The organism is Chryseobacterium cupriresistens, assembly GCF_046614675.1.
In the GTDB taxonomy this organism is placed as follows: Bacteria; Bacteroidota; Bacteroidia; order Flavobacteriales; family Weeksellaceae; genus Chryseobacterium; species Chryseobacterium cupriresistens.
Genome location: NZ_JBKKJT010000007.1, coordinates 115,344 through 167,597, shown reverse-complemented (window position 1 = coordinate 167,597; position 52,254 = coordinate 115,344). Strand labels below are relative to the sequence as shown.

Below are 52,254 nucleotides of genomic sequence, written 5' to 3'. Positions count from 1 at the left end.
CAGATAGATTTTGAAGAAAGTAGGGTAAAAATCAAAGACGTTCACCCTACGCAAGCTAACTCAAGGTCGCTTTTATAAATATAAATGTATAAAAAATATTTGGAAGTTAACACAGAATCTAAAGCCAGATGAATTTTGGCTTATTTTTAACGGGCTAAAGCCCGTTCCTATTGAATACTTAGAACAGTTTACTCAGTATCCTAAAACGATAATCAAAGATATGTTCCAGTTTCTTTCTGACGAAAAGGCGATGGGCAATTTCACCTAAAAATCCCATGGGAAGTTCATAATCTATAGTATCTCTCATCAGAACACCTTCGGCATTGGGAATAAATTCATGATGATGGTTCCATAATTTGTACGGTCCTTTTTTCTGAAAATCAATAAAGCTTTTCTGGAAATCAACGTGGGTGATCTCGGTCTGCCACTTCATTTTGATACCAAATAACGGAGAAACGTAATAATCGATGAGCATTCCTTCGTAGATTTCATCGTTTTCCATTTCCGTCAATACAATGAAGCCCATGTCCTTCGGAGTAATTTCTGAAAGATTGTTGGCTGAGGAAAAGAACTTCCAGGCCGTTTCTATATCACAATTGAGCTGTTGTTCGCGGAAAAGGGTATGTTTCATAAGGCGTAATCAGTTAACACGATTGTTATGAAACAAAGGTAAAAATTTAATTATAGATCCACATCAGTACAGGTTTTCCCGATTTCTGAATCATCGGATCAATTTCTTTCATCGCGTTGTTGGAAACAGTCGGGCAGCCCCAGCCTTCGGGAGATCCGTCAGGAAACACTTCATTATCGCTCATCATGTCCCATGAATGAATGACAATAAATCTTTTTAAAGCATTACTGTTTGTTTCTTCCAGGCCGTGCATGAGGTATTTGATATTGATTCCCCAATCGCTGTAGCCTCTTCCTTCAAGCTTATATTTCCCTAAAGAGGATAGATGACTTCCATCTTCATTGCTAAAACCCGGATTGGCTTTAGAATCATCTTTACTCCATGAATTGGAACCGCAGCCATGTCCTACCAGATATTGTTTCGAAATCTTATTATTTTTAAAATCCCAGATAAAAAAACGGTTAACACCGGAATGAAGGCTCATATCAATAAGAATGCAGAAATCTTTGCTGAGGTTCTTTGAAGCACAGAATTTCAGGGCTTCTTCTGCTTTTATTTTTAATTTAGAAAAATCAGCTTCAGGTTTCTTTTCTACAACTACTGATGTTTCTACCGTTCTTATTGTATTATTTCTCCTTTCCTGAGAACATGAACAGATCCAAAAGATGGTGAAAAACCAAAAAACCTTTTTCATATTTTATTTATAATGCTGAAAGATTCCGAAATCAGAAGGAGTCCAAAGTGCGGCTTTTTGCCCTGCTGCCTTCAAAGCGTTATTTGACCAGGTGTTGCAGGTATACAGAAAGCTGTAAGTCCCTTTTGCATCATAAAAAGCATCGTTATCACCGTAAACAGCATTGGTAGGGATCAGCATAAAATTTCCGTTCTGATCTCTGTCAAATTTATCTTCCACATATTTCACCAGATTTTCATACTGACTTCTGCTGATCATAATCATTTTACAGTCATCGCCTTCTTTCATCGTATTATAATAAGTACAGTGCATAGCTGAATCACTTAGCCAGAATGCAGCTTTTATGGCTGTTGAAAATTTCAGGTCTGCCCACGTAGGTGTATCAAGATAAAAACCTTTATCTCCCCATCCTATCCCTATATACTGATAGTCTGTTCTTTTTGATTTTGTATTGGCAAAAGGAATTTTCCGGCTCCAGTCCTGCAAATCGTTTTTCACAGGCATTACAATATCGGTATGCACTCCGTTGGTATAAATGTAGATTGGAATTTCTTTCTTTTGTCCGTCATTTTTTGCGGAAACAGGAATATAGGGAATCAACAACCCAAGGATGACATAAATAATCACAATCCCTAAAATAATTCCTACCACTTTCAGGAGATACATAAATATTGTTTTCACAGTCATGTTTTTTAATAAAATTTAATCTTTAATTTTTAGTAAAAGTATTTGTTTTAATCGAAAAATTAGCTATATTTAGTTACGAAATATTCACAAATATGCGTAAAAATACTAAATCCCAAAAAAGGTTTAAAGTAAGAGTAAAAACTGCTCCTAAAAGAATACAAAAAAGACGTTGATTTTCGGTGAGATTCTGATCTCCTGAAAATCAATTTTTCTTTATAGGAAAGGCTTTTTAAGAAACTTATTGATGTAAATCTTCACCTCCTTAAAGCGAAAAATTTAAGGAATGGTCGACCATCAGCTCTGGTTTGGAACTTCAAAAAATTCCAAAAGAGGGATTGTCACCAAAAATTCAGAGAAAAATCAGTCAGAAGATTTCTGTAAAAACTCAATATTTCTTTTGAGTCCTGTAAATTTAGTACGTTTTACGGGAGACTTTCTGAAGATTTCTGAGAAAATTTCCTGGGTAAGTTCTTTCCACTCTCCTTTTTTAAAGTTTTTCAAGGCTTCATTGGGCTGGAAACGGCTCTGTTTATTGGGTGCTGAGAATCTGTTCCAGGGGCAGACATCCTGACAGATATCGCAGCCAAACATCCAGTCTTCCATTTTATCTTTAAAATAATCCGGAATTTCATTTTTGAGTTCTATGGTTGCATAAGAAATGCATCGGCTTCCATCTATAATCTTTTCAGAAACAATGGCATCTGTGGGACAGGCATCGATACATTTTCTGCAGCTTCCGCAATGATCCGTAGTGGCATGGTCAGGAATCAGCTCCAGATCGCAGATGATTTCGGCCAGAAAATAAAAAGAACCGCTTTGTTTGGTAATAAGGTTGGCATTTTTCCCTACCCAGCCTATTCCCGACTTTTTCGCCCAGGCTCTTTCCAAAACCGGCGCAGAATCTACAAAGACACGAAATCCAAATTCCCCTATTTCTTCCTGCAGCTCAGCAACCATTTCACGGAGTATTTCTTTGATTACTTCATGATAGTCTTCTGCATAAGCATATTTTGAGATTTTAAAGTTCTCCAGCGTTGAAATTTTTTCTTCAGGAAAGTAATTGTAAGAAAGTGAAATCACAGATTTTGAACCTTCTACCAAAAGTCTCGGATCAAGTCTTTTGTCGAAATGATTTTCCATATACTTCATTTCGCCGTTATAATTATTCTTCAGCCATTTTTCAAGATGAGGAGCTTCTTCCTCGAGAAAATCAGCTTTGGAAATGCCACAACTCTGGAATCCAAAACTTTTTGCCTTGGACTTTATGAGTTGGGAATATTTTTCAGCGTCTGCATTCATTAATTTCACACTGCAAAATTAAGATTATTTTATCAATCTTCAGATTTCTGCCAAAGTACATCCCATTGATGGTTCTTTTCTTAAAAAATTATGTTTTAATTAGGATTTTTTTCAAAAAAAAAATACGTAATTTCGTTTCTAATTTAATGTTTAAACCAACAACTATGTCTTTAATAGAAGTAATACAATCAGGAAACTATGAATTAATCGACGTTCGTGAGCCAATGGAGCTTGAAATGGACGGTAATATAGATGGTGCTAAGAATATTCCTTTAGGTGAAGTAGAAGACAGACAGGATGAGATCCTATCTATTGAAAAGCCTGTTATCTTATTCTGCAGAAGTGGAAACAGAAGCGGAAAAGCATTGGATTATCTTAACGCTCAAGGATTAAAGGACGGTTACAACGGCGGAGGCTGGTCTGAGCTGAAGGCTGTTCTGGAAGCAAATCAGGGAACTTTTTAAAAGTTCCTTTTTTTTATCTTATTTCTATGAATCTGAAAAATTATTTTGACACGCTTTGTTCTTCTTTCACCGAAAACAAACAGCTGATCGACAGCCTGTGGAATGAACTTGAAACCAGATATTCTGAAAAAGGCAGACACTACCACAATCTTCTTCATCTTGAAAATATGTTCAGTGAACTTGAAGCTGTGAAAAGCGAGATTTCAGATTTTACAGCCATTTCTTTCTCCGTGTTTTACCATGACGTTATCTACGATGCTTCTTCTAAGTCTAATGAGGAAAAAAGTGCGGCCAAAGCAGAAAAAAGGCTTGGAGAACTTGATATAGATAGAAATAAAATTTCACTCATTTCTGCGCAGATTCTGGCAACAAAATCTCACCAACGCTCTGATGATGACGATACCAATTATCTACTGGATGCTGATCTTTCTGTATTGGGAAAGGATTTAAAAACCTATCTGCAATACACTCAGAATATAAGAAAAGAGTATTCCATTTACCCTGATTTTCTGTATAAACCGGGACGAAAAAAAGTGCTCAAACATTTCCTTGAGCTTGAAAGTATTTTTAAAACGAAATATTTTAAGGAAAGATATGAAGCCCGGGCAAAGGAAAATATTGCTGCTGAACTTCAGTTATTGAAATAAAAATAGATCAATCTGTTTATTTAACAAAAACAAAGACACCCGTTAACAGGTGCCTTGTTGATATTGTATATTAGAAATATTTGCTGATAAATCCGGCCGCTTTCTCCAATACAAGCTCAGGTACTTCTTTATGTGGTGTATGGCCTATACCGGGAATGATATATTTTTCCGACCTTCCACTAACCTGAGTCACTGTTTTTTCTACCTGATCCAGTGTCCCATATTCATCAGCCTCTCCCTGAATAAATAACAACGGAGCTGTAATATCTTTCAGGAAATACTCTATATTCCAGGTTCTGTAATCATCCCGTGTCCAGGTTTCTGTCCAGGCTCTGAAAAGCATTTCTACTTTATCGCCATGATATTTCTGTAAACGTTCCGGAAGATTGGTCGTTTTGTAAGTTTCCCATGCGTCGTAAACTCCTTTTAAAGTTGTTTCTTCTACAAAAATATGACCAGCTTCACAGATAACGGCTTCTATTCTTTCGGGATATTTTGCAGCGGTGATCAAAGCAATTGTTCCCCCATCACTGTGCCCAAAGAGAATCGCGTTATCAATATCCATTTCAATCAGTACATCATTCAACAAATCTGCTTCCAGTTCCATATAATGTACCGGCCGTTCATGAGTAAGCATAGGAAATGATTTACCATAGCCTAACCGGTCATAAGCAAGGGTATTGCACTGTGCTGCTTCAGACAGTTTTGCCGGAAAATCCCTCCAAAGCTGCACAGATCCTAATGAATCATGCAGAAAAACAATCGTAGGCCTGTCTTGGAATTGATTATTGTGTTCGATATATAATTTTTGTCCCTTTACATCAATTCTTCTTCCTTCCATCGAATAAAATCATATTAAAAAACCGGAATTTTCGTTTCTTCAAATTCTTTTAAAAGATGGCTGAAAACAGTTTCCACCGGAAGAATTTCATCAATTAAAGCAGAAACCTGGCCTATTTCTAGTTCTCCCTCTTCCATATCTCCTTCAAACATCCCTTTTTTTGCTCTGGCTCTTCCCAGCGATGCGATTAAAGCATCTTTGTTTCTTCCGTTCACATAAATATCTTCCAGCTCATTGAAGAATTTATTTTTAACCATTCTTACAGGAGCCAGTTCTTTCAACGTAAGGTGTGTATCTCCTTCCTGGAGTTCTGTAATTTTCTTTTTCCAGTTTTCATGGGCGCTAGCTTCGTGGGTAGCAGCAAAACGGGAACCGATCTGTACACCGTCCGCACCAAGAATCATTGCAGCCTTAATTTGTGAACCCAAAGCAATTCCCCCGGCAGCGATTAACGGTTTAGAAATATGTTTCTTTACATTCGGAATAAGACAGAATGTGGTGGTTTCATCTCTTCCGTTGTGGCCTCCTGCTTCGAAACCTTCTGCAACAATGGCATCTACTCCGGCATCTTCACATTTTACAGCGAATTTGGTGGAAGAAACGACGTGAGCTACTTTTATTCCTTCTTTCTGAAGGGTTTCCGTATAGGTTTTCGGGTTACCGGCTGACGTAAATACAATTTTCACTCCTTCTTCAAGGATGATCTGAATAATTTCCTCAATATTAGGATATAACATCGGTACATTTACCCCGAATGGCTTATCTGTTGCGAGTTTACATTTCCGGATGTTTTCTCTCAGGATATCAGGATACATACTTCCTGCTCCTATTATTCCCAATCCTCCACAGTTAGAAACTGCAGAAGCAAGTCTCCATCCTGAATGCCAGATCATGCCTGCCTGGATAATTGGATATTTAATATTAAAAAGGTGTGAAATTCTATTGTGTGTAGCCTCCATGTCATGAAGTTTTTTTGCAGCGTTAAAATCTATAAAATTGCTCATGTGTAAAAATAATAAAAACAACTGTTTTCCGGGAAAAATATGTCAATATTTTCTATCATAGCTTATTATTCTTTAAAGCTTATTATAAAAAAAACCTTCAGAAATTCTGAAGGTTTTGATTTTATTTTGTTAAGGATTGTTTCTTCCAGTTAGACTTAAAGTTACAGCTATCGTAACGTCCGTCAATTGAAATAAAGGTTGTCGGTAACTTGGAGTTGACAAACTTTTCAACCATTTCACTTTTCTTTTTATTCAGTGCCATCTGCTTGATTCTGCTGAAGTCTGTCTCCAGTGTAATCTGGTGAGAAGGAATCACATCTTCCACTTTGATGATCTTGATTTGTTTTCTTTTGTTCTCTTCATCTTCAAAAGCAGTAGTAATATCACCTTTATTTAAACCTGCCAATTCGTAGCTGATTGTTCCGGGGATACTTTCTCTTTCAATTTTATCAGAACCATCGGCTCCAGGAATGATCCCGGCGTTGAATTTTGTTCTTTTATCATCTGAGAATTTAAAAGCCGCATCTTTGAATGTTATTTTACCATCGATAATAAGACCTCTGATACTGTCTAATTTTGCTTTTGCAGTTTTGATCTCATCATCAGTAGGAACAGCTTTCAACAAGATGTGTCTTGCATCATATACTTTACCGGATCTTTTCACCAACTGAATAATGTGAAATCCGAATTCAGATTCAACAGGATCTGAGATTTCATTTTCCTGAAGGTTCAATGCAGCAGCTTCGAATGGCTTCACCATCTGCCCTTTATTGATATTTTTATATAATCCTCCGTTGGCAGCTGACCCTTCATCTTCAGAATAAATTCTTGCCTGGCTTTCGAAAGTTTCCCCTCCGATAATATCCTGTTTGATTTTTTTTAGTCTGTTGATAAGGTCTTGTTTATGAGCTTCTGTAAGTGACGGGTAGATCATAATCTGAGCTAAAGTAACTTCATCTTTTACCTGTGGCAGCTGTGTTTTATACATATTGTAAAAATCAGTTACCTCATTTGGAGTTACGTCTGCTTTATCAGTAACTCTCTGGTACTTCGCCTGTCCGTAATACTGGTCTGTATCTATTTTTTCAATAGCATTTTTCAGTTCATACGCATTTCTGAACTTATAGGCTGCAAGCATTGTTTTTTCATCCGGAAACTGGGAAAGCATCTGACGGTATTTTGCATTAGCTTGTTCTTTGATTGCTGCAGAACGGTTTTCAATTAACGTATCTTTTTTTGCTTCGTATACAAGAAGTTTATTGCTGATAAGATTTTCCAGGAACTCACATTTGTCTGTGTTGGCAGCTCCCTGCTGTTTACCATAATTCATCTGCTCGATTACATCAGATTCCAATACAATCTCATCCCCGATAACAGCTGCAATGCCATCCACCAGATCTCCTTGTTTTAGCTGAGCATTCATCATATTTGAAGAGAATATCATGATGAAAATCCCAAGAAGAAAAGTGATTTTTAGTTTATTTGTCATTTTACTATTTTAACAAGTTGCAAATTTAGAATTCTTAACGAATTTCCTTCAATTTTTTATTATAAATATTTCTTAAAAAGACTTATTTATTGCAGTTCAACATCAAATGTTGTCAATTCTTTGAATTGTCTCAATCTGCTGAACATATCAGCTTCGTTTACTTCCTCTATCCTTTCTGTTCCGAATTTCTCTACGGTGAATGAAGCCATTGCAGATCCTACGATAAGAGCAGACTTCATCGTTTCGAAATCAATTTTTCCTTTTTTAGCAAGATATGCGGCAAAACCTCCTGCGAAAGTATCTCCGGCTCCTGTAGGATCGAAAACATCTTCCAGTGGAAGTGCCGGGATAGCAAATACTTTATTGTCATGGAAAAGTAAAGCTCCGTGCTCTCCTTTTTTAATGATCACATATTCAGGACCCATTGTGTGGATCTTTTTAGCTGCTTTCACTAAAGAATATTCTCCTGAAAGCTGTCTTGCCTCTTCATCATTGATGGTAATAACATCTGTTTTTGCAATCATATCCATTAAGATATCCCATGCAGAATCCATCCAGAAATTCATGGTATCAAGGATAACCAGCTTAGGACGGTTGTTCATTTTTTCAAGTACAGATAACTGAACTCCAGGGTGTAGGTTTCCAAGTAGTAAAATTTCGGCATCCTGCATTGAATCCGGGATTTTCGGATCAAAGTTCTCCAACACGTTTACTTCTGTAGCCAAAGTATCTCTTGTATTCAGATCGTTGTGGTATTTTCCGGACCAGAAGAATGTTTTTCCTTCTTTCACGATTTCAATTCCTTCAATGTTTACATCTCTGTCTGTGAACATATCCAGATGTTCCTGTGGAAAGTCTCCTCCTACTACAGAAACAATTCCGGATTTAACGCCTAAAATTGATGAAGTGATCCCGATATAAGTGGCTGCACCTCCTAAAATTTTGTCCGTTTTACCAAATGGTGTTTCAATTGCATCAAATGCAACACTTCCTACAACTAAAAGTTTCATATATTTTTCAATGTATATTAAAAGTAATTATTTTTTCCATTCAAAAGTGTCCAGCAGATGTTTCATATCATTTTTGATATAATTTACTGCGGGAGCAAGAGAGTCCGGTTTTGGCCTCGTGTTAAAGTATAAGTAAGCAGTTACGAAGTGTTTCGTACTGTCTGTAATGTAGAATTGCAGATTAGAAGCGCTCTGCCCTTTCAGTTCATAGAAGTTCCCGTATACTTTCTTTTCAGGGTATTCGAAGGATTTTGTATCTATAGAACTGGCTTTGATGGTATGTTCATACACCATTTTTTCAGCTTCCTTGATATGGTCAGCAAAGTCGTTTTGTATCGGATAATAAGTAACGAAAAGCTTAGCTTTCATTTTCGGATAGTTCAGATAAAACCAGCAAGGTTTTTTGGCTGGCGTTATGGAAGCAAAGTCCGAATACTCAAAGGTATAGGCGCAATCGTTTTCAAACTTCTGGTATTTCGGTGCTGGATATTCAAGACGCAGTTCTCCATAAGGTTTTGGTGAAGGGTCTTTTCCACATGAAATTAAAAGCAGCGATACAAAAATAAAAATGACTTTTTTAATCATTTTGCAAAAGTACAAATTAGATTTCAGATTTCAGAAGACAAATTTCAGTCTTTCAGTGCGTTTTGAATGTAAATTTCCAAAGGCTTCGGAAAGGATTTTTCATGAGAGTCTTCAAGGTCTGTAATCAGGTATTGATTTTCAGCGATAAAATCATTCCATTGTTTTTCTGAAGTAACCTCGACATTCCAAATTTCAATGCTTAAATTCTTATGAGTCAGTTTATGGGTAACTGTTTTTGAACCTGTAATGAAGGGTTCCATATCGGAAGGAATAGCTGTGGGAAATTCAAATAATTTCTTCCATATGAAGTCATCTGCTCTCTGACGGATCAGAAACTGTCCTTTTTTATGAACAAAATAATAGGTCAAAGCAAGATCTTCTGCTTTTACTTTTTTTGTTTTTACAGGATAATCTGAAATTTTTTGCATGGAAAATGCCAGACAATCTTCATTTACAGGGCATTCTCCGCACAACGGATTTTTGGGTTTACAGATTTCCGAGCCGATATCCATCATAGCCTGATTAAAGTCTCCTACATTTTCCGGCATTACCAGGGCGGCCAGTTCAGAAAAATAGGTAAACGCTCTTGAATTTGAAATATCAAAATCATCGGCAAAAAGACGGCTCAGAACACGGTAGAAATTCCCGTCAACAGCAGGCATTCTTCCACCGAAGCAGATGCTTGAAACCGCTGCCGCAGTATATTTCCCTACTCCTTTCAGTTTTAAAATTTCTTCATATTCGTGAGGAAAGACACCCTGATAATCGTTCATGATCTGCCGGGCAGCTTTATGAATATTGATAGCTCTGGAATAATAGCCTAAACCTTTCCAGTAGAGTAAGACTTCGTTTTCTTCAGCTTCTGCCAATGTTTTAACATCGGGAAATCGTTTAATGAAATTATTATAATGATTCAATCCCTGATTGATTCTCGTCTGCTGAAATACAATTTCACAGATCCAGATTTTGTACGGATCTTTTGTCTGTCTGAAAGGCAGATCTCTTGCATTATTTCTGTACCACTCCAAAAGCCTGTTTCCTATATGAAGGAATTCTGAACCTGTTTTATTTTTTTCCAAAAACCAATCTTATTTTAAATCATTGAAGAGATGATTTTCTCTTCATCCTGAACATTGTTTCTATGCTGCAAAGATAGGTTTATTTTATTTTTCCTGTTTTTGATGTTGAAGGAGTTTTTTTGTGAATCTGTTATTGTATAAATTTAATTTTTTTCTCTTATCTCCTCATACTTACTTGAATATCAAAAAAAATATAAACATCATGAAGTTAAAAAGGATTTCATCAGTTGCTAATCATATTTCATCTATTATAAATTATTTTTTCTTTAGTTCGTGCTGTTCCGAAGAACTTTCCCAAGTAGTATTAGAATTAAGTTTATATTTATTTATATTAATATGACAACATCCTATAATACTTTGTGTTGTAATTGTTTTGTTTACTAAATCAATATTTTCTGTTAAAATTCCATGCTGTAAAGGGAAAGATGCTAAAGCAGAAAAATTTCCGTTTTTATCTTGAAGATAATATTCATACAACTTTTCGACGCCTCCCTGATCCCAAACAATTGCAAAATCTTCTAAGCCGTCAAAATTAAAATCTTTTACAAAAAAGTTGGTACACGGCAAATCTTGATAAGATGTCCATGAATTTGGTTCATAATGAATCTCCTGTGATTTGCCGTTCTTTTTATTTGTTACAATAATCCACGCTGAAGTTGGATATTTTTGTTCCTTCTCATTTTTATATTCTTCGGCTTCTAAAATAAATTTATACTTATTTGACAGGTTTTTAAACTCACATGATTTAGTACTTGGCTGACAGGTTTTATTCTTAATGCTTGTTAATTTTTTTTCTATTATAAAAAGGTTGGATTCATATGTATTTAATTGGAATGATATAATTCCTTTATTCTTATCAACCCATCTTATAATGTAATAAAAAGATTCTTTTTTATCTCCATACAAAAATATTTTATCTCCTTTTTCTTTTTTATGATCAATACTAAAAGTGGTATCTTCCATAGGAGTATGATCGTAAATTTTATCTTTATTTATTTCGAAAAATTGATCTCCATTAGTACAATAGTAATATTCATTGTTTTCTTTATTAATGAGATACCATTTACTATTATATAAATCACTGGCAATATTTTCAGAATAACCTCCATTCATTTGTTTTTCTTCTTTAGACTGACAGGAGATTATTATAGAAGTAAATAATGTTATGTATGATAATTTATTTATTATATTTTTCATTCTTTAATTATTTTTTCTTATTTGAGTAACTGTATAAAAATGGCCATTATAAACTGTCTTTCCCTTTAAAGAGTAATTTGTTGGATCGAAATACAAACGATTATCATCACTCGCCCCTTTATCTTTATTACTCGTACCAACATCGTAAAAAATATAATAACATTTAATACCATCACATTTTCTTCCAACAATAACTACAAAATGATCAGTAGAATGATCAGCGTTATTATTAATTTTGTAACCTAATCCATGATCCACTCCCACTTGTACTGGATGTCCTTTTTCCAACTCAGCATCTAGATATAAAACAGCTTCTTTTGAAATTTGAGTATTAATATCTAACTGTGTATGAGTATTATTTTCTATTGCTATTTGGTATAAGTGAGATAATGAAGTAGCTCTAAGTCCACTATTAATCAATATATCATCACAAGTCTTTTTACAAGCTACCATTTGTTTATCACGTCCTCCCCACTTAGAGTCAAATTGTGTTTGCCATTTTATTTTATCTCTCAAATCAATTTCTGATTTGCCACAGGATAATTCTATTTGATTATTCTTTTGGGAAGTTTCTTCACAGCAATCATGTCCGAACTCTTTTAAAAAACCTTTTTTTAAATGTAAAGGGCTTTTACCAGATAATTCTTCTTGATAAAATCTAGTATATAACTCCAATGCTTTTTCCATTGTTTCAATAGGTTGTCCATATCTTCCAGGAGGTAAACTCGCCCATTCATAACTTCCATATTTTTCAGTAGCACCTTGTATATCTCCTTTCATTATCAAATCTAACATACCTGCTCGTTTATGTTTAAAAAGTACCAGGCAAAATTTATCTTGATTTTCGGGAGAAAAGTCTTTTATTTTATATATAGTTCTTTTCTTTATCATTTCATTATCATTCCAAGTATATCCCATTACTTGGTACGCACCTGTTGCCGAACTATATACCTTTTCTCCATTTTTTTTTGTGTACCAAAGAATTTTAATATCAGGGTGAGTAATCATACCTTTGTTATAAGGTGGGTCAGTGAAATGACTACCTCCAAATAATTTAGTGTAACCACCTTCAAAATCATTGGTAATATAGACAACTTCCATCTTTTTCTTTTCCTTATTATATTTTTGAGATTTAATTATTTCTCCCGTACCTTCACCAACTCTAAGCATCCTCATATAAGCTCTTACCCTAGCTTCGCATTCGCACACTTTTTTGCCAGTTGATTTCCCTTGCACAGGCTGCTTCTGCACCACCACCGCACTCTTCACCTTCTCCACTTCCATCAAACCATCCGAATTTACCCCAAATTTCTGAGATTCCGCAGAAAGATCCTTGGAGATAATTTCTATAAAATAGTTTTGTGTATAGGAGTCCGAATTGCCGATAGGAAAGCCTATTTCTTTTTCAGAACTAACTTTTGTAATGATAAATCCTGGGGTATCATATACATCGGCAGGAATTTTAATCATTGCACTTCTATAAACTTCATGAGTGGATGTGGAATCATATTTCCAGATGACATACTGAATGTGTTTTCCCACCATATTTTTGGAGTGAATTCTTACCCTAACTTTATCTCCTAAAGCTACTTTGGAAAGCTCTTTTCCTGTATCATCTATGAAAACAGCTTCTATAATATTACCTTTAGGATCCGGCTGTTTGGGACCACCTCCTGGTCCGACAGGAAATTTTGGTGTGTGTTTCTCAGGCTGCGGCTTAGGTTTGGGTTGAGGCTGTCCCTTATAATCAGGGTTGGCTACCTCTACATTCACCTGGCTGGCTCCCTGAATTTTCCCGGAGCAGGTGGCCGTAACATAATATTCATGATTCGCGCCTTCATTTCTGTCACCTTTCATCAGAAACTGATTGGCCATCTGACGAAGGATTTTTTCATCAGACATTAAATGAATAGATACTTCCGCAATTCCTTTTTCATTGACGCGAGCCTTATAGCTGCGGGTGTGACGGTTGTTTTTGTTAATACTGGCATCGTGCCCTTTCCCAGGAGCATCATCTTCCCAAAGGTGAAATTCAATTTCTTTATTAAACATCGCGATGCAGTGAGCCTGCGCAATAAGAGTATCACGGTAGCTGGTTGTATTGAAATCTTTTGCTCCTCTGTTAAAGAGGACTACTTTATCAATCTTCGGAACCTTGTTGCTGATAGGAACTATTATAAGGCTGCCAACCAGTTCTCTGGTGGCTGGAAGGCCGGGTAAAATACCTTTTTTAATCTCATAGACTTTTATTTGAAACTCTACTCCCAACGCTATTTCTCCAAAGTTGTAAGTCACTTTTTTACCGGTCTTTGGTTTTCCGGTGATGTCTTTCCAGCTTCCGTTCTTTTGTTTCTTAAAAAGATACCATTCATAGTCCCTATTCAGTACGAATGAAAGTCCTGAAGGCTTTATTTCGTAGGAACACACTGTTCCAACCCGAGGATTCTGATCCCCGGCAATATTCCCTGTCATGGCTGATAGAACTTAAATAGCTTCCAGCTGAAAGCTATAGAGACAGGTATTACTTTTCAGATTAAATTGTAGGAGAGGATGAAGGATTATATCCTCATACAGGGTTACATTCTTTTTCATTTTGTTTTTGTGTTTGTTCAAAAACAAAAGTAAAAAAAATCATGATATAGTGATATAAAAAACTTGAATTTAAAGTTAATTTTTCTCAACAGAATATACCGGAGCCGCTTTTAACCACTGATACTTAAGGTTTCTGTCTTTGGCTATAAAACGATACCCTTCAAGCTTCTTCAGATACACATACATAGAATCTGTATTTTTGATCTTTAATTTATATTGAGATAAAAACAGCATCGGCATATCTACCGTAGAATCTCTTACTGTTTTCAATACTTTTCCGGATTTCACTTTATAGAGATAGAATGATTTTCCACGGCCTTTTGAACTGTCTGAAAGTTTTACATCTGAGCTTGCAAGTACGAGTTCACTTCCATCAAAACATTCATCTTCATTCATGATGTATGCTTTTCCTTCCTGGCGTTCCTGTGCGAAAAGATCATTTTCGTAAGTGCCCGGACTTTGGTATTTTTTTTCACAACTTATCAAAAGAACCATTGATAACATTGGTAAACCAATGATAAGTTTCTTATTCATATTCAATTTCATAGGTGTTGGTTGAAAAAAAACCGATGTAATATTGCATCGGTTTTTGTTATGTAAAGTATGTTTATGTTACTCCTGAGTATATTCTGCATCCCATTCGTTACCATCATCTCCTTTGTGTCCGTCCAATTTAATAACGAAACTTTTTGTAGGGAAATAAGGGGTCATGCGGATATCCAGCCATACTCTGTCTTTGTTTACTCTATCCTGCTCGAAACGAACAATTTTAAATTTCTCGATCAGCTTGTCCGGTCCTTTGATATTGTCAAGGAATGTTACAATCTGTCTTCTCAAATCATCCTCATTCTTAGCATTCCAGTTTTCAAAGGCTCTCCTGTTAAGGAAATCAAGTAATACTTTAGTTACATAGTCGAATACACGGACTACGGAATACGTCTGAAGACCGATATTGTCTCCTGTAAATAAGGTCTTCGCTGAGAAAGCCATAATTTTTCCGTACTCGTTAACCATTGGTACAAGACCCATTTTTTCCAGCTGAGAAATTTCACTTTTCTTCAGTTCGAATTTTACGGCGTCTACTTCGTTGATGTTACCATGCTTTTTACCTGCTGCCACCTGAGACATCAGTGTTTTATGGATTTTTCCGGCTAATGAAGTGGAAGGCGGAAGCTCTACGTTTTCTTCTTCCCCTACTTCTTCAGCTTTACCACGTCCTACCAGCCAGTTACACGTCATGATAACGTTACTTCTGTGAAGCTCACCTCCTGTAAGGTTTGCAGAGTGGAATAAGTCTACTACATCATCCGGCTTATCAAGGTTGGCGAAGTCTGTAACCATCATCACTTTGTTTTCGTTACAGATTTTTGCCCACTTCTCGATGACCTTGTTTGATCCTAAATATCCAGGTATGGCAAGGATTGAGTAGTTATCTCTAAGGTCAAGACGGTCGTAATAATTTTTGAATTCTTCTGAAATAGCATCAATGAACAGAGGATTATCCAGATCGGAAACCTGCTCAAGGCTTGCATTGACGATACTTACGTTATCCACTTTATCCAATTCTGTATTTTTATAGAATTGAGCTACTGTTCTGTAGTTGGTTTCCAGCATACGAACAGCATCCAGTGTATTTTTTAAGTTTTTCTTTAAATTCTCGTCGGCCTGTTGTGCTTTACTTTTGCACGTATCAGCCATTTTATCAGCAGATTCGCTACCTTCTAAAAGGTTTACCCAAAGGTTGATCTTCTGAAGAAGTTCTTTTCTTTCTTCTGCTTTATTGCTGTCGTTCAGGAAGATTTCTTTTCTTGCCTTTCTTGTTGGGTTCATATTGGCAATACCGTCTACAACGGATTCAACAAAGCCAAATCCTCCCATTTTATTGAGCTCTGCAAGCGGGTTGCCCTTCGGCTGCCCTGCGTGTTGCTGCTGACCCTGCTGCTGGCTTTCTTGTGCCTGTAATTTGCTATCCATGATTTAATGTAAGTCTTTAATTATTTTTCAAGTTCTTGTGCCACTTCTTTCAATACCTCTATGAACGCCGCTCTTGTCTGATCGTTCTCCAGCATATTGCGCAGAATTTTGTTTGTTTTCAGCTGACGTACTATTTTATTGTACTGCTCCTGTTCCATGCTCAATTGCTGCAGATAATCCGACTTCTGAGTAAGGCTTTTAGGGGTAAAGTCTCCAAGGTTTTGAAAACGGAATTCTTCTTCTACCACTCCACCATCTTCTGTTTCGTGCTGTACCGATACTGAAGGCTGGAAATGTCTGAAAACGTCTTCCACTGTTTTTAATCCTGTTACGATTTCAGGGGTATAAGACTCTTCTGTTGTAAGCTGGCTTACTATCAGTGATTTATTTTCCTGTATTTCCTGAATAGCTTCATTAGCGTCTACTTTTACCTCGTTTCCGCCAACACCATAATTAAACATTGCCATATTATTGTTATTTTGAGATTTACTATTTTGGTTTGGATCTGTCCTTGAGTAATTTACCGATGAATCAAATAAATTACCAATCCAATGTTTAAATTTAAAAAAAAACTGTAACATACAAAATTTTACTAAGATTTTTCTTGGATCATCAAAATTCTCCTGCATTTATTCAACATAAAATCACCGTATTACGATATCACTAAGCTATGAAAAAATAAATAAAGTCTTTCAAGAAAAATTAAATAATTTTTCGTTCTCGTACTCTGTACAAAATGGTAAAATGAATGTTAAAATAAGAAATCCTCAGACTTTACAAGAAAATATTCTTTATATTTAAAGAAAGTGAACAGTGTTATGAAAGATGTAAAAATAGCGTTCAGAAAACCGATATTTCCAGTTTCAGAAGCATTACAGCAATATTTGGAAAAGTACAACAGAACCACCAAAATTAAGTTTCTGTATGAAGATCTTTTGAGATTTAATGATAGTGTGAGTATTCTGGATAAGGAAGGAAAAGATACCTTATGGCTTGGAGTATTGTATTCTGAATATGAGTTTAAAGAAATAGAAGCTAATTTAAATAAAATTTACACCCTCCTTCATTCTGATGGAGATACCGCTACGCTACCTTATCTGACAGTGGATACCATCGATTTTTGTACTTTCGGAAATTCAAAACCCTTCCGGATCCGGGTGAGAAATGTACTGAATGATAATTATACCTATTTTTATATTAAACAGGCTGATGCTTCCCGGATATTCGGACTGGAACTTGAAGATCTGCTTTCTCCCAACCGGATTAACTTTCTGGTGTATAAAAACACTCTGATTGAAGAGCATATCCTAGGAATTCCCGGGGATATCTTTATTCAGAAACATCTGCCCAACTGTACAGAACTGGAAAAAGCACAGATCTCCAAGGAATTTGTGAAATTCAACGAACGCTGCCTTATCGGGCTTCTTGGTGACATGCGTTCTTATAATTATGTGGTGATTCCCATCCATGATTTCGACCAGGTGATTTACAGAATCCGTCCCATCGATTTTGATCAGCAGACTTACGAGGGAAATCTGAAAGTATATCTTCCCCAGTATTTTAAAGAAAACAATCAGATGGTGAATATGGTTCTGGAAAAACTGAAGCCAAGTTCTATAGAACAGTACCGTAAGGAAGTGCGTTCGCAGATTGTAAAAAGAGTTACGAGCAGCCAAAACAGATTTTATGAGCTCATTTCTATTATGAAAAAAGACAATATTGCGCCGGAAGCCAATGTCATAGAACTAAGGACAGCCTTACAAAAACTCACTTACGATGTCAATTTCAAATATTGTAAAACCATGGGAGATATTATAGAAACCGGAATAAAGTTTGTGCTCCGGAACTATAAGAAAGAATATTAAAAAGAGAATCCGCCTCAAGTGAGGCGGATTCTTTCTTGTCTAACAATTTAAGGTAAAATTACCAGATTTTTATTCTGTCCTGAGGAGCTTTATACATTTTGTCTCCCGGTTTGATATCAAATGCTTTAATGAATGAGTCCTGATTGACCAACGGACCAAATGCCCTGAACATTCCCGGAGAGTGAGGATCGGTTTTCACCTGGTTGATCATATACTGATCGGTAGCTTTCGTTCTCCAAACCGTTGCCCAGCTCATGAAAAATCTCTGATCCTGAGTGAATCCGCTGATCTTTCCAGGGTTTCCTTTATCTTTTAAGTACATCTGAAGGGCATCATAAGCCACTGCCACTCCACCTAAGTCACCAATGTTTTCACCACTTGTAAATTTACCGTTCACGAAGCTTCCTTTTACAGGTTCGTAAGCACTGTACTGAGCAGCTAACTGGCCTACTTTTGCATCAAAATTTTTACGGTCTGCATCCGTCCACCAGTTATTCAGGTTACCGTCTCCATCGAAACGGGAACCGCTGTCGTCAAATCCGTGAGAAATTTCGTGACCGATTACGGCTCCGATTCCTCCGAAGTTCACTGCAGCATCCGCTTTAGGATTGTAGAAAGGAGGCTGAAGAATGGCTGCTGGGAATACAATTTCGTTGTTTGATCCGCTGTAGTAAGCATTTACAGTTTGTGGAGACATTCCCCATTCTGTTTTATCAACCGGTTTTCCTACTTTATCTAAGCTTCTCTGATATTGCCATGCAGCAACATTCTGAAGGTTTGAATAAAGCGTAGCTCCTTCTTTTGGAGATTCTACTTTCAATTGTGTATAATCTTTCCATTTGTCAGGGTAAGCTATTTTTACGGTAAACTTGGATAATTTTTCCTGAGCTTTCACTTTGGTTTCAGGAGACATCCAGTCTATGTTTGCGATGTGGGTTTTGAATGATTTTAAAAGGTAATCAATATACGTTTCCATCTGCTTTTTAGCTTCTGGAGTGAAGTATTTGTCTACATAAAGTTTTCCGAAAGCTTCACCAAGAACACCATTGACAAGGGTAAGCCCTCTTTTGTTCATCGGGCGCTGTTCTTTTTGTCCCTGTAAATATTTGGCATAGAAATCGAATCTGATCTGCTCTAAATTGTCATCCAGGTTGCTTGCGTTTCCATTGATGATATGGTATTTCAGATAGTCTTTCAGCAGAGGAAGGTTTTTCTGGGTAATGAACTGATCCATATTCTGGTAGTATTTCAGTTCTCCGATGATCACTCTGTCTGTGTTTACACCTGCATCTTTCAGGTATTTGGCAAGATCAACGTTTTTCACAAGACCTGATAATTCAGATACATTTTTAGGGTTGTATCTTAAGTTGGCATCTCTGTTCTGCTCAAGTGTCAGCAAGTAATTGGCAAGCTGTTTTTCAAAGTCTACCACATTATGTGCAGCCTGAGTTGTATTTTTATATCCTAAAACTCCGAATAACTTTCCAACATACGTCTGATATTCGGCCAGTGTTTTTGTATTGGCATCATTTACTTTCTGGTAATAATCTCTTCCCAAACCAAGATCCGGACCACCAAGATACACCGCATTCATCTTGGAATTCTTCATATCAGCACCTACTCTCCATCCGTAGAAAGAATTATCTCCTAATCTTGTAGCTTCCAAAAGGTATTTCTGAAGATCAGCAAGAGTCTTAATAGCATCTATTTTGGCAAGATCAGCTTTAATTGGTGCCAGACCTTCCGTATTTCTTTTATTTGTATCCATAAAAGAAGCGTAAAGATTCTGGATTTTCTGCCCTTCTGATCCTGCAGGGTATGATTCTGTAAGGATTTTGTTCAAAATATCTAATGAAGCATCATCTACATTTTCTCTCAAGGCATTGAAAGAACCCCAGTTGGCTTTATCGGAAGGAATCTGAGTCGTTTTCACCCAGTTTCCGTTCACATAGCTAAAAAAGTCATCCTGTGGACGGACACTTGTATCCATATACGATAAATTAATTCCCTCTTCTTTTGCTTCTTCTTTTACCGGTTCGGCTACTTTTGCCGTAGCTTCAGTTTTATTCTCTGTCCCTGCAGTCTTAGCTGTACCACACGAATTAAGAAATACAATACCTGAAAGGGCAAGTATTCCAATATTTAGCTTTTTCATTAAAGATAATTTTTGATTTTACACAAACTTATCAAATATACAAACTTTAATGATATGTAGTGAATGATAATTAATATATGGTGAAAAGCGAAAAATTCAATGTTTAATGTTTAATGTTATTAGGTATAGAACCACCCCGTCAAAAATTCTTTGAATTTTTGCCACCCCTCCGTGGGAGGGGAATGATGGGAGCCGTTATTGTAACGATTGTCCCTTCGATTACTTATTACTTATTATTTATCACCTATTTTCCCTAATCCCTAAAACCTGCTACCTACCATCTGCTACCTGCTACCTACCATCTATCACCTGCTACCTAAAAAAACAAAACCGCCCATTGCTGAGCGGTTGTTATTTTTACCAGATTTTGATTCTGTCTTCCGGAGCTTTGTATAATTTGTCTCCTTTTTTCACATCAAATGCTTTATAGAAAGCGTCAACGTTGATTAGCGGACCGAAGCTTCTGAAATATCCAGGAGAATGCGGATCAGTTTTCACCTGATTCACCATATATTTCTCACTTGATAATGTTCTCCAAACGGTTGCCCAGCTTAGGAAGAATCTCTGATCCTGAGTAAATCCGCTGATTTTCCCTGGGTTTCCTTTGTCTTTTAAATACATCTGAAGAGCGTCATAAGCGATGTTTACACCTCCTAAGTCAGCGATATTTTCACCGTTTGTGAAAGTACCGTTTACAAAAGTTCCTTTTACAGGCTCATATTTATCATACTGAGAAGCAAGGGCTTTTGTTGCTTTTTCGAAGTTCGCTTTATCTTCCGGAGTCCACCAGTCTACCAGGTTACCATCGGCATCGAACTGTGCACCTGAATCATCAAATCCGTGGCTCATTTCGTGACCGATAACTGCACCGATACCTCCGAAGTTTACAGCAGCATCAGCTTTAGGGTTAAAGAATGGCGGCTGAAGGATGGCAGCTGGGAATACAATCTCGTTATTTACCGGGTTATAATATGCATTTACAGTCTGTGGAGTCATTCCCCATTCTGTTTTATCCACCGGCTTGCCTATTTTAGCTAAATCTTTATTGTATTGCCATTCGGTAATGTTCTGAAGGTTCTGATATAGGTTTCCTCCCTTAGCTTCAGAAACGATATTTAATTTTGAATAGTCTTTCCATTTATCCGGATAAGCAACTTTTACAGTAAACTTGTTCAGCTTCTGCATTGCTTTTTCCTTAGTGGTAGAAGACATCCATGCTAAGTTATTGATATGAACTGCGAAACTTTTCTTTAAATAGTCAATCAGTTCTACCATCTGAGCTTTTGCTTCAGCAGGGAAATATTTCTCAACATATAGTTTTCCGAAAGCTTCTCCCAAAGTACCGTTGATCAATTCAAATCCTCTCTTGTTAAGAGCTCTCTGTTCCTGCTGGCCTCTAAGGTATTTGCCATAGAAAGCAAACTTCATATTTCCTAAGTTTTCACTTAAGTAAGAAGCACTTCCGTGGATCATATGGAATTTAAGATAATCTTTGATCACAGGAAGGTCCTGAGCATTGATCAATTTATCAAAATTCTTATAGAATCCTAATTCACTGATAATGACCTTATCCGTATTTACACCTACTTTTTTAAGGTAACCAGGGATGTCTACTCCTTTCACCAACGTTGAAAGTTCAGCCATTGTTTTAGGATTGTACTGAAGCGTGTTGTCACGGCTCTGTTCATTTGTCAGATAGGTATTTGCGACACTTTTTTCAAAATTTACAATACCTTTTGCAGCCTCATCAGCATTTTTATATCCTAATTCTTTTAGCATTGAAGCTACATATTTCTGATATTCAGCAATAGCTTCTGTATTTTTTTCATTTACTTTCTGATAGTAGTCTCTTCCTAAACCTAAAGTGGCATTTCCTAAATAAACAGCATTCATTTTAGAATCTTTAAGATCTGCATCCACTCCCCATCCGTAAAGAATGTTCTCACCTTCTTTCGTTACAGAAGTAAGGTAGTTCTGAAGATCAGCCATATTTTTAATAGCATCAATCTTATTCAGATTTTCCTGGATCGGTTTGATTCCATCTGCATTTCTTTTCTCCATGTTCATGTATGTAGCATACAGATCCTGGATCTTTTTCCCTTCACTTCCGTCAGCAAATTTATCTTTCAGAAGAGAGTTCAGGATGGTCATGGAATTGTTATCCGTATCCTCCGCCAGTTTGTTGAAGCTTCCCCATGTTGGTTTGTCAGATGGAATTTTGGCTGTTTTCATCCATGTTCCACTCACATAGTTGTAAAAGTCATCCTGAGGACGTACAGAAGTGTCCATCAGGCTAAGGTCTAAGCCTTTATCTGTGTTATTCACTGCTACTTTAGCAGCTTTTGCTTGTGCGCTCATAGTCGTCTGAGTACAGATCCCTGCTATTAAAAACAAAGAAAGCGTTATTTTTTTCATTATGATAACAATTTATAGAATATGTATGATTTATTTTGAATTTGTTACTTTTTATAAAAACAAATTTAAATAAATAACATGAAAGCTTCTTAAGTGGGAAGTTGGGAGCAGGAAGCTGTGATGAAAATCCGGAACTTCCAGCCTCATTCTTCCTTCCTGCCTTTATTATATCATGAAGTTGCTATCTCTTTTACATTTCCGGTTCTTTTCAGAACTCCCCAGGACTGCATTTCGCCTTTCAGTGCTTTTCTTAAACTTTTAAATAATACAATATACATCAGCCATCTATACCCGAATCTCTGTGGAATGATATACAGCAGATTGGTTAATTTTTCCCGCTGCATGATGAATGCCACTAAAGCCAGGGAAGCATCTACCAAAAGGAAGATCAGATAATAGGTGAATATTTTGTCTCCGTTTCCGGACAGAATTCCAAAGAACATAATCACATCTGCCATCGGCGAGAAAAATGGGATGATATATTGGAATAATAAAATATTCGGCATCGCCCAAAGTCCCAATCCTTTATATCTGGGGTTAAGGAAAGTCTGTCTTTGTTTCCAGAACATCTGCATGATTCCGTAGGTCCATCGGAAACGTTGTTTTAAAAACTGATTGGCGGTTTCCGGAGCTTCTGTGACGGCAATTGCTCTGTTCTCGTTAGCCACCGTATATCCGGCTTTTAAAATTTTTACGGTAATATCACAATCTTCTGCCAGGGTATCGGATGAATAGCCTCCCGTTTCAATAACCACTGCTCTTTTAAATGCCCCGATAGCACCCGGAATTACAGTAATGGCATTAATGTGAGCATACGCCAGTCTGTCAAAATTCTGACTCGTTGTATATTCTATAGCCTGCCATTTGGTAAGCCAGTTGACTCTGTTTCCGACTTTTACATTTCCTGCTACTGCTGCAATCTTTTCTTCCGGATCAGAATTTAAAAATCTTGCAATCAGATATTTCACTGCATCCTGCTGCAGTTTGGTATCGGCATCAATACATACTACATATTCGGCATCGGTCTGTGATATTCCGAAATTTAAAGCAGTTGCTTTTCCCCCGTTTCTTTTGGTGAAAATTTTCAGCTTCGGATGATCAGGAAATGCAGCTTTTGCTTTTTCATAGGTAGAATCTTTACTGCCGTCATCTACCATAATGATGTCAAAGTTAGGATAAGTCTGTTTCAATAAGTTCTGCAGGGAAGACACAATATTCACTTCTTCATTATAAGCAGGAACAATAATGGAAACCTTCGGATAGGATTTCAGAACCGGAAACTCACCCAGTTTTTTCTCTTTATTTCTTTCTTTAAAAGCCCAGTACGCCATCAACAATAATCTGATCAATCCTAATACAATGAAAATAGTAAATAATGCCACGAGAAAATGACTTACTCCATAGATAACGGTAGCCAAAACAAGATTCAGCTGCATGATGTAATATGATTTCGTTTTAGGCACTTCAGGCATCAGCTCATTTCTGCTTTTGTGTAAGATATTGGTCAGGTTCGTAAAATGATAACCCTGTTTCTGAAGGGTCGGAATCAGAATCTTTAAAGCTTTTACCGTTTCTTCTCTGGTATCTCCGCCTGCATCGTGAAGAAGAATGATATTCCCTCTCTCCTGTTTGATTCCGGCCATTACACGTTTTACAATTTCATCTGCTTTTATTCCCGGCTGCCAGTCTTCAGGATCTATATTTTCTCCAATATCAAGATAATTCTGCTGTCTGGCCAAAGCTACCGGAATAATCTCTTCCGAAGTGGTAGGTTCAGAGTCTGCGTTGTATGGTGCTCTGAACAGGATTGTACTGTGTCCCGTCACACACTCTATGAGCAAACGGGTAAGTTTCATTTCAAGCAAAGCTCTTTCCGGACTTACTTTTGCGACATTTTCATGGGTAAAAGTGTGATTTCCTATTTCATGTCCTTCTCTATAAATTCTTTTAACAAGCGGAAGATTCTTTTCTGCATTTAAGCCTACCAAAAAGAAAGCGGCCGGAACATGATATCTTGACAATACATCCAAAACCTGCGGTGTATAGATTTCATCCGGACCATCATCAAAGGTAAGCACGAGTTCTTTCTGAGGAGCACTGCCATATTTCTTCACTTCATAAGAACTTGGATAGGTAACATAGTTTTCGTCTGTGATAATTTTCTCTTTCGGATCAACTTCCAATGCAATTTTTCCGTCATGAGGCGTATTCAGGACATCCAGCACTTCCCCGTCTCCAATGTAATCCACCATGGTCTGCCCTTTTACATTTTCCAATGTTTTTAAGTTCAGTTTGGATAGCCCTGCAAACGTAAGATCTTTATCATAGAAGTTCCATACTCTGCTGTCTTCACTTCCCAGTCTCCAGAGTGCAGTTCCTGCCAAAGGATATTCTGAAGAGAAACGCATTGTATTGAAGATAGAAGCCGCATCATTGAAAAATACAGTGTGGGTAAGATTTTTGGAATCCGTATAAGAATAATTTAAATTAAACGTATTGTCATTAAAATCTATAACCGCTTTACTGGCACTGGCTTTCGTAATTGCCTGCATATAAGTAACAGAAGTATTGTCATCCGGATTAGAGCTCCAGTCATAGCCATAAGCTCCAAGGCCTAGAATTATTTTTTGCGGGGAAGTTTGTTTTACAATTTTTCCTGTCTGCTGTTCGATCCATTTCTGAGAAGACACCGGACCGGCATCGCTTCCTGCAGAGTATTCATCATAAGCCATCAGCACAAAATAATCTACATAAGGATTCAGTCCTGGAATATTGTAATCATCATTATCCGTCATAATATCCATGGTAACCAGTAACTGATTTTTTTTGAAAGTCTCTGAAAGCTCTTTCATAAAAGCAATCAGGTTTTCATCAGAATTCAGGTTCATATCTTCAAAGTCAATATTAATTCCTTTGAAGTGGTATTTTTTACATTGCTGAGTGATTTTTTGGATCAGATGAGTTCTTTTCTGAGGATCGTTAAGAACTTTTATCAGTCCTTCCGAGCGGAATTCTCTGTCAAAGTTATTACTCAGCATCGGCATGGCAGCCACACCTGTTCTTTTGATCACTTTATAGCCTTCCGGATCTACATTGGTTTTCAGATCTCCGGTTTTAGGATCAAGGAAAAACCATTCGGGGAAAACAAGATTCACGTGTCTGATATTTCTTTTCAGAGACATCAGAGACTGAGGATCCCAGGCTACATAAAATGCAGAACGGATTCCTCCCGGAAACTGAGCCCAGTTTCTGTTCTGATTTTTATATCTTTCTGCTCTTGCTTTCTCAATCTTGTCGAGATTGGTGTGAATTGTTTTTTCAGAAATAAAGCTTCTGAAACCTTTATATTCTTTAGAAATTTTATTCTCCTGAAGGTAAGGTTTATTGGCTGTAATTACTGCTTTATAATCTTCTTTAAAAGGAATTTTAGGACTTTTGTCCAGAGTCATCATCAGACCTAAAGCAAGAAGAAGCAGTACTCCTATAAAAATAAAGACACGGCTTCCCCATTGCACACTTTTCCAGCGTTTTTTGCTGTTGGTCTGAAAAATCTGTTTGGAATTTTCCACGATTTTGAAATTTATTGAATGGCAGTCAAAAAGCGTGAAAAACTGTATAAAAATTAATTAAAAAAAAATTAAAAAATAATTCTCTATCTAGCTGTTTACAAGCAGGCTTACCACATCCTGAATCACTTTTTGGGAGACAAAATTCATAAAATCTACCCTTTCCAGATGCGGCATGTATAATTTTGAGGTTACTTCCTGATCATTGATTCTGATCGTATAGTAAACTGTTCCAACATCCTTACCGTCTTCTCCTTTCCCCGGACCCGCAACACCGGTTGTAGAAAGGGAAATATGAGTTTCAAACAATTCCTGACAGCCTTTTGCCATTTCCTGTGCCACCTGTTCGCTCACCACGGTAAACTGTTCTACGGTCTTTTCAGAAACATTTAAAATTTTAATCTTTTTCTCTGTGGCATAGGCAACCACTCCACCCAGGAAATATTTCGAGCTGCCGGAAACTGAAGTAATCATTTTTGCCAGTTCACCTCCTGTACAACTCTCTGCTGTGGAGATCGTCATGTTTCTTTCGGTAAGCATTTCTGCCAGAATATTTTCAATTTTATCCTCAGATACTGCAATGACATGGCCTTCTACCAAAGGAAGCAATTTCTGGATTTCTTCTTCTGTTATTTGCTTCAACTGCTCTTCGTTATCACCGGAAGCTGTCAGACGAAGCTTTACACGGGTTCCCACCGGAAGATAAGACAGTGCAATATTTTCCGGAAGTGCCAGTTCCCAGTCTTCAATTTTGTCCGCAAGGATACTTTCAGGAATTCCGACCACAGAAACAATCCGGGTATGGATATAATGCAGACTGAATCTTTGCTGTAAATAAGGAATAATCTGATCTTTAATAAGCGGTTTCACCTCATAAGGAACCCCCGGAAGGCTGTAGCACAATTTTCCGTCCTGTTCCATCATCATACAGGGTGCCGTTCCGTAATGGTTCTGAAAAACGATGGATTTGGTAGGGACAAATGCCTGTTCGCGGTTTCTTTCGAGAATATCTGCTCTTCCACGTCGTTCCATATAGCCTTTCAAATGATTGAATGTCACCTCATCCAAAGCAATTTCATCATCGAAATATTCAGCCAGTGCTTTTTTGGTTTTATCATCACGGGTTGGCCCGAGGCCTCCTGTTGTAATGACTAAATCGCCGGTTTCAAAAGCGGTTTTCAATGCATTTTTAATGGTTTCAATTTCGTCTGAGATCGTAAGAATCTGAATGACTTTTATTCCTATATTTTTAAGTTCAGTCGCAATAAAATTAGAATTGGTATCTACCGTATTTCCGGAAAGGATTTCATCACCGATAGTAATCAGAACAGCTTTTTCCATATGTTTTTTTGTTGAAAAAAATTCTATGCAAATGACGGAAAATTCTGTGGCAGCGGCAATATAAATTGATTTTTTCTATTTTTGAAGAAATTATCTAAAACTACAATACAAATTATGTCTAAATATGATGATGCTTCATGGCATTATGGCGGTGATTTTCCGGAAGGCCTTCCTCAGAAAAACGGGGCGACCCATACAGGAATGTTCCTGAACTGGTGTATCCATAACGATCTGATCTCTGATGAACTGAAGGAAGATGGTGAAGAGGAAATAGAAAAAGTAAAGCGAAGAGAAATAACCGGTGCTGAATTCATTATGGATTCCTGCGACGGAAAATTCTCAGAATATGACCTGAATGAACTGGGAAATCTTTTTGCAAAGGATTATTATGCTGATGATACCGATTTTGGAAACAGATACAGCTCATTCGCTGATGATTACGTGAATATTTTTGATGCTAAAGCAGAAGAAAATGACTATGAATATGAAACTTTCTATCACATTGAGGATACCTATGAAAATTATGATCTGATGAAACAGGTGATAGATCACCGTTTTGAAGAATGGAAAGAATATATTAACAGCTAAAACATAAAAGGGCAAAATTGTACATAATATACTTATCTGCATTTTTGCCCTTCCACTATTTTGCGATTTGGATTATTCTTTACTGATTATGTCTTACCCAGATCAGCTCATCGGTATTATAGCCGATTTTTTTTGCTTTCTGGAGGAAACGCTGACGGATACTTTCCGGAATGCTGGTGGTACGGGAAAGGATCCACAGATATTTTAAACTGCTTCCTGCCACAAGAGCATATTGATAGTCTTCATCAATATCTATGACGTTGTAACCGGCCCAGATCGGTTTAAAAAATGAAACTTTCAAACGGGCTTCTGCAGGATCTTTTACAAATTTTGCTTCCCCGATAGATTCATTCCATACTTTTTTAGTGTAATCATAACCTTTATTTCTTACCTGAATGGTACCATCCGGATTCTCTGTATACTCTGCAGTAACATTGTCCATGTTTTTCTCGAACCTGTAATCGAAACGGGCGACCTCATACCACTTGCCCAGATATTTTTTAAGATTAAAATTCTTTACCGCAGATGCTCCTCTGGGAATTCTTACAGAACAGGAATTGAAAATAATAAGCCCCAGTGCTCCCAATGAAACGGGAAGTATAATTTTATGAATGGTTTTCATGACAGGAATATTTTGGTGGTTATGATAGAACGTCAAAAATAATGCCTTTGGTCTGTTAAGGACCCATAAATTCTATGAAAATACTTTCAGGAAATTATCTTTAAAGCTTCCTGAAACCTCTATTTCCGTATCATCCGCCAGCATCACGGTTCCACTTTTATGATAGGATTTTACAAAGTCCGTATTGATGATATGTGAACGGTGAACTCTCACAAACGGGTTTTCCAGAAGATCATCAAAGTGTTTCAGAAACCGGCACACCATCTTCTTTGAACCATCGGTAAGATATACCTGAGTAAAATTTCCATCCGCCTGAAGTCTTACAATATCTTCTGTTTTTACAACGTCAAATCCCTGTAAAGTTGGCAAAATCAGCTGCTGTTTCTCAGGTTTTAATTTCAGATTCTCAAGAAGGATCTTATTCCGGTTGAGCTCTTCTTTTTTCTCAAGGCTTTCCGCCACCTTATTCACTGCCAGAATCAGTTCCTGAATATCGATAGGTTTTAAAATATAATAGCTTGCTGATTTATTTAAAGCCTGTAAAGAATATTGTGAAAATGCAGTAATGAAAATGGTTTCATAGGAGAAATCTTTGGTAGCTTCCAGCACATCAAAAGCATTTCCGAAAGGCATTTCTACATCCAGAAAGACCAGTTGAGGCTGCTTTTCAGCAATTAACGGAACTGCTTCTTTGATATTTTCAGCTTCACCCAGAATTTCCACCTGCGGACAGTATTTGGTAAGATAGCTTCGTAAAACTTCTCTTGCTATAAGTTCATCGTCAACAATGACAGCTTTTATTTTCATTTGAACAGATTTTAGGTGGCAGATAACAGATTGCAGATGCAAATTAGTGATATTTAACCAATCGTACAATTGGTCCAAAACTTACAGTCCGCCTTAATCCTGCTAAGCAAGATTCATCCGGATAGTCACCAAAACTCCACTGTTATTTTCTTTATCCTTTATAGAGCAGGTGATGTCTTTTTTATACAGATCGTTCAGGAGCTGAATTCTTTCCAGTGTATTTTTCATTCCCCTGCCCTCTCTTGTTTTTTGATGTTCTGTTTTTTGCTTTTTACTTTCCTCAATACCTATTCCGTTGTCTTCAATAAGGATTTTAAGATGCGATTCACTTTTTTCGAAGCTTAATGTTAAAAATCCTTTTTCGGTTCTATAACGGAGTCCGTGCCAGACAGCATTTTCCAGAAATGGCTGTATCAGCATTCCCGGAACCTGAAGGTTTTGCATATTCAGATTTTCATCTACTTCAATTTCGTAATCGAATTTATCTGCAAAACGGGTCTTTTCAAGCGCCAGATAATTTTGCAAAAGGTCAAGCTCCTGCTGAAAAGGAATAAAATCTTCGGTGGAATTTTCCATTACACCGCGCATCAGCTTCGAAAATTTTGTAAGATACTGATTCGCTTCAAGCTCATTATTGGTGGCTATAAAATGGTTGACACTATTTAAACTGTTAAAAATAAAATGGGGATTCATCTCTCTTCGCAGCGACTGAAGAGCTATTTTCTTATTTTTAGTCTGAACTTTTTTCAGCATTCTGAAAATGAAAATAATGAGTCCGGTGAGTACAATCAACGCTCCGATCAGACCGTAATTAAATACATTTTTCTTTCTGATCAATTCATCTTTCAACTCTTTTTCTTTTTCCAGCTGTGAAATCCGCTGTTCTGTATCTTCCAGAATTTTATTATCAACAAGGCTTCTGTCTTTGGAAACAAGATTTGGAAGTTTTCCCAAAAAGTCTCTGTATAACTGAACGGAGGCATCAATATTTCCTGAGATCGCATAAAGGCTGTCCAGCTTTTTTACACTTTTCTGTGCTTCCAGTGTATGACCTTTGTCCAGCGCAATTCCATAGGCATTTTTTAAAAGATCTACGGCTTCCTCCGGATCATTTTTTTTAATATAGATATCTGCCAGTTCCTGAATCTGATTAACTTTTTCCTGCGAGTTTTCTTTTACAAAGTCTTCTTTCAAAACTTTCTTCTTGGCTTCAATAGCTTTTTCGAAGTTTTTGTTTTCAACATACAGGTCTGCCAGCTTCTGATTGATGGCAAGAGCCTGTTGAGGAGCTTCTTTTTTAGAAATTTTATAGGCTGTATTTAGGTTTTCTTCAGCACTGGAAACATCTTTCTGTTTCAGGTTAACATCTGCCAGCTGGCTGTAGCTTTCTGCAAGGTCTCCCTGATCATTTTCCTTTTTAGTCAGATTGATATTATTCTGAATCGCTTCTGCTTTCAGTTCGGGTGTAGGAGAAGAAAGTCTTGCCGCATCATTAGAATTCACAGCTTTACTTTTTTCGCTGTAACTTACCTGTGCAGCCATGCTGTAATTGCTGATAGCAGGAGTTATTTTATTCTGTTTCTCCTGTGACTGGGCTAATCTTCGGGTTGCTTTCTCGATATTGGGCTTATCATTGAGCTTTTCATACAGTTTTTTCGCTTTTGTATAATACTCTTCACTTTTGGGAAAGTTTCCGCTATTGAAAAATGTTTCACCGATATTATAGTAAGAATCTGCTTGGGCAGGCTCATTTTTGGTGTCCATTGCTCTTTTCAACTTCTTTGTTTCTACCTGCACTTCTTCCACAGCAGCACTGCTGTTAGTAGTGGTTTGGGAAAAGATTGTATTTCCCGAAAGCACCAATAAGAATAGAGTAAAGAATTTAAGCATTTTCATAAAACAAAGATATACATATATATAGTCTACTCAAAAACTATTCACCAAGTGAAAGTTCCATTTCACCAAGTCTCCAGGATTCCGGTTACTGATCTGTGTAATTTTACATCAGAATTAAAAATTTAAAAACAGGAAATTATGAAATTGAAACATTTTTTATTAATCGGAATTTTAACTCTTGGAAGTTTTGTAAACGCTCAGGAAGTAAAGAAAAATGCAATTGAAGTAACAGGAGTGGCAGAAATGGAAGTAGAACCGGATGAAATTATCTTCAGTATCGGGATAAAAGCTGATAATAAAAACGATCTGGCAGATAATGAAAAGAAATTATTTGATATTTTGAAAAATGCAGGGGTAAAGAATGAGGATATCAAATTCAAATCCATGTATCAGAATATTTACTCTAAAACCGCTAAGTTTTCCAAAAATTATCACTTTAAAGCCGGTACAAAATCAAACCTCAGCAAAATCTTTGAAGACCTGAATCAAAAGTGGGTAAGCAGCCTGAATATTGCGGAGGTAAAGAATACCAAAATTGCAGATTTCAGAAAAGCAGTGAAGATCAACGCTTTGAAAGCAGCCAAAGAGAAAGCAGACTACTTACTGGAAAGTATGGGTAAAAAGACAGGAAATGCCCTTGAAATTGTAGAGATAGAAGATTACACCAGCGATATGATTATGCCGGCAGCCTACAAAGGAAGAGCAAGCAATATCCAGCTGGAAATGGCTGATGCTCCGGTAGATTTTTCTTTTGATAATATTGAAAACATCAAGCTGAAATACAGCATTAAAACAAAATACGAAATCCTTTAAAATAACAGATTTGAGAAAGCTGCCTTTTGGGCAGTTTTTTTGTTTTTTACTATTGGGTTATTGCGTTTTTGACTGAAGAAAAATACCTGTCGATCTATTAAAGTTTTTCGAATGGTAAAGGCTTCGACTCCGCTCAGCCTGACAGTATTGAAATGACACATTAGATTATTACGATCACATATAATCAGATCCTTCCGTTTTTATTATCCACCAAGTGAAACCTTCCGTTCACCAAGTTTCCCGATTTCCAGCCTTAAATAAAGATAATTTTACTTCAGGAATTTAAAATAATAAGGATTTAAAGATTTCCGATTACAACAAATAACCAATAAAAAAACAACAATATGACAACGTTAAAAATCTTTGCACTTGCAGCCGGTACAGCTTTGTTAAGCTCCGGAAACATTCAGGAAAACCGCTCTGCAAATAGTAATACTGACAATCATTTACCGTTACAAAAAACAACATTAATTCCAGTAACCTCAACGGTAAAAGACAATAAAATTCAGGTTGCTCTTCTCCTGGATACTTCCAATAGTATGGACGGATTGATTGATCAGGCAAAATCCAGACTGTGGAATATTGTGAATACACTTACCACTCTTAAGTACAACGGAAAGGCTCCCGAGATCGAAATTGCCCTTTATGAATATGGCAACGACGGAATCCGTGATGAAAATTACATCCGCCAGGTAACTCCTCTCACTCAGGATCTGGATCTTGTCTCTGAAAAATTATTTACCTTAAGAACCAATGGAGGCAGTGAATATTGCGGTGCAGTGATCCGTGATGCCTCTGCCAACCTCAATTGGGATGGGAATGAAAAAAGTATGAAACTGATTTATATTGCCGGTAACGAAGCATTTGATCAGGGAAAAATAAATTATAAAGAGGTTGTTTCAAAAGCAAAAGCTAAAAATATTTACACCAACACCATTTTCTGTGGAAGCCGCGAAGAGGGAATCCAGACATTCTGGCAAAACGGGGCATCCCTTGGAGGAGGAAAATATTTCAATATCGACAGCGACAGAAGAGTGATGTATATTGAAACACCTTACGACAAAAGAATTTCTGAATGCAATGCCAGGTTAAATGATACTTATATCTACTACGGAAATCATGGCTCAGAATACAGGCTTAAACAGATCACACAGGATAAAAATGCAGAAGCCCAATCGGCATCCAACCTGGTGGAAAGAGCAGTTGCCAAATCCAAAAAGAACGCTTACAAAAATGATCACTGGGATCTGGTAGATAAAGCTGAAAAAGATGCCGGATTTATTGCGACAGTAAAAGAAAGTGAACTTCCTGCAGAGTTGAAAGGAAAAAGTAAGGAAGAAATTCAAAAAGCGATTGCTGTCAAATCAGCAGCACGTGATACAATTCAAAAGGAAATAGAAGAACTTTCCAGAAAACGCAAGGCTTATATTGATTCCGAAATGAAAAAAAGAGGAAATGATGATTCTGATGATTTGGGAAAAGCCATTGAGAGTTCTATTGTTGAACTTGCGAAAAAGAATGGGTATAGTTTATAGTTGAACAGGCAGTCTTTTTGTGACTGCCTGCTTTTTTAAACCACCCTGTCAAAAATTCAAAGAATTTTTGACCCCCCTCCACAGGACGGGAATTGGGCACAACAATTGGAGTATTGTCATATATAAGACAAAGCATGAAAATTTACCTTCCAAACTTAAAATATCTTGATAACGGATGCTTTTTGCCTTTCATAAACAAAGAAGTCATTTCCATTCCCGCGACTGAAAAAGTAATTCCGTTTCCTCCGAAACCCAACACAAAATAAGAATTTTTAAATTTTTTATGCTCGCTGATATAGGGTAAGCCGTCTTTTGTTTCCCCAAAAGTTCCAGCCCAGACAAAGTCTGTATAGAAATGATAATCGGGTTTTATTTTCTTTAATGTTTTGATGATCTTTTGTTCTTTTTGATCTAAAATAGCATCACGCTTTTCTGCATTATAAAAATCCTCATCTTCGCCTCCTATTAAAAGCCTTCCGTCATCAGTAGTCCGCATATAGAGATAAGGAGTATCGGTATTCCATACTAATGTGCTGCTGATGTTTTTGAACTTGTCTTTATCAATTTCAGAGACGGCCGCATAAGTACTTTTCAGGTTGACAAAGTTTTCTTTGATCAGGTTTTTGCTTTCATATCCTATACAGTAAATCATCTTTTTTGCTTTGATCTGAAATCCGCTGTCCGTGGTAACCAGATTAAATCCTTTATGCTCCTCCACTTTTACCATTTCAGTTTTATCAAATACTTCCAATCCTTTCTTTACATTATGCATGAAAAGCTCATGAGCGAATTGAAAAGCATCAATGCTTGCACCTTGTTTTGATAAGATTCCGCCATAGGTATTTTCAAATCCGAACTGTTTCAGAACACGACCTGCAGACAGCCACTTTACTTCAAATCCCGCAGCCTTTCTCGCCTCATATTCTTTTGTCAGCCATTCCAGATCTTTCTTTTTAGAGACATAATACAATGATTTTTTGCGTTTGAAACCTGCTTTGGATCTTATGGTTTTTGTGATTTTTTCCAGAGTATCAATAGCATCGCTACAGGCCTTATAGCTTAAGACCGCACCTTTTTTTCCTATCTGATCTATCAGCTCATACAGAGGAATATCTATTTCGTACTGTAACATTGAAGTGGTAGCGGAAGTACTTCCGTTGCAAAGTTCGCGTTTATCAATCAGGATGGTTTTGTACCCGTCTTTTATCATCTGATGAGCAATCAGGCTTCCTGTAATCCCACCTCCGATAACAAGAACATCACATTCTTCATTTGATTTTAACGATGGATAAGATGCTAACAATCCGTTTTTTATAAGCCAGAAAGGTTCATTTGATTTGAGATTCATATTAATATTTTACACTGAAACTAACAACATTTATACCTTTTTTAACAATTTTCTACTAAATTATGGTGTAATTATTGTTATTCTTTTAAACTGAACCACCATAAAATATTTATTATGATAACAATTATTCCAGAAGCCCCGGAGAATGTTGCAGCATTCAATGCGACGGGTGAAGTAACGAAAGAGGATTTTGAAAAACTGGTAATTCCGCGTGTAAAAGAGAAGGTAGAGCAATTCGGTGAGCTGAATTATTTATTGTATTTGGATACCGATCTGGATAATTTTACCATGGGTGCATGGCTTGAAGATTTATTGTTGGGACTGAAAAATCTTACCAACTGGAACCGCTCAGCCATTGTTACGGATAAAGAAGGGATACGGAATTTTACCAGTGTTTTCAGTGTTCTGATGCCGGGAGAGTTCAAATCTTTCCCAAAAGAAAATTTATACAATGCCCTCTACTGGTGTAAAAACGGAGATGAGGTAGAGGCATAACATTTATTTGATAAAACATCGCCTGTTTCTTACTGAAACAGGCGATGTTATTTTTAACTGTGACTTCTTTTTATTTATCACATGATACGCATTCTGCAGCCATCTCTTCTTTCTCAGTTTTTGAACCATACAGGTACATATATCTTACACTTATAACCAGTCCGATAAAGGTCATCCCCACTCCCACCAACGATGGATAGTTGAATGAATAACCATATTCCAAAGGAATTCCTCCAAGGAAAGCTCCCATTGCATTGGCAATATTGAAACCGGCCTGCATAAAAGCTGCGGCCATCATTTCACTTTTCGGGGCAGCTTTCATCATCATAATATTGATGGGTGATGCGATAGACATGGATAGAGCGCCACACATGAACGTCAGTACCAAAGCAATATTTTTATATTCTGCAAGGAAGAAAACACCTCCGAGAGAAATCATCATCAGGAAAATCAGCAATACACAGGTTTTTTCAGGTCCCAGCTTATCTGAAACAACTCCTCCCACAAGATTTCCTACTACCATTCCGGCTCCGGCAAGTACCATTACATAAGCCATCTGGCTGCTTTTGATCCCGGCAACAACAGTCATTAAAGGAGTAATATAGCTCAGCCATGTGAACAATCCTCCAAATCCAATGGCTGTAATAGCCAATACCAGCCACGACTGTTTATTTTTAAGGAATTTCAGTTCTTCCATGAAATGGGTATTCTGGTTGGATTCCAGATTGGGAAGCCACATTTTTAAAAATAAAATGGCAAAAAGACCAATCACTGCTACAATCGCAAAGTACAGTCTCCAATGGAAGGTATGCCCGATATAGGTGACCAGAGGCACCATTGCGAGATTGGCAACCGTAAGCCCTGTAAACATCATCGATATATAAAATGCTTCTTTTCCTTTTCCTGCCATTCTTGAAGCCACTACTGTTCCTACACCGAAGAAGGCTCCATGCGGAAGTCCGGACATAAAACGGATAACCAGCATACTGTTGTATCCCGGAGCAATAGCCGAAAGCGCATTAAATAATGTAAAAAGGATCATAAAAGCCATCAGGACTTTTTTCGGAGGGAATTTTACAGAATATCCAATCAGGATTGGAGCTCCGATAACCACGCCCATGGCATATGCTGAAATCAAATGTCCGGCTTGCGGAATCGTAATCTGTAATGTTTTGGCAATATCCGGCAGCAGTCCCATGACGGTAAATTCCGTAGTTCCTATCCCTAAACCACCAATTGCCAGTGGTATTATTCTTTTATCAATCTTCATTGTCTCTAAATCTTTTTCTGAATTAATTTCCTTCAAGTTAAAGGATCACCTGAGTATCTTTATTTTGAAAGTGCAAAAATCGCAAGAAAGTTTGAATTTCACTCCTACTTGAATGATAAAAATTTGCTCCATATTAACCTTTTTAATTAATTTTAAATTCAGAAACAATCAAATAAGAACAAAATGAAGATCCAGAAAGAAATTATTGAGTTTGAAAAAGGGAAATCCTTCAAACTATTTTCTCCTTCTCTGAAAAATTGTTTTTTCTGGCATTATCATCCGGAAATTGAACTGGTATATGTAGAAGCTGTAAACGGAATCCGCCACGTTGGAAAAAACATTTCCGGCTTTACAGACAGTGATCTTTTACTGATTGGTTCCAACGTTCCTCATCTTAATTTTGACTATGGTATTCAGACCGAATGCAGGCAGCTTGTATTACAGATGCGGGAAAGCTTCCTTCAGGACATTATTCTTCCTGTTCCGGAATTTGAGAATATTAAGACCCTTTTAGAACGTTCTTATCTCGGACTTTCATTTTCCGGAGAAACCAAAATTACAGCTGTTGAAAAACTACAGGCTATTAAAGATAAAAACTCTTTTGAATCTTTGGTTGGGCTGATTGAAATTCTGCAAATTCTTGCCCATTCCACAGAAGTGAAAGAATTGAATAAGGAAGATACCAGAATCAAATGGTTTTTAAATGATAAGATCAGAATGGGAACCATCTACGACTATATCCACGAAAATTATGACCGGAAGCCCAATGTCAATGAAGTGGCCCAGGTTGTCAGCTTGAGTACTCCTGCTTTCTGCCGGTATTTTAAAAAGCAGACGAACATGACGTTTACTGATTTTGTTAACAATTACAGGATCAATCAGGCTAAAATATTTCTGCTGAAAGATCAGTCTGTAACGGAAGTTTGTTTTCAGGTAGGTTTTGAAAGTCTTTCTTATTTTAATAAATTGTTTAAGCAGCATACGGGAGAAACACCTTCCGAGTTTAAGAAGAAACATTTCAGACCGATTGAAATTAATGGGAAGATTGGAGTGATTAAGAAGGATACGACTTGTTAAAAGGCGTTGATGCATGTTTTATAAACCACCCCGTCAAAAATTCTTTGAATTTTTGCCACCCCTCCAAAGGATGGGAATGATGACAGTCGTTATTGTAACGATTGCCACCTTCATTAGTAACCACTAATATCTGCAACCTATCACCTATAATCTGCTACCTGATCCCTGCTACCTAAAAAACAAAAAACCGCTCATTGCTGAACGGTCTGTATTTTAGTGAATATGTTTTTCTGCGTGGTAAGAACTTCTTACAAGAGGAGAACTTTCAACGTGTCTGAAACCTAAGCTTCTTGCAAAATCCCCAAACTCATCAAATTCTTCAGGTGTGATAAATTTCTTTACCGGAAGATGCTTTTTAGTCGGCTGCAGATATTGTCCAAGGGTGATGACATCTACATTGGCATTTCTGATATCTTCGATGGTCTGGAAGATCTCTTCTTTAGTTTCTCCCAATCCAAGCATTACTCCTGTTTTGGTTCTTCTTTGTCCGGCTTCTTTCAGATATCTTAATACTTCAAGGCTTCTTTCATATTTTGCCTGGATTCTTACTTCTCTGGTCAGACGTTTTACCGTTTCCATATTATGAGAGATTACTTCAGGAGCTACTTCTACTAATCTGTCAAGGTGTTTTGTGATACCCTGAAAGTCAGGAATCAATGTTTCCATTGTGGTTCCCGGAGAAATTCTTCTTACGGCATTCACTGTTTCTCCCCAAAGAATAGATCCCATATCTTTCAGATCATCGCGGTCTACAGAAGTAAGCACGGCATGTTTGATCTTCATTAACTTGATGGATCTTGCTACTTTTTCAGGCTCATCCCAGTTTACGTCAAGTGGTTTTCCTGTTTTTACACCACAGAATCCACAGCTTCTCGTACAGATATTTCCTAAAATCATGAAAGTAGCTGTACCTTCACCCCAACATTCTCCCATGTTCGGGCAGCTTCCGCTTTGGCAAATGGTGTTTAATTTATATTTATCAACCAAAGTTCTCAGCTCTCTGTAATTCTTTCCGGTAGGAAGTTTTACGCGGATCCATTTTGGTTTTTGAACGGTAGTGTCTTGAACTGAATTTTCCATTTCTAAAATTGAAGTTCAAAGTTAAGGATTTTTTAATGGAAACCATCAACCGGATATATTGATGAAACTGATCATTCAAAATATCATTTGTATATTTATATCCTCAAAATATTCTTATGAAAAAAATATTCTTCCTTTTATTCGCGATATGCGGAACATTTTCTCTTGCCCAAAAACAATTTCAGCCTGCAGGTTCCACGGTTATTGAGACTGTAGACGGAGATCTTGATAGTGATAAAATTCCTGAAAAAGTAATTATCTACAACACAAAGGACACTACTGATATGGGAAACATCCGTGAAATCCAGATCCTGAAAAAGGTTGGCGGTGCATGGACAATCCTTGAAAAATCCAGAAATGCTGTTATGGAAAGCAACGGCGGAGGTATGATGGGTGACCCTTACAGAGAAACGAAAATAGAAAAAGGAATTCTGATTATTTCTCAAAACGGCGGAAGCAGCTGGAAATGGGATGTTACAGACAAATACAGATTTCAGAACGGACATTTTGAACTGATAGGAACCTCCTCAACTTCGGGAAGGCCTGGAGATTACTGGAAAGATATAGATTTTAACCTTTCAACAGGACAGCTGAACTATTCCAAAGAGGTAGAAAATACAGCTGAATATGGTAAATCCTTAAAGGAAACTTATATTAAAAAAGGGCTGAAAATTAATTTGCAAAACAGGAATCAGGAAAAGCAACAGAAAATAATTCTTCCAAAAACAAAAGAAGAGGTTTATTTCTAAATAAAAGTCGTGGGATGTAAGTTTGGGCTGAAGCCAATTGTAAATCTTGTTGTTCTGGCGAAGGAAGAATTTTATTGATGAACAAATTTATGAGATTCTTCACTCCATTTCATTTCGTTCAGAATGACAAGTCCGTTTCTATTGAATAATATTATTGAATTTAATGATCATCAAATTCATTATTCTTCAACAGTTCTGCCAGGACTTTTTTGGCCCGCATGACTCTTACTTTGGTATTGGCGACTGAAATTCCCAATTCATCAGCAATTTCTTTGATGCTTTTTTCTTCAAAAAATCTCAATCTGATAATGTCCTGATAATTGGCATCCAGGGATTCTATGGTTTTGATGATTTTCTTCTGTTCCTCTTCGGAGATAAGCAGTTCTTCCGGTGATTTTGCGTATTGGTTTTTGACCTCATCAAGATTTTCAACAGCGTCTTCGTTGTCGCGGTTTTTCTTTCTCCAGAAATCAATAACGGTATTCTGGGCAATGGTCAGTACCCAGGTTTTAAACTGAAAATGAGGATCGAACATATCCAGTTTTGACAGTACTTTTGAAAAAACATTGACAGTAATTTCATCAGCATCATTTTCGTCTCTCACTTTCTTCATAACAAATGAGAAAACATCCACCCAAAAAACATTGATGAGTTTAGTCTGGGCCTTTTGGTCTTTATCCTTGGCCTTCTGGATGAGCAGGAATAGCTGTTCGTCGTTCATTAATAACAAATATAGATTATTTGGGCTGAAAAACAAAGTATAGGAAAGCTAAAATGGTAAAAAGGCTTTACCCTTAATACTTCGGAATTTATTATCTTTGCATCTTAAAATTTTAAAGTTAAAAATCAATGAATTCCTTTATAGAAGAACTGAAATGGCGTGGTCTGTTTGCCGATATGATGCCAGGAACCGATGAACAACTGAATAAAGAGGTAACTACTGCATATATTGGTTTTGATCCTACCGCCGATTCTTTACATATCGGAAGTCTTATCCAGATAAAAATCCTGGCTCACTTCCAGCTGCATGGCCACAAACCTATTGCTCTGGTAGGAGGCGCTACAGGAATGATCGGGGATCCATCCGGGAAATCTGCAGAAAGAAACCTTCTGGATGAGGAAACTCTTTTACATTATGTAGACTGTTTAAAGAAACAGCTTTCAAAGTTCCTTAATTTTGAAGGAAATGAGCCTAACAAAGCTGAGCTGGTGAACAACTACGATTGGATGAAGAATATTTCTTTCCTTGATTTTGCTAAAAATGTCGGAAAGAATATCACGGTCAACTATATGATGGCAAAAGATTCCGTAAAAAAAAGATTCTCAGGAGAATCCGGTGCAGACGGAATGAGCTTTACAGAATTCACGTACCAGTTAATCCAGGGATATGATTTCCTTCATTTATACCAAAACAATAATGTGAAGCTTCAAATGGGAGGTTCTGACCAGTGGGGAAACATCACTACAGGAACAGAATTGATCCGTAGAAAAGCTCAGGGTGAAGCTTTTGCTTTAACAGTTCCTTTAATTACGAAAGCAGACGGTTCCAAATTCGGAAAGTCTGAAAGCGGGGAAAATTACTGGCTGGATAAAAAGAAAACTTCTCCTTACAAGTTCTACCAGTTCTGGCTGAATGCTACGGATGAGGATGCTGAAAGATTTATTAAATTCTATACTTTCTTAGGAAAAGAAGAAATTGAAGCTTTAATTGAAGAACATAAAACAGCCCCACACGAAAGAAAGCTTCAGAAGAAACTTGCGGAAGAAGTTACCGTTTGGGTACATGGAAGAGAAGAGTATGAAAAAGCATTGAAAGCTTCTGAAATTCTTTTTGGCCGTTCTACTGCTGAAGATCTTGTAAGCCTTGATGAGGAAACTTTCCTGGAAGTTTTTGATGGTGTTCCTCAGAAAGAAATTGCAAAAGCTGATGTTCTGGGAGTGAATATTGTTGATCTTCTTTCTGAAAAATCAGGGTTCTTGAAATCTAAAAGTGAGGCACAAAGAGAGATTAAAGGAAATTCAATTTCTGTCAACAAGCAAAAAGTAAATGATACTTTTACAGCCAATGAAACAGATCTTATTGATGGTAAATTTTTATTGCTTCAAAAAGGTAAGAAAAGCTACTTTATTGTCAAAGTAAGCTAATCTGAAACACTATATAAAAATCGGCGCTGGGATTCATCTCAGCGCCGGTTTCATTTCCTAAATAAATTTAATATTAAAATGTATAGCTTGTAGTAGCCGACAAATATTGTCCACTGGAAGTTCCTTCTTTCTTCAGTTCTCCGTCTACCCAGATCTGAACTTTCAAAGTTGCAGAAGCATCCGGTCCGACAGCGTTTACTCCAACGGTGGCATTGTATGCTCCCGGTTCTGATGTTACCTCAGGGCTGCTCCATGTTGTTCCGCTAAGACTTGTCGCAGTGGTAGGGTTACCGTCAATTCCGTACACCGCTACTTCAATATTACTGCCTGAAGAAGCGATTGCTTTAAAGACCACTTTATGACTTTTCCCTGCTCCATTCACATTGTTGTCGTCATCATCGTTACTGCATGACACTGTAAATCCAATAAGCATTGCTGCTATTACTGCAACGAATGCGCCTCTTAACAGCTTATTCATACTCATTTTTTTCATAATCTTTTGTTTAAATTTTAGTTACTATATTGAATATTCTATGATCCATGATTTGATATCTGCAAAGCTATGAGCATCACCTACGTCTATCAATCCTGAAAAACCAGTAATTTTTTCTACCTAAATTCCGGTATTTTTTATGCTAAAATTTTTAATTAAATTGAGCGTTTAAAAAAATATTTTACAGAATTGATCCATAATGAAGAGATTACTTGTCCTGTTAAGCCTGTTTTTGTCTTTGGCATTACAATCCCAGCAAATCATTCCGCTTAATGAGAAATCTTATATAGACAGCTTACAAAGCATTACAAGAGGAAATCATCCTGATACTTCAAAAGCAACGGCCTTTTTCCTTTTATCTAATTATTGCAGGAACAATGATTCTGTTTTGAGTAAAAAATATCTTTCCAACGGAAAAATACTGGCGCAAAGCCATCCTTTTATTTCAGCCAAATATTATTATTACGAAGGACAGTATAATCTGGACAGGAATAAGAAGAAAGCTGCTGTTTCTTATCAGCAGGCTATTCAGTCTCTATCAAAATTTAAAAATGAAGAATCCGATTTTCTTCAGGCTCTTGCCTGGTACAGCTACGGAGTTTCGCAAAAGGATAAAGAGGGCTATATTCCTTTGGTTAAAATCATGCTTGAAAAGAGTATTCCGTTGGTTGAAAAATATAAGAACAGCAGAAACCTGGGATTCCTGTATACTCAGCTTGCCGTTATTCTTACTTATAATGCCCAGTTTAAAAAAGCTGAAGGTTATAATAACAAAGCCCTGGAAATTCTTGAAAAACAATATCCGAATTCTGCTGAGCTATTTTTTACCTATCTCAATTCTGCCAACAATTTCTGTTATCAGGCTAATGGGGATCAGGCTGAAAAGTATTTGAATAAAGCCGAAAAGCTTATCAGGGAATATCCTGAATCTTCATCCAATGCTTTTTATTATTACAGCAAAACCCTGTTGTATATTACCCGGCAGAAAAATGAGGAAGCTCTTCCTGTAATAGAAAAAGGGATTTTTTATACCAAAAAGTACAATCAGAATCTCCTGGCTCAAATGTTTTATTTCAATAAGTTTGACATTTTAAAGAAACTTAAAAGATATAAGGAAGCTAAGGCTACCCTGGAAGATGTTTTAACGGAAAAATCCCTGGCTATTGATCTTAATAACAGAAAAACTTTTTATAAGCAGCTTTCCTTGCTTAATGAAGAATTGGGAGATACTAAAGAAGCGCTCCTGTGGGAACAAAGATATTCCAAACTCAACGATAGTTTGAATACAGAAAATGTAAAGCTTGAAATCAACAAACTCGAAACTAAATTCAATACCGCTGAAAAAGAAAGAAAAATAGCAACTTTAAATGCTGAGAAAAACCAAAAAGATCTGGAAGTTAATAAGAAAAACTCTTATTTGTGGGGAATGGGTCTTGTTTTATTGTTGGCGTTAAGTCTTCTGATCTTCCTGTTTATTATTTTCAGAAAAAACAAAAAAATAAATGAACAGAGAATCAATGATATTAAGCAAAAGGAAGAATTATCGTTAACCAAAGCTATTCTTGATGGTGAAGAAAGGGAAAGAGAACGTATCGCAAGGGATCTTCATGATGGCCTTGGAGGAATGCTTGCGGGTGTGAAAATCAATTTTTCTACCTGGTCTTCCAGTCATTTAAACCCTGAAAAAGATCAGGAGTTTTATAAAATTCTCGGACAGCTGGACAGTTCTGTAAGTGAACTCCGCCATGTGGCCAGAAATTTAATGCCTGAATCATTGCTTAATTTTGGTTTGGAAACTGCCATCTGTGATTTGTGTGAATTTTACAGCAGAAAAAATCTCGAAATTGACTTTCAGGCTATTGATATTGATAAAGCTTTACCTTTAAATATCCAGCTTAATATTTACAGGATTGTACAGGAGTTACTGGCCAATGCTGTAAAACATGCCAAAGCCAGCAGTATTCTACTTCAATGTTCACAGTCCGGCGAAAATTTTCTCATTACGATTGAAGATAACGGAAAAGGATTTGATAAAAATATAGAAAATACCACCAAAAGTATGGGACTTCGCAATCTGAAAAACAGAGTCAACTACCTGAAAGGAAAAATGGAAATCAATTCTGACCACCAGGGAACAGCAATTAATATAGAACTCAATATCCATGGAGAATGAAAAAATAAATATTGTCATTGTAGATGATCATCCTATTGTCATTGAAGGATTAAAAATGATGCTGAAAAGCCAGCCTTTATTTAATGTAGCGGGAAGTTTTGCATCCGGTGAGGAAACACTGGGTTTTATCCGGTCAGAAATGGTAGATATTGTTCTTCTGGACATTTCGCTCCCTGATTCCAACGGTACAGATCTCTGCAGAGAAATAAAAAAAATATCACCCAATACCTCTGTCATTATGTTCAGCAACCGTTCGGAAAGAAGTATTATTATGCAGTCTATACAAAACGGAGCAAGCGGCTATCTTCTTAAAAATACGTCCATTGATGATCTTGTAGTATCTATAAGAGGGGCGCTTTCCGGAGATATTGTTTTCTGCAATGAGACCAAGCAGATAATCAGCCTTCCTTCTCAAAATATCCTCCCTGTTCCGAGGCTCACTAAAAGGGAGAAACAAATTCTACAGATGGTAGCACAGGGGAAAACAAGCAATGTAATTGCTGAAGAACTTTTCTTAAGTCCTCTTACCGTAGACACCCACCGCAAGAATCTGCTGCAGAAATTTCATGCAAAGAATTCAACAGAATTGATCAGTCTGGCTGTACAGCAGGGTTTGATTGAAGAATGAAAAAAAACCGCTTTGAAAGCGGTTTCTTTTATATAATGTTTAAAATAATTTACGGTTCTAAGAAGCTGTAATCAATAGAAGCAACTAATACACCTTTACCTTTTTTCTTAACAGTTCTTACTACTTCTCCATCAATGTAAAGATTGATTGTTAATTCAGAGTTATCATCCGGCATTGATGCGTTGGCATCAAGATTCAGTTGTGCCTGGCTGGAATTCACAAAGAATTCACCACTTGTCCATGGCGAAGTTACAGGAGACTGTGGAGTATTGTATATGGTGTTCTGCGTTGTACCTACCTGTGTTACAACACTTATTATTTCTCCTCCGGAAGTTGTCTTCACTTCGAATTGAACCACATGATCCTGAAACTCTTCATCGTCATCTTTTTTACAAGAATTGACAATGGTGATTACAGAAAATAATAAAACGAATAAAAAAGAAAGTCTAAGTAAACTTTTTGAATTGTAAAATTGCTTCATTTCTCCAAATAGATTTTTTAATGTTTCAAATATAAGTTTTTTATTAATATAAAAATAACTTTTATGAAAATTTTCCAATAAAGATTTCCAAATAATATCAAATCAATAAAAATAAAAAAATCACGAAAAATTCAAAAATACACCACAGATAATTAATCATTACACATACATCATCGTGCAGCAGAAGTTCATTGTATGAATAATAAAGTTAAGATTTTGCAGGTATTTAATTATCTTTGCTGTATGAATTTAGATTACTTAGTAAGAGAGCCGGAACATATTACTTCCCAAACTCCCATTCTTTTTATGCTTCATGGCTATGGCAGCAATGAGCAGGATCTTTTCAGTTTTAGAGAAACGCTTCCCAATGACTGGATCATTGTAAGTTTCAGGGCTCCCCGTGATACTCAGTTTGAAGGATACTCATGGTATGATATCAATTTTAATGATCCCGAAAATTTTATCGATGTCCCTCAGGCCAATGAATCTTTACATGCAGTTCTGGAAAGTATGTTGAAGATTATTAACCACTATGGACTTACGGAAAGCAAAGCTCACCTTTGCGGCTTCAGCCAGGGAGGAATACTGTGCTACGCTCTGGCTTTAAAACATCCTGAGCTTTTCAATCGTGTTGCCTGTATGAGCAGCTATCCTGAAGAAAAAATTCTGGACGGTATTGTAAAAGATAAAAAGAAACTGGAAGGACTTCGTTTCTTCATTTCTCATGGTACGGATGATGCTGTGATACCGCTTGAGTGGGGAAGAAAAGCCGCAGATCTGCTTTATGATCTCAGCTGTTACTTTACGTTCAGAGAGTATATGAGCGGACATGGCGTCAATCAGAAAAATTATATGGATTTGATGGACTTTTTTTCAAAATAAACAAAGACTGTTTTGAAATAAATTCAACAAAAAAACCTACATTATTGTAGTTTATATAAACATTCCAGCTTTTGGAATGTTTTTTTATTATCATATAGATAAATTCAGTAAATTCAGTAAATGAAATTTAGATTGTTTTTACTGGGATTATTGCTTAGCATTTTTGTAAGTGCCCAGAACACTTTTGAACTAATTAATACTAAAAAAGCGGTTATTCCTTTTCGGTTTATCAACAATCTTATCTTTATCCCTATCAATGTTAATGGTGCTGATCTTACCTTCCTGCTGGATACCGGAGTTTCGGAAACCATACTTTTTAGTCTGGAAAATAAGGAAGTAAAGCTAAGCAATATAGAAAAAGTAAAGTTTTCAGGTCTTGGAGGAAGTTTAAGTATTGACGGCCTGAAATCGGAACGCAATATTGGCAAAATAGGAGATGCTATTGTCAATACCTCTATGTCTCTTTACATTATTATTGATGAAGAGTTTAATATTTCGCCTCATGTAGGAATTCCTGTAAATGGAGTGATTGGCTATCATTTTTTTAAAGACCATCCTATTTATATAGATTATACATCAAAGAAAATAACCGTTTATGAAAATATTGCCCTCCTGGAAAAGAAAATCAGACGGTTTGAAGAGTTTCCCATTACCATTGAAAAGAATAAGCCTTATTTGCATGCCGATGTAGAAATGACCAATGAAAAGAAAGATTCAAAATTACTGATTGACCTTGGAAACAGTGATGCGATCTGGCTCTTCCCTGCTCTTATTAAAAATTTCGTTTACAACAGACCCAATATTGATGATTTCCTTGGCCGCGGTTTCAACGGAGATATCTATGGCAAAAGAAGCAGAATTCATAATTTTTACCTCGGAAATTTTAAATTTGAAAAGCCACTTACTGCTATGCCGGATGAATTTTCTATCCAGCATGTTAATTTGGTAGAAAACAGAAAAGGTTCCATAGGAAGTGAAATTATGCGTAGATTTACTGTAGTTTTTGATTATCCCAATCAAAAGTTATATCTTAAGAAGAACAGAAACTTTGACGATCCTTTTCATTTTAATATGAGCGGACTGGATTTCAGACAAGACGGATTGGAATGGCAGCAGGATAGAATAAATATTGAAACTCAAAAATCAGCTAAAGTAGTAAATGAAGTTTATAAAGAAGCTTTTCGGTATAAATTCAGTCTGAAACCTATATTCTCCATTGCAGGAGTAAGAAAAGACTCTCCAGCCTATGAAGCAGGCCTTAAAAAAGATGACAAAGTTCTGAGCATTAACGGAGAACGAACTGCAGACATGACTCTCGAAAAGATCATGGAACTTATGAAGTCCAGCGAGGGCAGAAATATTACCATGATCATTCAAAGGAAAAACGAAGAACTTACATTCCGCTTCATGCTTGAAGACCCAATTCCTTATCAAGAATAAAATATGAATACTGAAGAAAGCACCTTAGACAGAATAAGAACCAGACCCAGATTTAAAATGTTTACTCATCTTACCAAAGAAGAGTATGCTGAAAATCTTAAAAAATATATGGAAGAGCATAAAGATGAATTTTCAGGAAATATTAATAAGGAGGTTGCTACCATTTGGGTAAAAACAGAATATGATAATTACTGGAAGCCCTGCCTTGCCTTAAGGGTAGAAATGGAAGATGAGCATACGGCAATACGCGGAGTATTTGGCCCTAGCTCCGCAGTGTGGACGTTTTTTATGTTTCTTTACTTTTCTTTTTCTATTCTGTGGATGACATTCTTCACGATGTATTACGTGGAGAAACAGATAAAAAGCGCCGAATACCCATGGGCACTGAGCGCTTCTTTTGTCATGTTATTGTTTATTCTTCTTACGTATATTGCTGCAAGATTCGGGCAGCATAAAGGTAAGGAGGAAATGATCAAACTTAGAAAATTTGCTGAAGAATCTACTTTGCAATTTGAAAAGAAAATCAATTAGATAAAGGTTCTGCAGGCTTTTCATTCTGAACAGGTGCAGATGCTGCTTTTGCTGCTTTGATAGAATCCACCACTTTTTCTCTGTTGCTTTGTTCTTTAAGCATTTTTGGAACGTCCGGCTCTAAAAGCTTCGTCAATTCTTCAACGGAAATATTGTTGGCATTAGGATCGTCCAAAAGATTTCTCCATGGTTTTCTTCCTCCCCATTTGTAATCTCCGAATACCATTACCGCTGTTCCTTTGGCTTTTGTTGTAGCACCGCCGGGATTCAGAATCCAGGTATCTGCATAAGAATACAGCCATTGGGCATCTTTCCTCAGCAATCGGAGACATGAGTGGGAAGCAGGATATCCCGGAAGGGTATATTCATGCCATCCAATTCCTCCGATATTGTGAATATTAAAGTTATAAGGAAGTTTCCATTCAGTACTTACCGTAGAAATGGCAAGTTTCTTTTTCCAGTTGGCAAAAGTAAGCCCTCTTGTGGTCTGGGCTGCTTTTTTACCCATACTTGTCGGGCCCCATTTTACAAGACTTCCATTGGAATATACAGCAAAAGCCTGTATAGGATATGAGAATATGACAAACTTTTTCACTCCGCTTAATACATCCAGCTGCATTGGAAACGGTGAATATGCCATCATTGTTGTATCTATTTTTGCAGGAACAACCAAAGTATCGGCATTCCATTTACTTTTAGAGTCCAGCCTGTTTAAAGCTAAAATAGCAGTTCTCTCTTCTACACTGTATTTCTTGCTGAATTCTGCATACACAGAATCACGCATTTTTTTATCCTTCGGAAGAACAAAGGCATTATAGAAACCATTCTCCTGCATAACAGGCGGAACAGATTCTTTTTTCACTACAGGAACAGAATCTTTCTTTATGGAATCCTTTTCTACCTCCGAAGCTTCCGAAGAAGCAACAGTATCTTTAAAAGTATCACTTATCTTTTCTATTTCCTTTTTACAGGAAATCAAGAAAAAAGCGCATAAACAGACATAAAGAAAGGATTTTTTCACAGATATGTTTTTCATAAATAAATCGGCCATTTAGTTTGGCTACCCAGTACAAATATCAGACCTAAATTTGAATCATAAAAGATATTCTTAAAAATACCGTAAAAAAACGGAGGTTTAAGGATTGCAAATGAGGAGTTATAGTTAGTTCATTTTTATAAGGTTAGCGTTCCAGACAGGGATTCCGGGAGTCTCACATAAACATTATTCTCCTTTCCAGTTCTTTTTGAAAATAGTTTTACACCAAGATCAGTTTACATTAAAAAATTCAGTATAAATCTCACAATACATAAAAAAGCAATCAGCAACAGTATGTAAAACTGAACTTTATTTACTTTTCTATTCCCGAATTTCCAGACGAGAATTCTGTCAATGATAAATTATCACTTTTACAGGAATGAAATTGAATAGTAAATGGAAGGGGGGAAAATAAAAAAGCCTTCTATTTCTAGAAGACTTTTTTTGCGATCCGGACGGGACTCGAACCCGCGACCTCCGCCGTGACAGGGCGGCATTCTAACCAGCTGAACTACCGGATCAATTAAAGTAGCATTTGCTTTTAACTGGTGCAAATATATAGCTTTTTTTAACTTTTCCAAAGAAACCTATTTCTTTTCTTTCAAAGCAATCTGTAAAATACACATTTTCAAATATAAAAATTAAAGATATAACTGCTATTAGACACCTTTATTTTAAATTTCACTTAGAAAATTTAAGAAAATAGATTATAAACACACACAAAATCAACACTCCTGTTACTTTAAATTCTAAGATGATAAATTCCCTGTACTATTTAACTACCGGGCTTATCCTGTTTGTTCGATAACTTCAACAAATTTTTTACAAAGAATGGACTTGTCATAAACTGTTTCAGCCAATTTTCTTGAATTTTGTCCCATGCTATTTACCACCTCAGGATTGTCCTTCAAATAGAGTACTTTTTCTACAAGTTCTTCCGGACGGTTGGGGTTTACATAATATCCGCAATGGTATTTTTCAGCTATATCTTTCGTCCATCCGGCGGAGTTTACAATAATCGGTTTTCCTGCAGACAATGAATCGAAAAGTTTGTTGGGAGAGTTGGTATACAAAATCGGAATATCCAGAAAGGAAATCATAGAAACATCGGAAAAATTAACAATCTCAGATACGTCTGTCATAGGGAACTTTCCGAGAAACTTCACATTTTTAAGGTTGTTTTTCTCTACTTCATCTACCAAATCCTGTTCGGTAGAACCACCTCCTACAAACAAAAATTCTATATCTTCTCTATCTTTTAATAACTTGGCAGATTCAATAATTGAATGAGCTCCATTTGCCAATCCCAGAGACCCAAAATGAACTATTTTGAAGGAATCTTTTTTTAAACCAAGCTTTTCCATCAGTTGATCGTTTTTTCCCCTAGGCCAGAATTCGTCCATTTTAGCCATATTAGGAATCATTGATGTTTTTTCTTTTGGAATATATTTTACGACTCCATCCTGCATACCGGGAGAAAGTGCAATAACACGGGAAGCGTTTTTATAAATCGTTTTTTCCAGCAGACGAGTTGTTTTAATTGTCCAGCTGTTTTTTATGGCTCCCATTTGTATAGGCACCTCAGGCCAGAGATCCCTTACTTCAAAAACAAAAGGTTTCTTTTTAAACCACTTTAATATAAGTGCCGGAATACCTATTGTAAGAGGAGTAGATGTAGCAATCACCAAATCAATATCTTTCTGTTTCCATCCTACTACAGATGATTTGTACATAAATTTCAGGAAAGCCTTTAATCTTCTGGAAACACTCATATTCTGGTCATAGTCTTCTTTTATATAAACGACTTCAATACCATCAATGTTTACCACTTTAATATCCTCTGAAAATTTCGATGATGAGGTGAGCATAGTAACTTTATGCCCGTTTTTAATAAGTTCTTGTGCTAGCCAATACGATCTTGTTCCTCCGGGTTCCTGAGGAGTTACGAAATATTGGTGGATGTATAATATGTTCATTATTTTTTTTCTGTATATAATTGTTGGTATACTTCAGCTATTCTCTTCCAGTCATGATTTTCTAACAATTGCTCCATATCAAAACTATAATGATCTTGTTTTTGGATTAAACGTTCAAGCGCCCGTTCGATCGCAGAAACAGAAATGTCTTCCACTTTTTCCCCAATAGAATCATCATAAAAACCGTCGATCCCTTCATTTTGTGTGTACATCACCGGTAAACCCTGCAGAAGGGCTTCTATATACACCAGGCCAAAGGTTTCTGCTTTGGAAGGCATTGTAAAGAAATCACTTCGTTCGTAGTAGGATTTTAAAACAGGCAGACTCTCAACTTTTCCTACAAACTCAAAGGAAGGGTCGTTTTTAATAGAATCAAGGATTCTTTTCTCGTCATTTCCTCCTCCTCCAATCAGTGTTAATTTTATCTTATTCTGAACCTTGTGATTATAATTCTTAACAGCATTAATAAGGTTAAAGACATTTTTTCCCTTATTAAATTTCCCTATATAAAGCAACTGAATGCTTTTTTCATTCTTAACAACATTCCTTTTCATCACCTTTGATTCGATCCAGTAAGGATCTACACCATTTGGGACCACTGTGAGTTTTTGCTGTACATTCTCCAGGATATGAGACAGTCTTGAATCTTCAAGC

The 52,254-nt window shown here is 36.7% G+C and carries 46 protein-coding genes and 1 tRNA gene (1 of these 47 cut by a window edge); 15 read left to right on the top strand and 32 right to left on the bottom strand.

Annotation, left to right across the window (positions count from 1 at the left end; all coding sequences use genetic code 11):
- Positions 1–178: 178 nt before the first annotated feature.
- The 4 genes from ACLI50_RS18350 to queG all read right to left on the bottom strand — a co-directional run bounded on the left by ACLI50_RS18350 (position 179) and on the right by queG (position 3,311).
- Complete coding sequence (locus ACLI50_RS18350) at positions 179–631, bottom strand: SRPBCC family protein (RefSeq protein WP_343643908.1); 453 nt, start codon at positions 629–631, stop codon at positions 179–181.
- Positions 632–677: 46 nt separating this feature from the next.
- Complete coding sequence (locus ACLI50_RS18345; RefSeq protein ID WP_343643910.1) at positions 678–1,325, bottom strand: murein L,D-transpeptidase catalytic domain-containing protein; 648 nt, start codon at positions 1,323–1,325, stop codon at positions 678–680.
- A gap of 3 nt (positions 1,326–1,328) precedes the next feature.
- On the bottom strand, positions 1,329–2,012 hold the full coding sequence (locus ACLI50_RS18340) for a TIGR02117 family protein (protein WP_277694249.1): 684 nt from the start codon (positions 2,010–2,012) through the stop codon (positions 1,329–1,331).
- A 360-nt stretch (positions 2,013–2,372) separates the two neighbouring features.
- Positions 2,373–3,311 carry a tRNA epoxyqueuosine(34) reductase QueG gene (queG, locus tag ACLI50_RS18335; RefSeq protein ID WP_411414382.1) on the bottom strand — a complete coding sequence of 313 codons (939 nt, stop codon included), beginning with the start codon at positions 3,309–3,311 and terminating at the stop codon, positions 2,373–2,375.
- A 164-nt stretch (positions 3,312–3,475) separates the two neighbouring features.
- On the opposite strand from queG, the gene ACLI50_RS18330 reads away from it, so the two are divergent.
- Both ACLI50_RS18330 and ACLI50_RS18325 read left to right on the top strand, forming a co-directional pair.
- On the top strand, positions 3,476–3,775 hold the full coding sequence (locus ACLI50_RS18330; protein ID WP_411414381.1) for a rhodanese-like domain-containing protein: 300 nt from the start codon (positions 3,476–3,478) through the stop codon (positions 3,773–3,775).
- Positions 3,776–3,801: 26 nt separating this feature from the next.
- Positions 3,802–4,422, top strand: coding sequence for an HD domain-containing protein (locus ACLI50_RS18325; RefSeq protein WP_202839678.1), 621 nt, complete (start codon positions 3,802–3,804; stop codon positions 4,420–4,422).
- Between the two features lie 70 nt (positions 4,423–4,492).
- Here ACLI50_RS18325 and ACLI50_RS18320 read toward each other — a convergent pair whose 3' ends face one another.
- The 11 genes from ACLI50_RS18320 to ACLI50_RS18270 form a co-directional block, all read right to left on the bottom strand.
- Positions 4,493–5,263 carry an alpha/beta fold hydrolase gene (locus tag ACLI50_RS18320; protein ID WP_411414380.1) on the bottom strand — a complete coding sequence of 257 codons (771 nt, stop codon included), beginning with the start codon at positions 5,261–5,263 and terminating at the stop codon, positions 4,493–4,495.
- A gap of 14 nt (positions 5,264–5,277) precedes the next feature.
- On the bottom strand, positions 5,278–6,222 hold the full coding sequence (locus ACLI50_RS18315; protein ID WP_202844354.1) for an NAD(P)H-dependent flavin oxidoreductase: 945 nt from the start codon (positions 6,220–6,222) through the stop codon (positions 5,278–5,280).
- A 166-nt stretch (positions 6,223–6,388) separates the two neighbouring features.
- Positions 6,389–7,756 (bottom strand): peptidylprolyl isomerase, encoded by a 1,368-nt coding sequence (locus ACLI50_RS18310; RefSeq protein WP_202839682.1) that lies wholly within the window; start codon positions 7,754–7,756, stop codon positions 6,389–6,391.
- 86 nt (positions 7,757–7,842) lie between these two features.
- The gene (locus ACLI50_RS18305; protein WP_079240824.1) at positions 7,843–8,766 is read right to left on the bottom strand and encodes a PfkB family carbohydrate kinase; all 924 of its coding nucleotides are present in this window, start codon (positions 8,764–8,766) and stop codon (positions 7,843–7,845) included.
- 27 nt (positions 8,767–8,793) lie between these two features.
- Positions 8,794–9,351, bottom strand: a complete 558-nt coding sequence (gldD, locus tag ACLI50_RS18300; RefSeq protein ID WP_110009162.1) for a gliding motility lipoprotein GldD — start codon at positions 9,349–9,351, stop codon at positions 8,794–8,796.
- Between the two features lie 44 nt (positions 9,352–9,395).
- A complete protein-coding gene (mutY, locus tag ACLI50_RS18295; RefSeq protein ID WP_411414379.1) occupies positions 9,396–10,430 on the bottom strand; it encodes an A/G-specific adenine glycosylase in 1,035 nt (344 codons plus the stop codon).
- 255 nt (positions 10,431–10,685) lie between these two features.
- Positions 10,686–11,627, bottom strand: coding sequence for an XAC2610-related protein (locus ACLI50_RS18290; RefSeq protein ID WP_411414378.1), 942 nt, complete (start codon positions 11,625–11,627; stop codon positions 10,686–10,688).
- Positions 11,628–11,630: 3 nt separating this feature from the next.
- Positions 11,631–14,099 (bottom strand): glycoside hydrolase family 24 protein, encoded by a 2,469-nt coding sequence (locus ACLI50_RS18285; RefSeq protein WP_411414377.1) that lies wholly within the window; start codon positions 14,097–14,099, stop codon positions 11,631–11,633.
- Between the two features lie 195 nt (positions 14,100–14,294).
- Positions 14,295–14,753: a hypothetical protein gene (locus ACLI50_RS18280; RefSeq protein ID WP_330745553.1), complete on the bottom strand. Its 459-nt coding sequence runs from the start codon at positions 14,751–14,753 to the stop codon at positions 14,295–14,297.
- Positions 14,754–14,831: 78 nt separating this feature from the next.
- Positions 14,832–16,193, bottom strand: a complete 1,362-nt coding sequence (locus ACLI50_RS18275; protein ID WP_062676366.1) for a DUF5458 family protein — start codon at positions 16,191–16,193, stop codon at positions 14,832–14,834.
- Positions 16,194–16,213: 20 nt separating this feature from the next.
- Positions 16,214–16,660 (bottom strand): type VI secretion system contractile sheath small subunit, encoded by a 447-nt coding sequence (locus ACLI50_RS18270; protein ID WP_041461881.1) that lies wholly within the window; start codon positions 16,658–16,660, stop codon positions 16,214–16,216.
- 351 nt (positions 16,661–17,011) lie between these two features.
- On the opposite strand from ACLI50_RS18270, the gene ACLI50_RS18265 reads away from it, so the two are divergent.
- Entirely contained in the window at positions 17,012–18,058 is a 1,047-nt protein-coding gene (locus tag ACLI50_RS18265; RefSeq protein WP_343643737.1) for a hypothetical protein, read from the top strand.
- A 58-nt stretch (positions 18,059–18,116) separates the two neighbouring features.
- On the opposite strand, the gene ACLI50_RS18260 is transcribed toward ACLI50_RS18265, so the two are convergent.
- The 4 genes from ACLI50_RS18260 to ACLI50_RS18245 all read right to left on the bottom strand — a co-directional run bounded on the left by ACLI50_RS18260 (position 18,117) and on the right by ACLI50_RS18245 (position 27,535).
- Positions 18,117–20,213: a M13 family metallopeptidase gene (locus ACLI50_RS18260; protein ID WP_202839698.1), complete on the bottom strand. Its 2,097-nt coding sequence runs from the start codon at positions 20,211–20,213 to the stop codon at positions 18,117–18,119.
- A 357-nt stretch (positions 20,214–20,570) separates the two neighbouring features.
- A complete protein-coding gene (locus ACLI50_RS18255) occupies positions 20,571–22,628 on the bottom strand; it encodes a M13 family metallopeptidase (RefSeq protein ID WP_411414376.1) in 2,058 nt (685 codons plus the stop codon).
- Between the two features lie 170 nt (positions 22,629–22,798).
- Positions 22,799–26,197, bottom strand: a complete 3,399-nt coding sequence (locus ACLI50_RS18250; RefSeq protein ID WP_411414375.1) for a trifunctional glycoside hydrolase family 18/polysaccharide deacetylase/glycosyltransferase family 2 protein — start codon at positions 26,195–26,197, stop codon at positions 22,799–22,801.
- A gap of 87 nt (positions 26,198–26,284) precedes the next feature.
- The gene (locus ACLI50_RS18245) at positions 26,285–27,535 is read right to left on the bottom strand and encodes a CinA family nicotinamide mononucleotide deamidase-related protein (protein ID WP_411414374.1); all 1,251 of its coding nucleotides are present in this window, start codon (positions 27,533–27,535) and stop codon (positions 26,285–26,287) included.
- Positions 27,536–27,649: 114 nt separating this feature from the next.
- Between ACLI50_RS18245 and ACLI50_RS18240 the strand changes: the two genes are divergently transcribed.
- A complete protein-coding gene (locus ACLI50_RS18240; protein ID WP_110010729.1) occupies positions 27,650–28,123 on the top strand; it encodes a DUF7832 domain-containing protein in 474 nt (157 codons plus the stop codon).
- Between the two features lie 79 nt (positions 28,124–28,202).
- Here ACLI50_RS18240 and ACLI50_RS18235 read toward each other — a convergent pair whose 3' ends face one another.
- From ACLI50_RS18235 to ACLI50_RS18225, 3 genes are all read right to left on the bottom strand, one after another.
- Positions 28,203–28,745, bottom strand: a complete 543-nt coding sequence (locus ACLI50_RS18235; protein WP_202839715.1) for a lipocalin family protein — start codon at positions 28,743–28,745, stop codon at positions 28,203–28,205.
- Between the two features lie 72 nt (positions 28,746–28,817).
- Positions 28,818–29,552 carry a LytR/AlgR family response regulator transcription factor gene (locus ACLI50_RS18230; RefSeq protein ID WP_395972746.1) on the bottom strand — a complete coding sequence of 245 codons (735 nt, stop codon included), beginning with the start codon at positions 29,550–29,552 and terminating at the stop codon, positions 28,818–28,820.
- A 102-nt stretch (positions 29,553–29,654) separates the two neighbouring features.
- Positions 29,655–31,448, bottom strand: a complete 1,794-nt coding sequence (locus tag ACLI50_RS18225) for a tetratricopeptide repeat-containing sensor histidine kinase (RefSeq protein ID WP_411414373.1) — start codon at positions 31,446–31,448, stop codon at positions 29,655–29,657.
- Positions 31,449–31,586: 138 nt separating this feature from the next.
- On the opposite strand from ACLI50_RS18225, the gene ACLI50_RS18220 reads away from it, so the two are divergent.
- Together ACLI50_RS18220 and ACLI50_RS18215 are read left to right on the top strand one after the other, a co-directional pair.
- The gene (locus tag ACLI50_RS18220; RefSeq protein ID WP_202839719.1) at positions 31,587–32,261 is read left to right on the top strand and encodes an SIMPL domain-containing protein; all 675 of its coding nucleotides are present in this window, start codon (positions 31,587–31,589) and stop codon (positions 32,259–32,261) included.
- Positions 32,262–32,605: 344 nt separating this feature from the next.
- On the top strand, positions 32,606–33,796 hold the full coding sequence (locus tag ACLI50_RS18215) for a VWA domain-containing protein (RefSeq protein ID WP_411414372.1): 1,191 nt from the start codon (positions 32,606–32,608) through the stop codon (positions 33,794–33,796).
- Positions 33,797–33,938: 142 nt separating this feature from the next.
- Here ACLI50_RS18215 and ACLI50_RS18210 read toward each other — a convergent pair whose 3' ends face one another.
- Positions 33,939–35,144, bottom strand: a complete 1,206-nt coding sequence (locus ACLI50_RS18210; protein ID WP_411414371.1) for an NAD(P)/FAD-dependent oxidoreductase — start codon at positions 35,142–35,144, stop codon at positions 33,939–33,941.
- Between the two features lie 114 nt (positions 35,145–35,258).
- Here ACLI50_RS18210 and ACLI50_RS18205 point away from each other — a divergent pair, with 114 nt between their 5' ends.
- Positions 35,259–35,639 carry a SpoIIAA family protein gene (locus ACLI50_RS18205; protein WP_110010742.1) on the top strand — a complete coding sequence of 127 codons (381 nt, stop codon included), beginning with the start codon at positions 35,259–35,261 and terminating at the stop codon, positions 35,637–35,639.
- A gap of 70 nt (positions 35,640–35,709) precedes the next feature.
- Here the strand turns inward: ACLI50_RS18205 and ACLI50_RS18200 are convergent, their stop codons facing one another.
- Complete coding sequence (locus tag ACLI50_RS18200) at positions 35,710–36,909, bottom strand: MFS transporter (protein ID WP_202839725.1); 1,200 nt, start codon at positions 36,907–36,909, stop codon at positions 35,710–35,712.
- A 183-nt stretch (positions 36,910–37,092) separates the two neighbouring features.
- On the opposite strand from ACLI50_RS18200, the gene ACLI50_RS18195 reads away from it, so the two are divergent.
- Positions 37,093–37,986, top strand: coding sequence for an AraC family transcriptional regulator (locus tag ACLI50_RS18195; RefSeq protein WP_411414370.1), 894 nt, complete (start codon positions 37,093–37,095; stop codon positions 37,984–37,986).
- A gap of 213 nt (positions 37,987–38,199) precedes the next feature.
- On the opposite strand, the gene lipA is transcribed toward ACLI50_RS18195, so the two are convergent.
- Positions 38,200–39,066 (bottom strand): lipoyl synthase, encoded by an 867-nt coding sequence (gene lipA / locus ACLI50_RS18190; RefSeq protein ID WP_411414369.1) that lies wholly within the window; start codon positions 39,064–39,066, stop codon positions 38,200–38,202.
- A gap of 116 nt (positions 39,067–39,182) precedes the next feature.
- Here lipA and ACLI50_RS18185 point away from each other — a divergent pair, with 116 nt between their 5' ends.
- The gene (locus ACLI50_RS18185; protein WP_411414368.1) at positions 39,183–39,815 is read left to right on the top strand and encodes a hypothetical protein; all 633 of its coding nucleotides are present in this window, start codon (positions 39,183–39,185) and stop codon (positions 39,813–39,815) included.
- A 160-nt stretch (positions 39,816–39,975) separates the two neighbouring features.
- Here ACLI50_RS18185 and ACLI50_RS18180 read toward each other — a convergent pair whose 3' ends face one another.
- Complete coding sequence (locus ACLI50_RS18180) at positions 39,976–40,536, bottom strand: RNA polymerase sigma factor (protein WP_110010746.1); 561 nt, start codon at positions 40,534–40,536, stop codon at positions 39,976–39,978.
- A 128-nt stretch (positions 40,537–40,664) separates the two neighbouring features.
- Here ACLI50_RS18180 and tyrS point away from each other — a divergent pair, with 128 nt between their 5' ends.
- Complete coding sequence (gene tyrS / locus ACLI50_RS18175; RefSeq protein ID WP_227944052.1) at positions 40,665–41,960, top strand: tyrosine--tRNA ligase; 1,296 nt, start codon at positions 40,665–40,667, stop codon at positions 41,958–41,960.
- 73 nt (positions 41,961–42,033) lie between these two features.
- Here the strand turns inward: tyrS and ACLI50_RS18170 are convergent, their stop codons facing one another.
- Positions 42,034–42,438, bottom strand: coding sequence for a hypothetical protein (locus tag ACLI50_RS18170; protein WP_395972734.1), 405 nt, complete (start codon positions 42,436–42,438; stop codon positions 42,034–42,036).
- A 214-nt stretch (positions 42,439–42,652) separates the two neighbouring features.
- Here ACLI50_RS18170 and ACLI50_RS18165 point away from each other — a divergent pair, with 214 nt between their 5' ends.
- Both ACLI50_RS18165 and ACLI50_RS18160 read left to right on the top strand, forming a co-directional pair.
- Positions 42,653–44,626 carry a tetratricopeptide repeat-containing sensor histidine kinase gene (locus tag ACLI50_RS18165; RefSeq protein WP_411414367.1) on the top strand — a complete coding sequence of 658 codons (1,974 nt, stop codon included), beginning with the start codon at positions 42,653–42,655 and terminating at the stop codon, positions 44,624–44,626.
- A complete protein-coding gene (locus ACLI50_RS18160) occupies positions 44,616–45,254 on the top strand; it encodes a response regulator transcription factor (protein ID WP_395972732.1) in 639 nt (212 codons plus the stop codon). Before ACLI50_RS18165 ends, ACLI50_RS18160 begins: the two co-directional genes overlap by 11 nt.
- A 49-nt stretch (positions 45,255–45,303) precedes the next feature.
- On the opposite strand, the gene ACLI50_RS18155 is transcribed toward ACLI50_RS18160, so the two are convergent.
- Entirely contained in the window at positions 45,304–45,735 is a 432-nt protein-coding gene (locus ACLI50_RS18155; RefSeq protein WP_238349608.1) for a hypothetical protein, read from the bottom strand.
- Positions 45,736–45,978: 243 nt separating this feature from the next.
- Between ACLI50_RS18155 and ACLI50_RS18150 the strand changes: the two genes are divergently transcribed.
- The 3 genes from ACLI50_RS18150 to ACLI50_RS18140 all read left to right on the top strand — a co-directional run bounded on the left by ACLI50_RS18150 (position 45,979) and on the right by ACLI50_RS18140 (position 48,588).
- The gene (locus tag ACLI50_RS18150) at positions 45,979–46,617 is read left to right on the top strand and encodes an alpha/beta hydrolase (protein ID WP_110010752.1); all 639 of its coding nucleotides are present in this window, start codon (positions 45,979–45,981) and stop codon (positions 46,615–46,617) included.
- A gap of 120 nt (positions 46,618–46,737) precedes the next feature.
- Complete coding sequence (locus tag ACLI50_RS18145; RefSeq protein WP_202839740.1) at positions 46,738–48,057, top strand: PDZ domain-containing protein; 1,320 nt, start codon at positions 46,738–46,740, stop codon at positions 48,055–48,057.
- A 3-nt stretch (positions 48,058–48,060) separates the two neighbouring features.
- Positions 48,061–48,588 carry a hypothetical protein gene (locus ACLI50_RS18140; RefSeq protein WP_137905441.1) on the top strand — a complete coding sequence of 176 codons (528 nt, stop codon included), beginning with the start codon at positions 48,061–48,063 and terminating at the stop codon, positions 48,586–48,588.
- On the opposite strand, the gene ACLI50_RS18135 is transcribed toward ACLI50_RS18140, so the two are convergent.
- The 4 genes from ACLI50_RS18135 to ACLI50_RS18120 form a co-directional block, all read right to left on the bottom strand.
- Positions 48,581–49,609: a L,D-transpeptidase gene (locus ACLI50_RS18135; RefSeq protein WP_411414366.1), complete on the bottom strand. Its 1,029-nt coding sequence runs from the start codon at positions 49,607–49,609 to the stop codon at positions 48,581–48,583. The two genes, ACLI50_RS18140 and ACLI50_RS18135, sit on opposite strands and share 8 nt — an antisense overlap.
- A 462-nt stretch (positions 49,610–50,071) precedes the next feature.
- Positions 50,072–50,145: transfer RNA gene (locus ACLI50_RS18130), tRNA-Asp, on the bottom strand.
- Positions 50,146–50,412: 267 nt separating this feature from the next.
- The gene (locus ACLI50_RS18125) at positions 50,413–51,600 is read right to left on the bottom strand and encodes a glycosyltransferase family 4 protein (RefSeq protein ID WP_202839742.1); all 1,188 of its coding nucleotides are present in this window, start codon (positions 51,598–51,600) and stop codon (positions 50,413–50,415) included.
- Positions 51,600–52,254, bottom strand: the 3' portion of a protein-coding gene (locus ACLI50_RS18120) for a glycosyltransferase (protein ID WP_202839744.1). It continues 479 nt past the right edge of the window; 655 of the gene's 1,134 nt are visible here — the last part of the coding sequence; its start codon lies beyond the right edge, outside the window; its stop codon occupies positions 51,600–51,602. The genes ACLI50_RS18125 and ACLI50_RS18120 overlap by 1 nt, the downstream gene beginning before the upstream one ends.

Excerpts from the sequence above, each read along its gene's own strand:
- ACLI50_RS18350 (WP_343643908.1), bottom strand. The coding sequence starts at position 631 with ATGAAACATACCCTTTTCCGCGAACAACAGCTCAATTGTGATATAGAA.
- ACLI50_RS18345 (WP_343643910.1), bottom strand. The coding sequence starts at position 1,325 with ATGAAAAAGGTTTTTTGGTTTTTCACCATCTTTTGGATCTGTTCATGT.
- ACLI50_RS18340 (WP_277694249.1), bottom strand. The coding sequence starts at position 2,012 with ATGACTGTGAAAACAATATTTATGTATCTCCTGAAAGTGGTAGGAATT.
- queG (WP_411414382.1), bottom strand. The coding sequence starts at position 3,311 with ATGAATGCAGACGCTGAAAAATATTCCCAACTCATAAAGTCCAAGGCA.
- ACLI50_RS18330 (WP_411414381.1), top strand. The coding sequence starts at position 3,476 with ATGTCTTTAATAGAAGTAATACAATCAGGAAACTATGAATTAATCGAC.
- ACLI50_RS18325 (WP_202839678.1), top strand. The coding sequence starts at position 3,802 with ATGAATCTGAAAAATTATTTTGACACGCTTTGTTCTTCTTTCACCGAA.
- ACLI50_RS18320 (WP_411414380.1), bottom strand. The coding sequence starts at position 5,263 with ATGGAAGGAAGAAGAATTGATGTAAAGGGACAAAAATTATATATCGAA.
- ACLI50_RS18315 (WP_202844354.1), bottom strand. The coding sequence starts at position 6,222 with ATGGAGGCTACACACAATAGAATTTCACACCTTTTTAATATTAAATAT.
- ACLI50_RS18310 (WP_202839682.1), bottom strand. The coding sequence starts at position 7,756 with ATGACAAATAAACTAAAAATCACTTTTCTTCTTGGGATTTTCATCATG.
- ACLI50_RS18305 (WP_079240824.1), bottom strand. The coding sequence starts at position 8,766 with ATGAAACTTTTAGTTGTAGGAAGTGTTGCATTTGATGCAATTGAAACA.
- gldD (WP_110009162.1), bottom strand. The coding sequence starts at position 9,351 with ATGATTAAAAAAGTCATTTTTATTTTTGTATCGCTGCTTTTAATTTCA.
- ACLI50_RS18290 (WP_411414378.1), bottom strand. The coding sequence starts at position 11,627 with ATGAAAAATATAATAAATAAATTATCATACATAACATTATTTACTTCT.
- ACLI50_RS18285 (WP_411414377.1), bottom strand. The coding sequence starts at position 14,099 with ATGACAGGGAATATTGCCGGGGATCAGAATCCTCGGGTTGGAACAGTG.
- ACLI50_RS18280 (WP_330745553.1), bottom strand. The coding sequence starts at position 14,753 with ATGAATAAGAAACTTATCATTGGTTTACCAATGTTATCAATGGTTCTT.
- ACLI50_RS18275 (WP_062676366.1), bottom strand. The coding sequence starts at position 16,193 with ATGGATAGCAAATTACAGGCACAAGAAAGCCAGCAGCAGGGTCAGCAG.
- ACLI50_RS18270 (WP_041461881.1), bottom strand. The coding sequence starts at position 16,660 with ATGGCAATGTTTAATTATGGTGTTGGCGGAAACGAGGTAAAAGTAGAC.
- ACLI50_RS18265 (WP_343643737.1), top strand. The coding sequence starts at position 17,012 with ATGAAAGATGTAAAAATAGCGTTCAGAAAACCGATATTTCCAGTTTCA.
- ACLI50_RS18260 (WP_202839698.1), bottom strand. The coding sequence starts at position 20,213 with ATGAAAAAGCTAAATATTGGAATACTTGCCCTTTCAGGTATTGTATTT.
- ACLI50_RS18255 (WP_411414376.1), bottom strand. The coding sequence starts at position 22,628 with ATGAAAAAAATAACGCTTTCTTTGTTTTTAATAGCAGGGATCTGTACT.
- ACLI50_RS18245 (WP_411414374.1), bottom strand. The coding sequence starts at position 27,535 with ATGGAAAAAGCTGTTCTGATTACTATCGGTGATGAAATCCTTTCCGGA.
- ACLI50_RS18240 (WP_110010729.1), top strand. The coding sequence starts at position 27,650 with ATGTCTAAATATGATGATGCTTCATGGCATTATGGCGGTGATTTTCCG.
- ACLI50_RS18235 (WP_202839715.1), bottom strand. The coding sequence starts at position 28,745 with ATGAAAACCATTCATAAAATTATACTTCCCGTTTCATTGGGAGCACTG.
- ACLI50_RS18230 (WP_395972746.1), bottom strand. The coding sequence starts at position 29,552 with ATGAAAATAAAAGCTGTCATTGTTGACGATGAACTTATAGCAAGAGAA.
- ACLI50_RS18225 (WP_411414373.1), bottom strand. The coding sequence starts at position 31,448 with ATGAAAATGCTTAAATTCTTTACTCTATTCTTATTGGTGCTTTCGGGA.
- ACLI50_RS18220 (WP_202839719.1), top strand. The coding sequence starts at position 31,587 with ATGAAATTGAAACATTTTTTATTAATCGGAATTTTAACTCTTGGAAGT.
- ACLI50_RS18215 (WP_411414372.1), top strand. The coding sequence starts at position 32,606 with ATGACAACGTTAAAAATCTTTGCACTTGCAGCCGGTACAGCTTTGTTA.
- ACLI50_RS18210 (WP_411414371.1), bottom strand. The coding sequence starts at position 35,144 with ATGAATCTCAAATCAAATGAACCTTTCTGGCTTATAAAAAACGGATTG.
- ACLI50_RS18205 (WP_110010742.1), top strand. The coding sequence starts at position 35,259 with ATGATAACAATTATTCCAGAAGCCCCGGAGAATGTTGCAGCATTCAAT.
- ACLI50_RS18200 (WP_202839725.1), bottom strand. The coding sequence starts at position 36,909 with ATGAAGATTGATAAAAGAATAATACCACTGGCAATTGGTGGTTTAGGG.
- ACLI50_RS18195 (WP_411414370.1), top strand. The coding sequence starts at position 37,093 with ATGAAGATCCAGAAAGAAATTATTGAGTTTGAAAAAGGGAAATCCTTC.
- lipA (WP_411414369.1), bottom strand. The coding sequence starts at position 39,066 with ATGGAAAATTCAGTTCAAGACACTACCGTTCAAAAACCAAAATGGATC.
- ACLI50_RS18185 (WP_411414368.1), top strand. The coding sequence starts at position 39,183 with ATGAAAAAAATATTCTTCCTTTTATTCGCGATATGCGGAACATTTTCT.
- ACLI50_RS18180 (WP_110010746.1), bottom strand. The coding sequence starts at position 40,536 with ATGAACGACGAACAGCTATTCCTGCTCATCCAGAAGGCCAAGGATAAA.
- tyrS (WP_227944052.1), top strand. The coding sequence starts at position 40,665 with ATGAATTCCTTTATAGAAGAACTGAAATGGCGTGGTCTGTTTGCCGAT.
- ACLI50_RS18170 (WP_395972734.1), bottom strand. The coding sequence starts at position 42,438 with ATGAATAAGCTGTTAAGAGGCGCATTCGTTGCAGTAATAGCAGCAATG.
- ACLI50_RS18165 (WP_411414367.1), top strand. The coding sequence starts at position 42,653 with ATGAAGAGATTACTTGTCCTGTTAAGCCTGTTTTTGTCTTTGGCATTA.
- ACLI50_RS18160 (WP_395972732.1), top strand. The coding sequence starts at position 44,616 with ATGGAGAATGAAAAAATAAATATTGTCATTGTAGATGATCATCCTATT.
- ACLI50_RS18155 (WP_238349608.1), bottom strand. The coding sequence starts at position 45,735 with ATGAAGCAATTTTACAATTCAAAAAGTTTACTTAGACTTTCTTTTTTA.
- ACLI50_RS18150 (WP_110010752.1), top strand. The coding sequence starts at position 45,979 with ATGAATTTAGATTACTTAGTAAGAGAGCCGGAACATATTACTTCCCAA.
- ACLI50_RS18145 (WP_202839740.1), top strand. The coding sequence starts at position 46,738 with ATGAAATTTAGATTGTTTTTACTGGGATTATTGCTTAGCATTTTTGTA.
- ACLI50_RS18140 (WP_137905441.1), top strand. The coding sequence starts at position 48,061 with ATGAATACTGAAGAAAGCACCTTAGACAGAATAAGAACCAGACCCAGA.
- ACLI50_RS18125 (WP_202839742.1), bottom strand. The coding sequence starts at position 51,600 with ATGAACATATTATACATCCACCAATATTTCGTAACTCCTCAGGAACCC.